The organism is Bacillus sp. ABP14 (assembly GCF_001831375.1).
In the GTDB taxonomy this organism is placed as follows: domain Bacteria; phylum Bacillota; class Bacilli; order Bacillales; family Bacillaceae_G; genus Bacillus_A; species Bacillus_A paranthracis.
Window position 1 is genome coordinate 2,464,433 of the sequence record NZ_CP017016.1, and the last position, 57,671, is coordinate 2,522,103.

The 57,671-nt window shown below is 31.5% G+C and carries 54 protein-coding genes, 4 pseudogenes, 2 riboswitches and 1 other annotated feature (2 of these 61 running past the window's edge); of the genes and pseudogenes, 46 read left to right on the plus strand and 12 right to left on the minus strand.

Annotated features, from left to right (window positions below; genetic code table 11):
- The 4 genes from BGI23_RS12740 to BGI23_RS12755 all read left to right on the plus strand — a co-directional run.
- Positions 1-59: the final stretch of a Cof-type HAD-IIB family hydrolase gene (locus tag BGI23_RS12740; RefSeq protein WP_070806124.1), read on the plus strand. 793 nt of this gene lie to the left of the window's left edge; the window shows 59 of its 852 coding nt (coding positions 794-852); its start codon lies off the left edge, out of view; its stop codon occupies positions 57-59.
- Positions 60-533: 474 nt separating this feature from the next.
- Positions 534-2,321 (plus strand): PAS domain-containing sensor histidine kinase, encoded by a 1,788-nt coding sequence (locus BGI23_RS12745; RefSeq protein WP_070806125.1) that lies wholly within the window; start codon positions 534-536, stop codon positions 2,319-2,321.
- A 222-nt stretch (positions 2,322-2,543) separates the two neighbouring features.
- Positions 2,544-4,670, plus strand: coding sequence for a peptidoglycan D,D-transpeptidase FtsI family protein (locus tag BGI23_RS12750; RefSeq protein WP_070806126.1), 2,127 nt, complete (start codon positions 2,544-2,546; stop codon positions 4,668-4,670).
- Between the two features lie 336 nt (positions 4,671-5,006).
- The gene (locus BGI23_RS12755; RefSeq protein WP_070806127.1) at positions 5,007-6,185 is read left to right on the plus strand and encodes a macrolide family glycosyltransferase; all 1,179 of its coding nucleotides are present in this window, start codon (positions 5,007-5,009) and stop codon (positions 6,183-6,185) included.
- A 49-nt stretch (positions 6,186-6,234) separates the two neighbouring features.
- Here BGI23_RS12755 and BGI23_RS12760 read toward each other — a convergent pair whose 3' ends face one another.
- A complete protein-coding gene (locus tag BGI23_RS12760) occupies positions 6,235-6,915 on the minus strand; it encodes an aspartate/glutamate racemase family protein (RefSeq protein WP_070806128.1) in 681 nt (226 codons plus the stop codon).
- A 153-nt stretch (positions 6,916-7,068) separates the two neighbouring features.
- A riboswitch (SAM riboswitch) is annotated at positions 7,069-7,184 on the plus strand.
- Between the two features lie 139 nt (positions 7,185-7,323).
- Here BGI23_RS12760 and BGI23_RS12765 point away from each other — a divergent pair.
- From BGI23_RS12765 to BGI23_RS27425, 4 genes are all read left to right on the plus strand, one after another.
- Positions 7,324-7,872 carry an ECF-type riboflavin transporter substrate-binding protein gene (locus tag BGI23_RS12765; protein ID WP_070806129.1) on the plus strand — a complete coding sequence of 183 codons (549 nt, stop codon included), beginning with the start codon at positions 7,324-7,326 and terminating at the stop codon, positions 7,870-7,872.
- Positions 7,873-7,882: 10 nt separating this feature from the next.
- The gene (locus BGI23_RS12770; protein ID WP_070806130.1) at positions 7,883-9,583 is read left to right on the plus strand and encodes an ABC transporter ATP-binding protein; all 1,701 of its coding nucleotides are present in this window, start codon (positions 7,883-7,885) and stop codon (positions 9,581-9,583) included.
- Entirely contained in the window at positions 9,576-10,376 is an 801-nt protein-coding gene (locus BGI23_RS12775; RefSeq protein WP_070806131.1) for an energy-coupling factor transporter transmembrane component T family protein, read from the plus strand. Before BGI23_RS12770 ends, BGI23_RS12775 begins: the two co-directional genes overlap by 8 nt.
- A 135-nt stretch (positions 10,377-10,511) precedes the next feature.
- Positions 10,512-10,619 carry a YjcZ family sporulation protein gene (locus BGI23_RS27425; RefSeq protein WP_000120182.1) on the plus strand — a complete coding sequence of 36 codons (108 nt, stop codon included), beginning with the start codon at positions 10,512-10,514 and terminating at the stop codon, positions 10,617-10,619.
- A gap of 92 nt (positions 10,620-10,711) precedes the next feature.
- Here BGI23_RS27425 and BGI23_RS12780 read toward each other — a convergent pair whose 3' ends face one another.
- On the minus strand, positions 10,712-11,980 hold the full coding sequence (locus BGI23_RS12780) for a sensor histidine kinase (protein WP_070806132.1): 1,269 nt from the start codon (positions 11,978-11,980) through the stop codon (positions 10,712-10,714).
- 88 nt (positions 11,981-12,068) lie between these two features.
- Complete coding sequence (locus BGI23_RS12785) at positions 12,069-12,950, minus strand: protein kinase family protein (RefSeq protein WP_070806133.1); 882 nt, start codon at positions 12,948-12,950, stop codon at positions 12,069-12,071.
- 128 nt (positions 12,951-13,078) lie between these two features.
- Between BGI23_RS12785 and BGI23_RS12790 the strand changes: the two genes are divergently transcribed.
- The 11 genes from BGI23_RS12790 to BGI23_RS12840 all read left to right on the plus strand — a co-directional run bounded on the left by BGI23_RS12790 (position 13,079) and on the right by BGI23_RS12840 (position 24,868).
- Complete coding sequence (locus BGI23_RS12790; protein ID WP_070806134.1) at positions 13,079-13,591, plus strand: GrpB family protein; 513 nt, start codon at positions 13,079-13,081, stop codon at positions 13,589-13,591.
- 167 nt (positions 13,592-13,758) lie between these two features.
- Positions 13,759-14,748, plus strand: a complete 990-nt coding sequence (locus BGI23_RS12795) for a zinc-binding dehydrogenase (protein ID WP_070806135.1) — start codon at positions 13,759-13,761, stop codon at positions 14,746-14,748.
- Between the two features lie 261 nt (positions 14,749-15,009).
- Complete coding sequence (locus tag BGI23_RS12800; protein ID WP_001104979.1) at positions 15,010-15,609, plus strand: undecaprenyl-diphosphatase; 600 nt, start codon at positions 15,010-15,012, stop codon at positions 15,607-15,609.
- Between the two features lie 311 nt (positions 15,610-15,920).
- Positions 15,921-18,059, plus strand: coding sequence for a penicillin-binding protein (locus tag BGI23_RS12805; protein WP_070806136.1), 2,139 nt, complete (start codon positions 15,921-15,923; stop codon positions 18,057-18,059).
- Between the two features lie 190 nt (positions 18,060-18,249).
- On the plus strand, positions 18,250-18,846 hold the full coding sequence (locus BGI23_RS12810) for a TetR/AcrR family transcriptional regulator (protein WP_001042675.1): 597 nt from the start codon (positions 18,250-18,252) through the stop codon (positions 18,844-18,846).
- A gap of 84 nt (positions 18,847-18,930) precedes the next feature.
- Complete coding sequence (locus tag BGI23_RS12815) at positions 18,931-19,752, plus strand: SDR family NAD(P)-dependent oxidoreductase (RefSeq protein WP_070806137.1); 822 nt, start codon at positions 18,931-18,933, stop codon at positions 19,750-19,752.
- 54 nt (positions 19,753-19,806) lie between these two features.
- Positions 19,807-20,065, plus strand: a binding site (T-box leader).
- A 65-nt stretch (positions 20,066-20,130) separates the two neighbouring features.
- Positions 20,131-21,369 carry an MFS transporter gene (locus BGI23_RS12820; RefSeq protein ID WP_070806138.1) on the plus strand — a complete coding sequence of 413 codons (1,239 nt, stop codon included), beginning with the start codon at positions 20,131-20,133 and terminating at the stop codon, positions 21,367-21,369.
- Between the two features lie 111 nt (positions 21,370-21,480).
- Positions 21,481-22,503, plus strand: coding sequence for a serine hydrolase domain-containing protein (locus tag BGI23_RS12825; protein ID WP_070806139.1), 1,023 nt, complete (start codon positions 21,481-21,483; stop codon positions 22,501-22,503).
- A 4-nt stretch (positions 22,504-22,507) separates the two neighbouring features.
- Positions 22,508-23,101: a GNAT family N-acetyltransferase gene (locus BGI23_RS12830; RefSeq protein WP_070806140.1), complete on the plus strand. Its 594-nt coding sequence runs from the start codon at positions 22,508-22,510 to the stop codon at positions 23,099-23,101.
- Between the two features lie 254 nt (positions 23,102-23,355).
- Positions 23,356-23,862, plus strand: coding sequence for a DUF3189 family protein (locus BGI23_RS12835; protein ID WP_000576323.1), 507 nt, complete (start codon positions 23,356-23,358; stop codon positions 23,860-23,862).
- A 199-nt stretch (positions 23,863-24,061) separates the two neighbouring features.
- On the plus strand, positions 24,062-24,868 hold the full coding sequence (locus BGI23_RS12840; protein WP_000831948.1) for a DegV family protein: 807 nt from the start codon (positions 24,062-24,064) through the stop codon (positions 24,866-24,868).
- A 173-nt stretch (positions 24,869-25,041) separates the two neighbouring features.
- Here BGI23_RS12840 and BGI23_RS12845 read toward each other — a convergent pair whose 3' ends face one another.
- On the minus strand, positions 25,042-25,614 hold the full coding sequence (locus BGI23_RS12845) for a DJ-1/PfpI family protein (protein ID WP_070806141.1): 573 nt from the start codon (positions 25,612-25,614) through the stop codon (positions 25,042-25,044).
- 756 nt (positions 25,615-26,370) lie between these two features.
- On the opposite strand from BGI23_RS12845, the pseudogene BGI23_RS27430 reads away from it, so the two are divergent.
- The 4 genes and pseudogenes from BGI23_RS27430 to BGI23_RS12865 form a co-directional block, all read left to right on the plus strand.
- Positions 26,371-26,481: pseudogene (locus tag BGI23_RS27430) on the plus strand (helix-turn-helix domain-containing protein); the annotation flags it as partial.
- Between the two features lie 63 nt (positions 26,482-26,544).
- Positions 26,545-27,507, plus strand: coding sequence for a helix-turn-helix transcriptional regulator (locus BGI23_RS12850; RefSeq protein WP_070806142.1), 963 nt, complete (start codon positions 26,545-26,547; stop codon positions 27,505-27,507).
- Between the two features lie 74 nt (positions 27,508-27,581).
- Positions 27,582-28,214: a type 1 glutamine amidotransferase family protein gene (locus tag BGI23_RS12855; RefSeq protein ID WP_070806143.1), complete on the plus strand. Its 633-nt coding sequence runs from the start codon at positions 27,582-27,584 to the stop codon at positions 28,212-28,214.
- A gap of 980 nt (positions 28,215-29,194) precedes the next feature.
- A complete protein-coding gene (locus BGI23_RS12865; protein WP_070806144.1) occupies positions 29,195-30,412 on the plus strand; it encodes a methyltransferase domain-containing protein in 1,218 nt (405 codons plus the stop codon).
- A gap of 87 nt (positions 30,413-30,499) precedes the next feature.
- On the opposite strand, the gene BGI23_RS12870 is transcribed toward BGI23_RS12865, so the two are convergent.
- Entirely contained in the window at positions 30,500-31,684 is a 1,185-nt protein-coding gene (locus BGI23_RS12870) for an MFS transporter (protein WP_001009820.1), read from the minus strand.
- A gap of 58 nt (positions 31,685-31,742) precedes the next feature.
- Positions 31,743-31,842, minus strand: a riboswitch (purine riboswitch).
- A gap of 245 nt (positions 31,843-32,087) precedes the next feature.
- Between BGI23_RS12870 and BGI23_RS12875 the strand changes: the two genes are divergently transcribed.
- On the plus strand, positions 32,088-33,383 hold the full coding sequence (locus BGI23_RS12875; protein WP_001257236.1) for an MFS transporter: 1,296 nt from the start codon (positions 32,088-32,090) through the stop codon (positions 33,381-33,383).
- Between the two features lie 138 nt (positions 33,384-33,521).
- On the opposite strand, the gene BGI23_RS12880 is transcribed toward BGI23_RS12875, so the two are convergent.
- Positions 33,522-34,220, minus strand: coding sequence for a hypothetical protein (locus BGI23_RS12880; RefSeq protein ID WP_000035797.1), 699 nt, complete (start codon positions 34,218-34,220; stop codon positions 33,522-33,524).
- 508 nt (positions 34,221-34,728) lie between these two features.
- Between BGI23_RS12880 and BGI23_RS12885 the strand changes: the two genes are divergently transcribed.
- The 3 genes from BGI23_RS12885 (at position 34,729) to BGI23_RS12895 (ending at position 36,882) form a co-directional block, all read left to right on the plus strand.
- Positions 34,729-35,529 (plus strand): GNAT family N-acetyltransferase, encoded by an 801-nt coding sequence (locus BGI23_RS12885; RefSeq protein WP_070806145.1) that lies wholly within the window; start codon positions 34,729-34,731, stop codon positions 35,527-35,529.
- Positions 35,530-35,574: 45 nt separating this feature from the next.
- Positions 35,575-36,438 carry a glycerophosphodiester phosphodiesterase gene (locus BGI23_RS12890; protein ID WP_070806146.1) on the plus strand — a complete coding sequence of 288 codons (864 nt, stop codon included), beginning with the start codon at positions 35,575-35,577 and terminating at the stop codon, positions 36,436-36,438.
- Between the two features lie 96 nt (positions 36,439-36,534).
- Complete coding sequence (locus BGI23_RS12895) at positions 36,535-36,882, plus strand: VOC family protein (RefSeq protein ID WP_044792264.1); 348 nt, start codon at positions 36,535-36,537, stop codon at positions 36,880-36,882.
- Positions 36,883-37,038: 156 nt separating this feature from the next.
- Here BGI23_RS12895 and BGI23_RS12900 read toward each other — a convergent pair whose 3' ends face one another.
- Positions 37,039-37,500: a DUF2306 domain-containing protein gene (locus BGI23_RS12900; RefSeq protein WP_000021743.1), complete on the minus strand. Its 462-nt coding sequence runs from the start codon at positions 37,498-37,500 to the stop codon at positions 37,039-37,041.
- Positions 37,501-37,602: 102 nt separating this feature from the next.
- On the opposite strand from BGI23_RS12900, the gene BGI23_RS12905 reads away from it, so the two are divergent.
- Positions 37,603-38,133 (plus strand): DUF4269 domain-containing protein, encoded by a 531-nt coding sequence (locus tag BGI23_RS12905; RefSeq protein ID WP_070806147.1) that lies wholly within the window; start codon positions 37,603-37,605, stop codon positions 38,131-38,133.
- Between the two features lie 44 nt (positions 38,134-38,177).
- On the opposite strand, the gene norG is transcribed toward BGI23_RS12905, so the two are convergent.
- A complete protein-coding gene (norG, locus tag BGI23_RS12910) occupies positions 38,178-39,614 on the minus strand; it encodes an efflux pump transcription regulator NorG (protein ID WP_472926140.1) in 1,437 nt (478 codons plus the stop codon).
- Between the two features lie 148 nt (positions 39,615-39,762).
- Here norG and BGI23_RS12915 point away from each other — a divergent pair, with 148 nt between their 5' ends.
- The 18 genes and pseudogenes from BGI23_RS12915 to BGI23_RS12995 all read left to right on the plus strand — a co-directional run bounded on the left by BGI23_RS12915 (position 39,763) and on the right by BGI23_RS12995 (position 53,536).
- A complete protein-coding gene (locus tag BGI23_RS12915) occupies positions 39,763-40,677 on the plus strand; it encodes a DMT family transporter (RefSeq protein WP_070806149.1) in 915 nt (304 codons plus the stop codon).
- A gap of 138 nt (positions 40,678-40,815) precedes the next feature.
- Positions 40,816-42,177: a family 8 glycosyl hydrolase gene (locus BGI23_RS12920; RefSeq protein ID WP_070806150.1), complete on the plus strand. Its 1,362-nt coding sequence runs from the start codon at positions 40,816-40,818 to the stop codon at positions 42,175-42,177.
- Positions 42,178-42,338: 161 nt separating this feature from the next.
- On the plus strand, positions 42,339-43,262 hold the full coding sequence (locus BGI23_RS12925; RefSeq protein ID WP_070806151.1) for a nucleoside hydrolase: 924 nt from the start codon (positions 42,339-42,341) through the stop codon (positions 43,260-43,262).
- Between the two features lie 76 nt (positions 43,263-43,338).
- Positions 43,339-43,797: a GNAT family N-acetyltransferase gene (locus BGI23_RS12930; RefSeq protein WP_070806152.1), complete on the plus strand. Its 459-nt coding sequence runs from the start codon at positions 43,339-43,341 to the stop codon at positions 43,795-43,797.
- A gap of 30 nt (positions 43,798-43,827) precedes the next feature.
- On the plus strand, positions 43,828-44,166 hold the full coding sequence (gene cutA, locus BGI23_RS12935) for a divalent cation tolerance protein CutA (protein ID WP_070806153.1): 339 nt from the start codon (positions 43,828-43,830) through the stop codon (positions 44,164-44,166).
- Positions 44,167-44,191: 25 nt separating this feature from the next.
- Complete coding sequence (locus BGI23_RS12940) at positions 44,192-44,638, plus strand: NUDIX domain-containing protein (protein WP_070806154.1); 447 nt, start codon at positions 44,192-44,194, stop codon at positions 44,636-44,638.
- Positions 44,639-44,841: 203 nt separating this feature from the next.
- The gene (locus BGI23_RS12945; RefSeq protein WP_070806155.1) at positions 44,842-45,096 is read left to right on the plus strand and encodes a heterocycloanthracin/sonorensin family bacteriocin; all 255 of its coding nucleotides are present in this window, start codon (positions 44,842-44,844) and stop codon (positions 45,094-45,096) included.
- A 101-nt stretch (positions 45,097-45,197) separates the two neighbouring features.
- Positions 45,198-46,214, plus strand: coding sequence for a serine hydrolase domain-containing protein (locus tag BGI23_RS12950; RefSeq protein ID WP_070806156.1), 1,017 nt, complete (start codon positions 45,198-45,200; stop codon positions 46,212-46,214).
- A 31-nt stretch (positions 46,215-46,245) separates the two neighbouring features.
- Entirely contained in the window at positions 46,246-46,389 is a 144-nt protein-coding gene (locus tag BGI23_RS28435) for a hypothetical protein (RefSeq protein ID WP_000653680.1), read from the plus strand.
- 284 nt (positions 46,390-46,673) lie between these two features.
- Complete coding sequence (locus BGI23_RS12960) at positions 46,674-47,882, plus strand: L-lactate MFS transporter (protein WP_070806157.1); 1,209 nt, start codon at positions 46,674-46,676, stop codon at positions 47,880-47,882.
- Positions 47,883-47,898: 16 nt separating this feature from the next.
- Positions 47,899-47,979: pseudogene (locus BGI23_RS28695) on the plus strand (cadmium resistance transporter); the annotation flags it as partial.
- 189 nt (positions 47,980-48,168) lie between these two features.
- Complete coding sequence (locus tag BGI23_RS12965; RefSeq protein WP_070807306.1) at positions 48,169-48,594, plus strand: GNAT family N-acetyltransferase; 426 nt, start codon at positions 48,169-48,171, stop codon at positions 48,592-48,594.
- 210 nt (positions 48,595-48,804) lie between these two features.
- Positions 48,805-49,248 (plus strand): NUDIX hydrolase, encoded by a 444-nt coding sequence (locus BGI23_RS12970; protein WP_070806158.1) that lies wholly within the window; start codon positions 48,805-48,807, stop codon positions 49,246-49,248.
- Between the two features lie 30 nt (positions 49,249-49,278).
- Entirely contained in the window at positions 49,279-50,412 is a 1,134-nt protein-coding gene (dnaN, locus tag BGI23_RS12975) for a DNA polymerase III subunit beta (RefSeq protein WP_070806159.1), read from the plus strand.
- Positions 50,413-50,431: 19 nt separating this feature from the next.
- Positions 50,432-50,953: an NUDIX hydrolase gene (locus BGI23_RS12980; protein ID WP_070806160.1), complete on the plus strand. Its 522-nt coding sequence runs from the start codon at positions 50,432-50,434 to the stop codon at positions 50,951-50,953.
- A gap of 74 nt (positions 50,954-51,027) precedes the next feature.
- Positions 51,028-51,786, plus strand: a pseudogene (locus tag BGI23_RS12985) (LAGLIDADG family homing endonuclease); the annotation flags it as partial.
- Between the two features lie 135 nt (positions 51,787-51,921).
- Positions 51,922-53,004: a hypothetical protein gene (locus tag BGI23_RS12990; protein WP_070806162.1), complete on the plus strand. Its 1,083-nt coding sequence runs from the start codon at positions 51,922-51,924 to the stop codon at positions 53,002-53,004.
- 136 nt (positions 53,005-53,140) lie between these two features.
- Positions 53,141-53,536, plus strand: a complete 396-nt coding sequence (locus BGI23_RS12995) for a RidA family protein (RefSeq protein WP_070806163.1) — start codon at positions 53,141-53,143, stop codon at positions 53,534-53,536.
- 693 nt (positions 53,537-54,229) lie between these two features.
- Here BGI23_RS12995 and BGI23_RS13000 read toward each other — a convergent pair.
- From BGI23_RS13000 to BGI23_RS13020, 4 genes and pseudogenes are all read right to left on the minus strand, one after another.
- Positions 54,230-55,045, minus strand: coding sequence for a YwqG family protein (locus tag BGI23_RS13000; RefSeq protein ID WP_070806164.1), 816 nt, complete (start codon positions 55,043-55,045; stop codon positions 54,230-54,232).
- A 78-nt stretch (positions 55,046-55,123) separates the two neighbouring features.
- Positions 55,124-56,749, minus strand: a pseudogene (locus BGI23_RS13010) (DnaJ family domain-containing protein).
- 89 nt (positions 56,750-56,838) lie between these two features.
- On the minus strand, positions 56,839-57,204 hold the full coding sequence (locus BGI23_RS13015; protein WP_070806166.1) for a hypothetical protein: 366 nt from the start codon (positions 57,202-57,204) through the stop codon (positions 56,839-56,841).
- A 259-nt stretch (positions 57,205-57,463) separates the two neighbouring features.
- Positions 57,464-57,671, minus strand: the 3' portion of a protein-coding gene (locus BGI23_RS13020; protein ID WP_000765926.1) for a YxiJ-like family protein. Its footprint extends 164 nt past the window's final position; the window shows 208 of its 372 coding nt (coding positions 165-372); the start codon falls outside the window, past its right edge; the stop codon is at positions 57,464-57,466.

The window sequence follows — 57,671 nt, forward strand, 5'->3', positions numbered from 1 at the left end:
AAACTTTGACTAATGAAGAACATGGTGTTGCACATGCTTTATATAAATATGTAATGTAATATAAAAAGAAAAAAAGAATCTAAATAGATTCTTTTTTTCTTTTTATTAGGGGTAAGGTATTCTATGAGATTCATAGAAGCCTTATTACATTTTATTATATAGAATATATTGGAATAAATGTTTATATTTTTCATAGTAATTGTGAAAATTTTATGAACTTTACATTTAATCCATTTTTATAATACAACTAATACGTATGAATTCATGACAAAACTTAACAAATGTAAGGAGCTAAGGAGAGTTTGTGCAACATAAAAGATCATGATTGGCACAGCTAATAATTAATCGGAGATGAAAAAACTTACTAATTAGAGTTTCAATTTTGCACGGATATATTTTTTGTTTTTAATTGAAAAATAAAATTTGTTCGAATAATTATTCTTCAGCTATATACCTACAGGCACATTCTTCGTATAATGGAGAAGTATGAATTTTAAATTTGTATGAATTTTACATATTGAGGTGAAAAAGGAATGAATGCGCGGCTAATGGAACTTATTGATGTGAGTACAATAGAAACCATGGCAGAACAATTTTATCAATTAACCAACATATCACATCAACTTCTTGATGCTGAAAAAGAATGTATATTTTCATTTGGAATAAATGAAAAGAAAATATGTAAACTTCCCAAAATTGAAATCCCCATTTTTTTATACAATCAATATTTAGGATCTTTTGTTGTATGGTCTCAGAAAAGCGAAATTTTCAATTGCCAAAAATACTTTGAAATGCTTTCAAATTTAATTATAGATGGAGTAATGAAAGGATTTCAAAATAAAAATACAACGTTACTTACTCGAAAAGAGGAGGAACTACATACAATCTTACAAAACATGCCTGTTATGGTTGATGCACTTGATTATAATGGAGATTTTGTTTTGTGGAATCGCGAATGTGAAATTGTGACAGGCTATACTGCGGAAGAGGTAATTGGAAATCCAAACGCACTTCGATTACTGTATCCGGATCATGATTATCGTCACGAGATACAAAAGAAATTTTTGACTCGTGGAAAGAACTTTAGAGACTGGGAAATGCGTTTAACTTGTAAAAATGGTGAAATTAAAACGATAATGTGGTCCAATATATCAGAACAGTTTCCTGTAAGTGGATTTAGTTATTGGGCTGTTGGTGTGGATATTACACATTTAAAAGCAATAGAAGAGAAATTAAAACAACAAACGTCTGAATTAGAATTAATTTTTCAGGCTTTACCAGATTTATGTTTCTTAACGGAAGATGATGGAACAATTATTGATTATAAAGCAGGATCCCCTACAAAATTTTACGTACCCGCAGAAGCTTTTATGGGAAAAAAGTTTTACGAAGTATTACCATCTACAGTAGCAAAAAAATTTCAAGAAGCAATTTGTCAAGTGAAAGAAAAAGGGACAAATGTAATTGTGGAATATCCACTTACAATTAATGAAAGTATCGATTTCTTCGAAGCTAGATGTTTACCGTTATTGCATGATAAAATTATGATTATTGTACGTGATATTACAGAGCGGAAAAAGACAGAAGAATTGCTAAATAAATCAGATACACTTGCAGCAATTGGTCAATTAGCAGCTGGTGTTGCTCATGAAGTTAGGAATCCATTAACAGTCATTAAAGGCTTTATACAGCTATTTCAAATTAATAAAGAAGATCAAGAAAAATATTTTGATCTAATGCTTTCTGAAATTGAAAGAATAGAAGCGATTCTTCAAGAATTTTTGTCAATTGCTAAAACAGATGAACTAAGCACGGAAAAGAAAAATCTTTATCAAATATTTAAAAATGTCGTTTCGTTAATAAATACAAAAGCAATTATGACAAATATTCAAGTTGAATTATATACAGATTCTAAAGATATAATCATTGAATGCTCAGAAAATCAACTGAAACAAGTATTTATTAACATTTTGCAAAATTCAATCGAAGCTATGCCAGATGGTGGGAGAATTTCAATTCACATAAAAGAAATAGGCAAAGATGGTATCATTATTAGTGTAATTGATAAAGGAATAGGAATACCTGAAGAACGAATTAAAAGATTAGGTGAACCTTTTTATAGTACGAAAGAAAAAGGTACCGGTATTGGATTGATGTTAAGTTATAAAATTATTGAAAGTCATCAAGGGAATATAAGTATTATGAGTGAGGTTGGCGTCGGAACAACAGTAACGATTTATTTGCCAAAATTTCAGAGTAAAAAGCCTTTATTAAATTATGATGATAGATTTGAATCGATACGTCCAATTATTAACTCTTAAATTATTAAATACCCAATAACCAAAAGCTAAGCTTTTGGTTATTGGGTATTTTTGTATTTAATTTAGAAAACTTTACCTTTTCTTTAGATTTGCTTTAATTTCTATTAAGTTTTTATCAATATATTAGTATTTGTGCAAAGTAATGTATAGAAAATGTGCATTACTTTTAATATATAGATTCAATTATTAATAGAAATACGGTAAGGAGGAGATTATGACAAGGTGAAAAAACAAGAGAAAAAAAGTGGTAGAGCAGTACCGATGCGGTTAAACATTTTATTCTTATGTGTATTTATATTGTTTTCTGCCATGATTATACAATTAGGTAAAGTACAAATTATCGATGGTGAGACGTATAAAAATGAAGTGGAGAAGAGAGAAAATGCAACCGTAAGCCTTTCTGTGCCGCGGGGAAAAATATTTGACCGAGAAGGGAATCCAGTAGTTGATAATAAGTCTTTACGTACAATTACATATACAAAGATGAAAGGTGTAAAATCAGAAGAAATATTAAAAACAGCAAGACAACTTGCAGACATAATTGAAATACCACAAGAAGATATAGACAAGCTAACTGAGACGGATAAGAAAGATTTTTGGATGCAATTAAATCCGAAACTAACTGAAAAATTAGTATCTAAAAAAGAAATAAATAAGTTCAGAGATAAAGATATTACCGGAAAAAATTTAGATAAAAAAATTGAAGAGTTAAAAAGAAAACGAGTTACAGATAAAAATCTTCAGGATTTAACAGATAAAGATATAAAAGTGTTAGCTATTAAAAGTAAAATGACTTCTGGTTATCAAATGGCTCCACAAATTATTAAAAAAGACGTTAGTGAAAAGGAATTTACTATAATTAGTGAAGGTTTAGCAAATCTCCCAGGTGTAGACGTGTCGGTTGATTGGGAGAGAGTGTATGTGAATGATGGATTATTCCGATCCGTTCTTGGAAATGTTTCTAATTCTGATGAAGGATTACCAAGTGAACGATTAGATTATTACTTAGTACGTGATTATAGCCGAAATGATAGGGTTGGAAAAAGTTATATCGAGCAGCAATATGAAGATGTACTTCATGGTACAAAAAAAGAAGTAAGAAGCGTTGCAGATAAACAAGGTACTACAATTAGAACGGAAACAATTTCGGAGGGAAAGAGCGGTAAGAACTTAACTTTAACAATAGATATGGAATTACAGAAAAAAGTAGAAGAAAGTATAGAAAAAATATTAAAAGCATATAAAGGATCAGAATCCATGTTGGACCGTGCTTTCGTTGTAATGATGAATCCGAAAAACGGACAAGTATTATCAATGGCTGGGAAAAGACTTGTAGAAAAAGACGGGAAAACAGAAATTGAAGACTATGCATTAGGTACAATGACTAGTTCATATGAGCTGGGATCAACAGTTAAAGGTGCCACAGTTTTAACTGGATTTGAAACGAAAGCTATAACACCAGGTACTTATTTTTATGATGCACCTATGAAGTTTAAAGGTACTAGGGAGAAGAAATCTTGGAAAGAGTTTGGAAACATTGATGATTTAAGAGCGTTACAAGTCTCTTCAAACGTTTATATGTTTCATACAGCATTAAAAATTGCAGGTGTGGATTATGTGAAAAATAGTTCATTAAATATTAAACAGGAATACTTTGATAAAATGAGGTACTATTTCAGACAATTCGGATTAGGTGTTCCAACGGGTATTGATTTACCGAATGAAACAGCTGGACAAATTGGTAAAAAAGATAATCAGCCGGGTTTTTTATTAGATTACTCAATTGGTCAGTATGACACGTATACACCACTTCAGCTCGTACAGTATATTTCAACAATTGCAAACGGTGGATATCGAATGAAGCCACAAATTGTACAAGAGGTAAGAGAGCAAACGTCGCAAAAAGATGAGATTGGTAAAGTGGTGCATGCAGTAGAACCAATTGTTTTAAATAAAATTGATATGAAAGAGGAATATATAAATCAAGTAAAAGAAGGATTTAGAAAGGTATTCCAAGAGGGTGATGGAACAGGAGTAAGGGCGTTCCAAAAAGCATCTTATAAACCAGCAGGTAAAACAGGAACAGCACAGACAGTTTACGGTGGAGAAAGCGATATTGGAAGAAATGAAAAGGGCGAGAGAAGAGAATGTTATAACTTAACGTTAGCAGGGTATGCGCCATATGATAATCCAGAAGTAGCATTCTCTGTAGTTGTGCCGTGGGTTATGAATGATAAATCTGGTATTAACTCTGATATTGGAAAAGAAGTTTTAGATGCTTATTTTGAATTGAAAAATAAGAGATCGACTGGAGAAAATTTACAAATAGATAGCTCTCAAGAAGGTTAAAACATATGAAATAATATAGAAACTAGAGTCATTTAATTTAGGGATAGATTCAAAATGGGTGATAGAAAGGTAAAATCATTCTATCAATTGTTCACGTTTTATAAAATAAATCATATATTGATAGCATAGGACAAGCTGAAAAGCTTATTCTAACCTCACAGAACACTCCTTATCACGGTTAGGCATCTACTTATGTAGATGCCTTTTTTAATTAAATAACTGACAATTATTTATCAATCTAAAGTAGCAAGTATATTAGGACTATTAGGGGAAGATTGACGGTAATCATTACAGTATGATTATTAAGAGCGTTGGAATGTAAGGAGTGAGAAAGAAGTGCTAAATATTTTAATGATTAATTTTCCAGCAGAGGGACATGTAAACCCGACATTAAGTTTAGTCAAAGCCTTTACTGAACGGGGGGATCACGTACACTATATTACAACAGAACACTTTAAAGGCAGAATTGAAGATTTGGGAGCTACTGTATATACCCATCCAGATTTATTAAAGGATATTTCTATTGATACTGAAACTTCATATGGATTGAACTCTTTTTTTCATGTACATGTTCAAACTTCTTTATATATATTAGAAATTACGAAACAATTATGTGAAAGCATTAATTTTGATTTCGTAATTTATGATATATTTGGTGCTGGAGAGTTAGTAAAGGAGTATTTACAAATTCCAGGCATAGTTTCTTCTCCTATATTTTTAATTCCTACTGAATTTTTGGAGACTTTACCTTTTCATCCTAATGCAGAAATACCATTCCAACCTGATGAAATTTCTGAACAGTTACTATATCGAATGGAACATGAATTTGGAGTAAAGCCTAAAAACAATCTTCAATTTATGCATAACAAGGGAGATATTACTCTTGTGTACACAAGTCGTTACTTCCAACCTAATAGCGATTTGTTTGGAGAAAATAACATTTTTATTGGACCAAGTATTTCAAAGCGTAAAACAAATGTAGAGTTTCCACTTGAATTGCTTAAAGGTAAGAAAGTTATTTATATTTCAATGGGGACACTGCTTGAAGGACTTGAACCATTCTTTAATACTTGTATTGATACTTTCTCAGATTTTAAAGGGATAGTTGTAATGGCAATTGGTGATAGAAATGATTGTTCTAAAATTAAGAAAGCGCCAGACAATTTTATAATTACTTCATACGTACCTCAATCAGAAATATTAAATGAAGCAGATGTTTTTATTACACATGGCGGCATGAACAGTGTACACGACGCTATTTATTTTAATGTCCCATTTGTCATCATTCCACATGATAAAGATCAACCTATGATAGCACAAAGATTAACTGAGCTTGAAGCCGCACATAGGTTATTGAAAGAGCATGTTAATGTACAAACTTTAAAAGAAGCGGTAACAGACGTTCTTTCAAATGAAAAGTATAGGCATGGTATACGAAAACTGAATGATAGTTTTTTAGAATGTGGTGGTGCAAAAGAAGTAATCTCAGTTATTAAATCTCTATTAAATAAATAGTGTAAATCATATAAAAGCATAGAGGCTCAACCTTTATGCTTTTATATGATTATCCCGCAAACTGCACAGCAGTATTTGCATGTAAAAAAGCAGTATCAAAAACAGGAACAGTAAGGTCGTTTTGGGAAATAAGCAACGGTATTTCGGTGCAACCTAGTAGTATACCTTCTGCGCCATTTTGAATTAATGATTTTGTAATTTGTAATAGCTTTTCTTTGGATGTTTCTGAAATAATTCCTTTACTTAATTCATTTAAAATAACATGATGAATAAAATTTCTTTCCTCTTCATTTGGGATGATTGTCTCAATGTTATAGTTTGCTAGACGTGATTTATAGAAGTCTTGTTCCATCGTTTGTTTCGTACCCAATAATCCGATACGCTTTATATTCTGTTCTACCATTTCTTTAGCACTTACATCACCTATGTGAAGAAGTGGAATGGATATTGCACTTTCTACTTCTTCAGCAAATAAATGGACCGTATTGGAACACATTAATAAACATTCAGCTCCGGATTTTTCAACCTTCTTTGCAACAGTAACTAATTCGTTCTTCACTTCTTCATATTGATGATTTTGTAATAAAGTAGTTACTTCACCAAAGTCCATGCTATATAAAACAAGCTTTGCATTTTGATTGTATTGAGAGAGGGTAAGTGTATTAATATGTTTATAGTATAATGATGTAGATTCCCAACTTAGTCCACCAATTAAACCAATTACTTTCATCGTATATTCCTCCCGTAACTATTTTGAATTCATTATTTCATAATTCCGATAAGAATACAATGATTTAAATGCACTATTAAACAAAAAATAAAAATAATTAGAAAAGTATTGAAATTTATATTGTTTAATGCCATAATACGAATTACAAATTAATACTTATCCAGAGAGGTGGAGGGAACGGCCCTATGAAACCTCAGCAACCCCTATATATATTTATAGGAAGGTGCTAATTCCGCAGAGAACACGATGTGTTTTTTGAAAGATAAGAGGATTCTTGAACGTGAAAGAAAATGACCTCTTATGTAAGAGGTCATTTTTTGTTGTATAGAAAGGGAGTATCGATGCATAATTCATTTTCAAAATAAATATAGAGTAATAAAAGTTGACTATTAAGAGAGGAGAATTGTAATGAACAAATTATCAACAAAATTAGTAGTGGCAATCGGAATTGGAGCAGCATTATACGGGATATTAGGACTTTGGGGATTTTCTATTGCACCAAATACATTTATTAAACCTGCGTTAGCTATTTTAACCATTTTTGGAGCGTTATTTGGCCCAGTGGCAGGACTGTTAATAGGACTTATCGGTCATACCGTAACAGATACAATTGCTGGCTGGGGTATTTGGTGGGGCTGGGTTTTTAGTTCCGGCATTATCGGCTTTGCAATGGGGCTCATTCAAAAAAGAATTGGCTTTAGTGTGAAAAACGGGACATATAATAAAGGGGATATTTCCTATTTAGCTATTACTGGGTTAATTGGTATTGTCATTGCTATTATATTTGCTGGGGCATTCGATATTATCGTGATGGGAGAACCGTTTGATAAAATTGTTATACAAGTGTTAGGTGCAACAATTGCTGATGTTATTGTATTTTTAGTTCTTGGATTGCCAATTACAATAGGGTTAGCTAAATCTAATAAAAAACATACACATTTAAAAATTGAAAAGTAGGGATGTTAACATGCAACCAATTATTTCTTTTGAACAATTCAACTTTCAATATAAGCATGCAGCGCAGCCTACTGTTAAAAACGTTACATTTCATATATATCCCGGGGAAAAAGTGCTAATTGCTGGGCGAAGTGGTTCAGGGAAATCAACATTAGCTCATTGTATGAATGGGCTAATCCCATTTTCTTATGAAGGGACTAGTACTGGTACTATTTTAATTGACGGAAAAGACCCGAGGAAAGGAAGTATTTTTGAACAGAGTAAACAGGTTGGAACAATTTTGCAAGATCAAGATGCACAATTTATTGGTCTTACAGTAGAGGAAGATGTAGCTTTTTATTTAGAAAATGAATGCGTAAATGAAAATGATATGAAAAAGATTGTTTCGGAATCATTAAAAAAGGTAAAGATGCATACTTTTCATAAACAAAGTCCACATGAATTATCAGGAGGACAAAAACAAACTGTTTCTTTAGCAGGTCTGCTAACAACAAATGCTCCTATATTATTGTTCGATGAACCGTTAGCAAATTTAGATCCCGCTAGCAGCTTACATACAATTGAACTTATTAAAAATATACATAAGCAATATAATAAAACAATTGTAATTATTGAACATCGAATAGAAGAAATGTTAAATCTGGATTTAGATAAGATCATTTTAATTGATGAAGGGGAAATTGTTGCGATAGGGACACCAGATGAGATTTTAGCGTCAAATATATTACCCTCAATCGGATTAAGAGAACCTATGTACATAGAAGGATTAAAGAGATTGCAATTTGATAGTAATAATGACGTAATATACCCACTTGAAAATCTTCAAAGGGAAAATGTTAGTGGAGTAATAAATGAGTGGATGGAGAAGCAAACTTTTTGTAAAGATACTTCTACAAAAAAAGAATTATTGAAAGTAGAGGATTTGTCATTCTCATATCCTAATAAACAAAAAGTATTAGACAATATAAATTTCTCTCTATATAAAGGGGAAATAGTAGCACTTCTAGGCCATAATGGAGCTGGAAAATCAACATTAGCTCATAGTCTTATAGGGATAAATAAAACAAAAAATGATAGGATTTTAATTGATGGAGTAAATATCAATTCTTGGTCTATTCGTAAACGCGGTGAAGTTATATCTTATGTGATGCAAAATCCAAATCATATGATTACACAAGCCACTGTAATGGAAGAGATTTCATTTTCATTACAATTAAAAAAATTTTCGAAGGAAGAAATTAAGCTTAGAGCAGAGGAAACATTAAAAATTTGTGGCTTGTTTCCATTTCGAAATTGGCCAATTCAGGCATTAAGTTATGGGCAAAAAAAGAGATTAACGATTGCATCTGTACTAACAACAAATCCAAAACTTATTATTTTAGATGAGCCGACAGCCGGACAAGATCATTATCATTATAAACAATTTATGACGTTTATTAGAAAACTAGCTGCAAAGGGAATGTCTTTTATTTTCATCACACACGATATGAATCTCGCATTAGAATATGCGGACAGAGCAATAGTTCTACATGAAGGGGAAATTATTGCGAATAATACCGCGTCTACTGTATTAGGGCATCCAGAAACATTAAAAAGAGCGAACTTAAAGGAGAGTTCTTTATTTAAACTCGTTAAATTTAGTGGTATTGCAAATCCTGAAAGATTTATGAAACTTTATTTTGATGTTATTAGGAGGGAGGAAGGTGTATAGTACATATTTTCATCGCATGGACGGAGCAGTGAAATTATTGTTATTTATTTTTTGTATGACACTTACTTTTTTATTTTTTGATTTTCGCGTATTGTTATTTTTATTTTTCATTGGGTGTATCGGACTTGTAGTTGCTAAAATTCCATTTCGTAAAATTTTTATTGTTTTTACTGTTATATTTACATTTAGTTTATTAAATTCTGTCATGATCTTATTTATTACACCAACCCATGGATCTGAATTAATTGGATCGTATACTTCATTTATGTATATTGGATATGCAACAATTACATACGAAACATTATTTTATGCAGCTACACTTTCGTTAAAGTATTTTACGTTATTACCATTTACACTTATTTTTATTTATACGACTGATCCAAGCAAATTTGTGAGTAGCTTAAGTAAATTTCGAATTCATTATAAAATTACTTATGCGATAAATATTGCATTACGTTATATACCTGATATTCAGTCCGAATATAAAGTTATTAAACATGCCCAAGAGGCGAGAGGAGTAGCTTTTGAAAAAGGAGAAGCAAGTTTATGGATTCGCATGCAAAACCGTGTCTTAATTTTCTGGCCTTTAATTATTCATTCTTTAGAGAGAATCGATACAGTTTCAAACGCAATGGATTTAAGAGGGTTTGGAAAGAAGGATACACGTACGTGGTTCTATACAAATAAAGCGAAAAGCCAGGATTTCATTGCTTTATTTGTAGGTATTTTTATTTTAATTGCTGCAGTATATGTAAAGTTACATGTATTTCAAAATTTTTGGTATCCATTTTAAAGCACTCTCAAATGAGTGCTTTTACTTATTTTTATATAGACATGCTCAAAAAAGGGATATTTACATAATGTATAATACGAACCAGTTAAAATGATCAACTACCTATTAGTTTTCAAACCAAAAGGAGGAGAAAATATGAGTTACGGTGGTTCTTGTGGTTTTGGTGGAGGTTTCGCTTTATTAGTTGTGTTATTTATTTTATTAATTATCGTTGGATGCAGCTGCTGGGGCGGAGGTTACTAATTTTTAATTAGTCTCCACAAATGTAAAACTAAAAAACATAGAAGATACTTATGTATCGAAACAAATAAAAAAGGAGCATAATTGCTCCTTTTTTATTTATTGTTAGATGCGTTTGTATTACATTTCGGAAATGTAATTGTCAAAGTAGTACCTTTATTTATAACGCTTCGGATTTTCAAATTACCTTGCATCGTTTCAATGATTTTCACAGCAACCATTGTACCTAAACCTGTACCTTTCGTTTTTGTACTAAAATACGGTTCGCCAAATCGATTTATTTGCTCTTGTGACATACCAATTCCGCTATCTTCAATTCGTATGATAACTTTATTATTACTAATAGAAGAGGAGATATTTAAAGTACCGCCATTAGGCATTGCTTCAATACCATTTTTTAATAAGTTTAAAAAACATTGCTGAAAGTGCTGTTTATTACCAACTATTGTTGCCGTAGAGAAATCTTTTGTAATATGGATCGTATTCATATTACATAAAGGTAAGATCATATTAATAACTCGATTTAATTCTTGTTCTACTGAAATCTCATCTAATTTTTCTGAAGCAGGTTTGGCAAACGTTAAATAATCATCAATAATTCCTTGGGCGTGATGTAATTCTTCCAGTATATGCTTAATATACTCGTCTCTTGATTCTGGAGTTAAATTTGGTGTTTTTAAAAGTTGTGTAAATCCTTTTACAACAGTTAAGGGATTTCTTACTTCGTGCGATATACTAGCAGCGAGTTGGCTAACAATCTCCATTTTTTCCATTTTAATTAACTTCGATCGCATGCATACTGCATCTTTTAAAACTTCATTAAAATAAACTACAAACAACATTAAAACAGTTGGTAATATTATGAAATAAATGATGTACAAATTATTCACTTCAAAATCTGATAAAGTTAATACAATTACAGTTGTAAATATTGCTAAGAAAAATGTTAAAAACATTGCATAAGCTACTTTAATTTTTCTATTATACGTATTAAATTTTGCGGATGCGAATGCTGTAATGATAAACATTATGCCATAAACTAGTATTGTTAACATACTAAATCCATAAAATGAAAATCTTGTAATTAATAAAATAGCAAACAATGTTATACCGACAGGGAAGCCACCATAAAGCGTACCTACTATAACCGGTATTTGTCTTAAATCATGAATACAATTTTCATCCATATAGATAGGATAGCGCATACATAAAATAAGAGGGATACTCGTACAAAGTATAATAAGTAGTTTTTTATATTTCTTCAAATTGCGCCCGCTATCATATATAAAATAAAAAATAAATATGCTACTTAAAATGTATAGAAGGTTATTTAACACGTGTTGATTGATATACACAAAGTTCATAATATTTGCCTCGTTATTTTTAATTTCCTTTTCATATATATTATCATGATAATAGTATAAACTATATATTTGTTTGAATAATATAGATTTATATCTTTTTAGTATTCGACACGTTTACCCACTCTTCATAAAATTCTTCAACTGATGCATATCGTTCGGTTCGGTTTTCATTTACAGCGCGATACGCTATTTCATATAAATCCCTACTTGCTTCCCATTTTGTAAAGGAGCGATCTTTTCCACCACCTAAAATCGCGAAAGCCATTGCCCCCATATTAAATACATTTGTTCTCGAATCAATTATAGCGTTTAGCTCAAATTCTTCAGGAGACATAAAACGTGAGGAACCCCATAATCTTCCCATTTTATTTACGTATGGTTTTTTAGAATATAAATCAATATCACAAATTTTTGTTTCATTTGTATTAAAATTATACATAATACTACCATCATAAAAATCTATCGCTACATATTTTTTCTTTTCGACATATGTATGGAAAGAAAAAATGGAATTTAAGGATTGAACTCGTTTTCTAACAGGTAAATGCTTAAATTTATAAAATGGAGAGTTTGGATTTTTATATTTTTCAGGAGGCGGAAAACTCCAGTGCGAATGAAGACATTCACCATCAAACCAATCGAAAATTAATACATATCCAGATTGAACTGGAAAGTGTTCAATTAGTTTTATAAGCGAGTTGTGTTTTAATTCCTCGTATAGGAAAACTGAATTTTTCAAACGTTCAATAGCGTCGTTTATTGTTCCTTCGTATGCAATTGTTTGTGCCCCTGCGTATTTAATGAATTTTTTATGGCCATTTTTTTCAACACCAAAACTTATATTACCTGAATCTTGCTGGTCAAAAACTGCAAATACGGTTCCTAATTTCAATAGCCAATCAAAATTATGATGTTCTTTTAACTGGAATGTAACTTGATTTAACTGAATTTCAACTGGAATATCTTTCATATTATACCTCGCATTTATTATAATTAAGTTATATATTTCAGTATTCGACACATTTTGTAAAAATCCTATGTGAATCACATGAAATTTATATAAATATAATAATAAATAGTTATAAAAAGGTGGATAAAATGGAACAACAAATCGTTATTAAACCATATGAAAAAGAGTGGCACGAAGAGTATTTAATAGAAAAAGAGAAATTTATTTCTTTATTTGGAGGAGATTGTATTGCTATTGAACATATAGGGAGCACATCTGTACAAGGGTTAGGAGCGAAACCTTTAATTGATATGATGATTGGCGTAACAGATTTGCAAATTATCAAAAAGTGGATTGAAGATTTGTTAAAAATTGGATATGAGTATGTTCCAAAAGAAACACCTAATTGGCGTTTTTTTAGAAAGGGAAAATGGAGAGCGGGTACTCATCATTTACATGTCTATATTTATAATAGTGAAGAATGGAAAAACAATCTTTTATTTCGAGACTTTCTAATAAAGCATGAATGGGCACGTAAAGAATATAGAGAACTAAAAGAGAGACTTGCAGCTACATATCCTTTTGATCGTGTTTCTTATACAAATGCAAAAGCACCATTTATTCAAAAGATATTAGAATTAGCTAAAACTCAAAAGAATTAACATTACAGATTTTTATCTGAAAAAATTTAAAAAATCCCTTCCTACGTTATTTATAGGGAGGGATTTTTTCTTTTGTCATAACGATATACATCTAATTATTGGAGACAGATTAGTTTATTTATTTCGATATTTCTAGTACATTGAAAATATTAAGGGGGAATGAAGCAATGAAAGCAATTTTACATCAATATAAAAAAGGGGTAGAGGGGTTAGAATATAAATTTTTATCTGAAACAAATCCTAATGCCGGGGAAGTAAAAGTAAAGTTAAAAGCAGCAGGATTAAATCATAGGGATTTATTTATTATAAACAATAGAAAAGAAATGGATCTACCGTTAGTAATAGGGTCAGATGGTGCAGGTATTGTTACAGAAATAGGAGAAGGTGTTTCAGCTGATTTATTACAAGCCGAGGTTATTATTAATCCTAGTATTGGATGGGAGAATATTGCCGAAGTACCAGAATTACCAGAGGTGTTAGGGGGACCAAAAGATGGAACGTTTGCTGAATATGTAATAGTGCCCGCTGAAAATGTAGTAGGAAAACCGTCATATCTTACTTGGGAAGAGTCTGGCGTTTTGGCTTTATCGGCACTGACTGCATATAGAGCGCTTTTTACAAAGGGTAGATTGAAGTGTGGAGAACATGTTTTAATTCCGGGGATAGGCGGCGGTGTAGCGACATTTGCCATGTTATTTGCGAAAGCAATTGGCGCAAAAGTAAGTGTTACTTCAAGGGTAGAGAACAAAAGAAAGTTTGCCGAAACATATGGCGTAGATTTTTCTTTTAATAGTTCCGGAAATTGGGAAGAGAGTTTATGCGAAAGAAAAGTAGATCTAATAATCGATAGTATAGGTCCAGCAACATTCTTAAAATACTTTGATGTATTAAAACCAAATGGGAGAATTGTTAATTTTGGTGCAAGCTCCGGAGATAAAATTGAATTACCTTTACGAGCGTTATTTTATAATCAAATCGATATTATGGGGACATCTATGGGTAGCAGTGAAGAATTTAATGAAATGATTAAGTTTATAGAGAAATATAAGATTAAACCAATTATGGATAAAGTTTATTCGTTGGAAGAAGCGATTCAAGCGTTAAGACGTATGGAGCAGGGAGAACAGTTCGGTAATATCGCTCTACGTATGGAATAAAAATATGATTTAATAACCTATGTTTTTATATGTATATGTTATGTAATATATACACTTTTAGTTAGTGGGTTATATGATTTTAAAGGTTTTTCCATCATATATATTTTTAATGCGTGTAAATAGTTACATAATTGTCAAATGAAAAATAGTAACATGAATAAAGTGAAAATCTAAATGTGTGTAAATGTTGTATACTGTGTAAATCAAGTAAACTTGTATCTTAATTTCAAGTGAAATAAGAAATTATAAGGAGAGAGTAATGTGAATTACGCAGTATTTCAATGGATAAACAATTTAGCAGGTACATCTGTACTCTTAGATAAGGTAATGATTGCTATTACAAATAGTGCTGCATATGTGGCTATTCTATTCATGCTTATCTTATGGTTTCATAACGGAAAGAAAGAGAATGCGATAAGAAAACAATATACAGTGTTGTATACGACACTTTCAGTAATAATTGCATTGCTAGTAAATGTTTTTATTCATTTAGTATACTATCATCCACGTCCTTTTGTATCATATGATGTGAATCAATTAGTACCCCACGCAGAAAACTCATCCTTTGTTAGTGATCATTCTGTACTTGTATTATCGATTGCATTCATGTTTATTCTTAGAGGAGAAAAGTTAAGATATATCGCACTTTTGTGGGCAGTATTAGTTTGTATATCACGTTTGTATGTAGGTGTTCATTTTCCTTTAGATGTAATGGGTGCGGCTGTCATAACGATTTTAACAAGCTGTTTATTATTGCAGAAAAAACGTATATTTGAACCAATAGCAAAACTTGTTTTCAAAATGTATGCATTCGTAGCGAAACGAATTCGTTTTTTAGAGAAATATAACCATGTAGCTTAAATTTCATAACTAGCCTTTTATAGCTTAGGAAAAAATCCCCCTTTGGAAATTCAGAGGAGGATTTTTTGTTGTATACAAGTGAATAGATTACTTGCAATAACAATTTGAGTGTTATGCAAAAAGAATGAATATTCTTAAATTTCACGTACTGTATTTTAAGTATTTAAATAACTGACAATGACTATAACTAGTTTCACACTGTTTTAAAGGAATTCATACGAAAACTTCGAAACATATAGTATTGAAAGTAAAAATTACATATTTTAAAGCACATCCTTGCATGTATCAATTAAAAAAGAAAGGAGCGAAATATGCATAAACTTCAAACGAATAAAGGCGCGCGGTATTTTATGATTGCTTTTATTGTTTTGTTTCTAATTATGCTTTTGCGTTTTTTCTATATTCAAGCAGTAGGAGTCGTGCATAATGTGAATGTAAAGGATTTAGCAAATGAACAACATAATAAAAATGGTGTTTTGGAAGCGAATCGTGGCACGATTTATGATCAAACTGGAAAAGTGCTCGTTCAAGATTCAACAACGTATCGTGTTGTTGTGAATTTGAAAGGTAATGGCAAATTGAAAAATAAAGATGAAACCGCAGCGCAATTAGCTGATGCGCTTGAAATTAATAAAGAAGATGTGTTAAAGAATTTCCATGAAGGGCGTACGCAAGTTGAAATCGGAAAAGTTGGCCGGAATTTGTCTCGGGAAAAGAAAGAACAAATTAAAAAATTGAAAATCCCAGGTGTTTCTTTTATGCCTGAGAAAGCAAGAGTGTATCCAAATGAAGATTTTGCATCTTATATACTTGGTTTTGCTAGACCAGACGATAAAGGAAATACAGAAGGGAAGTTTGGACTTGAAAAAAGTTTAGATAAATATTTGCGCTCGACAAATGGGAATATAGAATATGTGGGAGCGCGAGGGGGTATCCCGCTTACAAATGATATAGGAAAAATAGAACCCGCTAAACATGGAAATAACGTATATCTTACGCTCGATAAACAAATTAATAGTTTTTTAGAAGAAGCGATGAATAAGGCGCAAGAGCATTATGACCCTTCTATGCTAGTAGGTATTATAGCGGATCCCAAGACGGGGAAAGTTTTAGCTATGTCTAGTAAACCTAGTTTTAATCCTAATAAAGGGGATATTGAATACTTTTTAAATGATCCAATCGCAAATGCATATGAACCAGGTTCAACGATGAAAGTATTTACGTTAGCTGCTGCAATCAATGAAGGTGTATATAACGGGAAAGAATATTTTCAATCCGGCAAGTATTCAGTAGGTTCAGCGGATATAAAAGATCATAATGGTGGATTTGGATGGGGATCTATTACATTTGATGAAGGTTTTGAAAGGTCATCAAACGTAGCTTTTTCAATTTTAGAAGATCAGTTATTAAAACCAAATAAATTTAAGCAATATATGAATAAATTTGGTTTTAACCAAAAAACGGGAATAGATTTACCTGGTGAAAGTAAAAATACTTTATTATTAAATACACAAATTCAACAAGTAACAACTTCTTTCGGACAAGGTTCTACAGTAACTCCAATTCAATTAATCCAAGCTGCAACCGCTATAGCAAATGACGGGAAAATGATGCAACCATATATCGTTGACAAAGTTGTAAATCCAACAAATAAGCAAGTTATTATGGAAAATCAACCGAAAGAAGTTGGCAATCCGATAAAAAAAGAGACTGCGGACAAGGTAAGAGACTTAATGGAGCGTGTTATTACGTCTTCAAAAGGTACAGGTACAATGTATAAAGTCGATGGTTACCCAATAGGAGGCAAGACAGGAACAGCCCAAATTCCGAACCCTGAAAATGGAAGATATATGGAAGGGAAAGAAAATTATATTTTTTCATTTTTAGGTATGGCTCCAATTGATGACCCAGAGTTAATTGTATACTTAGCTATTAAGCAGCCGAAGTTAAAGGGAGATGAATATGGAGCTCAGCCACTCGCTGAAATATTTAAACCAGTTGTGAAAAATAGCCTTGAATATTTAAAGGTGAAACCATATACAGAACAACAAATGGCCGATGCAACGAAAAAATCCCAATTAAAAGTGCAAAACTATGTGAATCAATCAATAGATACGGTAGAGAATAAGGTGAAAAAAGAGAAACTCCAGCCGATAATTTTAGGAGAAGGAAAAATAAAAAAACAATATCCGCAGTCTGGTGAAGTAATGAGTGAAGGTGATCGTATATTTTTATTAGGAAACAACGGAACAATGCCCAATTTACAAGGTTGGTCAATGCGTGATGTTATGTATTTTTCTAAACTATTAAAATTAGATTTAAAAACTTCAGGTACGGGATATGTAACAAATCAAAGTATTGAAAAAGGACAAGCTATACAAGAAGGCGATGCATTAGAACTAAAATTAGAACCACCGTTACAACCGTTAGCAGAGGCAAATACAAATTAATTCAGGAAATATGAAGGGTCTATATATAATAGACTCTTTTTTTTAATGATTCAAGTAATTTCACGCACCGTAATTTTTATAAAAAATAATAAATAAGATTTTTAACAGTTACTAAAACAGAAAAACCTACATATATTGAAATTAGAACGATTGTTCAAATTTTTGTATGAAACGACGGAAGGAGTCTACATTGAATAAAAGACGATACGATAGCGATTTAGCCAAAGAAATAATAGCAGAGAAAGCGATAGAGTTATTTTCCTTAAAAGGATATACAAGAACTTCAATTGATAACATTGCAAAAGCCTCTGGTTATAGTAAAGGACATATATATTACCATTATAAAAATAAAGAAGAATTATTTGTTTATTTAGCTAAAGACAGTATGAGAAATTGGCACGATAAATGGGAAATAGCAGAAAAACAGTATACAAACGCTACTGGGAAATTATATGGGATAGCTAAATTTGTACTTTATAATTACAAAACGCCATTATTAAGAGCAGGACAAGAACTTGCCTCTGATCCGAGCGCGAACCCTTCTACAATTCAACAACTCTATGGTTTAGCTGTTATCCCTTTAAAAACATATCAAAAAATTTTGGATGAAGGTATACAAAGTGGTGAATTTTATATAGAAAATGTTGAGGATTCAAGTCTTTTATTAGGTTCATGGCTAGGTGGATTATGTCAATTCATTCATTCATTTGAAACAGAGAAATTAGAAGTTTTATTTAATGAAGCCATTACGATTTTTTTACTCTCTATTTCAAACAAACATGCGTAGCATTACAAGCGAATTAGAACGATTGTTCAAATCTTTACACTCGTCCGTTTTCAATATATGTAGTAACAACAGGAGGTTTTTTATATGGATGAACAAAGAGTCGCAATTATAACTGGCGGAGCTTCTGGTATCGGTAAAGCTTTATCTATTCAATTAGCAAATAAAGATATATTTGTAATTATCGCAGATATTAATGAAACAAGTGGTCAAGAGCTTGTGAATAATATAAAAAATAATAATCAACTAGCTAGGTTTGAATATTTAGATGTTACTAACGCTGAATCCGTAGAGGAACTTATTATAAAAATAGTCAATGAGTTTGGTAGAATTGATTATATGTTTAATAATGCTGGAATTGCTATGTATGGAGAAGTATTCGATATGTCTTTAGATAATTGGAAACATATTATTGAAATAAATTTATTAGGAGTAATTTACGGGACACAATTGGCTTACCAATTCATGAAAAAACAAGGATTTGGTCATATCATTAATACTGCGTCTGCAACAGGTTTAGGACCTGCTCCACTTTGTACCGCGTACGCAACAACAAAACATGCTATCGTCGGTTTAACCACTTCATTACATTATGAGGCAGAAGAATATGGTGTAAATGTAAGTGTGCTTTGTCCAACTTTTGTAGATACACCCATATTTGAAAAATCAATTGCAATTAATATGAATAAGGGCCAAATTATAAAACAACTAAAAACAAATAAGCCGATTTCAGCAGACAAGTTTGCTGAAATTGCACTGAAAGCTATTCATAAAAATAAATTAGTTATATGTCCAATGCCGTTTAAAAAAACAATGGACGTATTCTTTACCTTATTTCCTTATCTTCATAAAAAGCTAATGCGTCTCATATGCCGAATTGGTCGAAAAGCAAAAATGACCCAACTATAAATATCTGATTATTTTTTATTTACAGTTAAATGAAAATGTGATAATATGGAAAAATCAAATGCAGTGAAGAGAAGAGTAAATAAAATGAATTTTTCACAGAGAGCTCCATTTAGCTGAAAAGGAGTAAAAATTCTTTATTGAACCAAGCCTCTGAGCAGCGCATCGGAACCTATTATTAGGGGGTGGTGTGACGGGAGCTCCCGTTATAGAGCTATGGTATAAGCATGAATTAGAATGCAGTACCAGATAAGGTTAATATGGTGACATATTAACAAACTAGGGTGGCACCGCGATGATAAATCTCGTCCCTAAGACTAAAAGTCTTGGGGGTGGGATTTTTTTATTGGTTTAAAACATTTTGGAAAGCGGGAGCCTAAAATGAAAAACTTACTTAACGATTGGAAATATCCTTTATTACTACTGTCCGGAGTTGGTATTGCAAATTTAGGGGCATGGATTTACTTAATAGCACTGAATGTACTTGTCTATCATATGGGTGGCTCAGCCTTAGCTGTTGCTACTTTATATGTAATTAAACCATTAGCTACTCTATTTAAAAACGCTTGGTCAGGAAGTATGATTGATCGTTTAAATAAACGGAAATTAATGATTCACCTCGATATATATCGCGCGGTATTTATCGCTATTTTACCATTACTTCCATCACTTTGGATCGTTTATGTATTCGTATTCTTTATTAGTATGGCCAATGCAATTTATGAGCCAACTGCGATGACGTATATGACGAAATTAATACCAGTTGAACAAAGACAACGTTTCAACTCATTGCGTAGTTTAATAGGGTCTGGTGCCTCTGTAATTGGTCCATCGATAGCGGGAGCATTGTTAATAGCAAGTACACCAGAGTTTGCTATATATATGAATGCTATAGCATTTCTTTTATCAGGAGTAATTACCTTGCTACTACCTAATCTTGATAAAAAACCTGATATTCATACATCAAATGACAGGTTATCTTTAGCTGTACTAAAAAAAGATTGGACCATCGTTTTAAATTTCAGTAAAAAATCTTTGTATATCGTTTTCGTGTACTTCTTATTTCAAGGGATGATGGTGTTAGCTGCCGCAAATGATTCACTTGAATTGTCATTTGCGAAAGAAGTTTTATTGTTAACAGATAGTGAATATGGTTTTTTAGTTAGTATTGCTGGAGCCGGATTTATTTTAGGAGCAATAACAAATACAATTTTATCAAAAAAATTAACAACTTCATTTTTAATTGGAATAGGATCATTTTTCATCGCAATCGGTTATATAATTTATGCTTTTTCAAATGAGTTTTTAATAGCTGCTATCGGATTCTTTATTTTATCTTTCTCTATGGCATATGCAAATACAGGTTTTAATACCTTTTACCAAAATAATGTCCCTGTCCATATAATGGGACGGATTGGGAGTATATATGGATTATTTATTGCAGGTATCACCATTTTAATTACGATTTTGTTTGGAGTTGCCACTCAATTTATTTCTATACAACTTGTGGTTATTGTAGGTTCTTTAGTAATGTTATTTATTACTATCATCTTGTGTGTGTTTACTTTATTGCCATCACATTCTAAAGTGCATTCTTCTGAGTCAATACATTCGAAATAATTCTCTTAGTTTTGATTTGAATCTTACGATGTTCAATAGGAGGGTTATCCCTCCTATATATGGAAATATAAAAAAGGAGAACAATATTGATAAACGAGGGTGATTTTTGTAATGAAAACAAAAAATCAAATAGATAACATTGTAAAAGAAACATATCGTCATATAGATTTCTCTGGGGTAATTTTAGTGAAAGAAAAAAAGGGCATAGTTTATGAAGAAGCGTTTGGTTATGCAAATCGAAATGAGTGTATAAACAATACGCTACAAACTAGGTTTGGAATTGCCTCCGGCTGTAAAATATTCACAGCAATTGGCATTTGTCAACTTGTTGAAAGAGGTGTAGTTACTTTTCATACAAAGTTAAAAGATTGTTTAAGTATTAAATTTTCAAATTTCAATGAAGATATTACAATACATCACCTTCTGACACATAGTTCGGGTATTCCGGATTATTTTGATGAAAGTATTTTGGATAACTTTGAGGATCTTTGGAAAGAAACTCCTATGTATCTATTAAAAAATTTAAAAGACTTTTTACCATTATTTCAAAACAGAGATATGATGTTTGCGCCTGGAAGTAAGTTTCACTACAACAATGCTGGTTTTATCATACTGGGGTTAATAATCGAAGAACAGACAGGACTTAAATTTACGGAGTATATAGAAACAAACATATTTAAACTAATTGGTATGAATGATTCTGGCTATTTTTCTTTAGATAGATTACCAAAGCAGACAGCTCTCGGATATATAAAAGATGAAATTAGCCAGACATGGAGAACAAATGCTTACTCTATTCCGATAAAAGGTGGTTCTGATGGTGGAGCTTTTATTACTGCGCCAGACATGATGAAGTTTTGGGAAGCGTTATTTAACTATGAAATTATAAGCCAAGAATATACAAAAATACTTTTAACTCCTCACATCCAAGTAAATAGTTATCAATCTTACGGCTATGGAATATGGATTGAAATAAGAGAAAACAAGATATTCAAATATCATGTAATGGGATATGATCCAGGCGTCAGTTTTCGCTCGGCCGTATATCCAGACTTAGAGATTACATTAGTTATTCCGTCAAATAAAGGAGCAGGACCCGAAAAATTAATGATAGAAATAGAAGGAGCTTTTTAATTATATGGATATAGAAATTAGATCGTATAGAAAAGAGGATGAAACCGGTTGGGTACGTTGCCGTGTGTTATCTTTTCTAGATACAGCATATTATGATAATGTACTTAGAGAGAAAGAAAAATATGAAAATCCTACTATTGAATTAGTAGCTGTATATGAAAATCAAATTGTGGGTTTAATAGATATTGAATATGAATTAGAAGAACGTACAGTTTGTTCAAGAGGAACTGGTCTTGGCGGCATGATTTGGCATATTGCAGTTCATCCGGATTTCCGTAGAATGAAGATTGGTAATCAACTATTAAATGAAGCAGAAAAGTTAGCAAAAGAACGTAACCTAAATCGCCTAGAAGCATGGACTAGGGACAATCTATGGGTACATGGATGGTATGAAAAGAACGGATTTGTAAACGTAGATTCATATTTACATGTATATTCCAATCATACAGATGAGATAAAAGGTGTAATGAAAAGTAATATAGATCAGTTATATCCAATTCAAACATTTGCTCATTATACAGGTGAAAATAAAGAAGACATAAGAAAACAATTTAAACGAGTGCATGATTGTTTTTGTTTTGAAAAGTATTTTAACTAACAATTCATACGTGTTAAAGTATACATTTATTTTGAATAAAGATGATAAAAGACGTACGAGTCAAAAGTACGTCTTTTTACTTTTATAAATAAGCTTATGGCTATTACATGGTGTAACATAATAAATAGACAATAGTATAATCGGAAATGAATAATACATTAATAAAAAAGTATATATACATTCATCCCTTGTTTATCAATGCTGTGAACGGTAATACTAAATAACATTGAACTTTTATAACAAGGGATGATAATATGATATTCATTTACACGGATTTCGGCGGAACGCATTCAACTGCACTTGCAGCAGCTTATCATTTAAATAAATTACCAATGGATCGTAAGCTAACAAAAGAAGAAATATTAAATGTGGATTACTTTAATAAATTGAAAACTGAAGATATGGGGAAAATTATTTTTCATGGAGTAGATGAAAATGGTAACCCGGTTTATACGATTGGATGCGGCGCATCAAAAATCGTTGTACCTGCGATGAAGCATTTAGGAGAGATTCTGCAAAAACATTATCAAAGTCATGAAAAGATTATTTTTTCTAATACATCACCAACAGTACCTTTACCAATGACTTTTGGCGGTCTGTTTTCTAGAAGGTTTCACATCGACTTTATTGGTGTACCATTACTCGTATGGGGTGCAAAACTTAGCTGTGATAATGTACAAAGACTTGTTAGTTATACGAAAGAAGCCGGACGATTAACAAATGATTATGTTGTGATTTTAGATAATGAAACTTTTAAATAACGTAAGATAAAAGGAAAATCAAGCAAATTTCTTGATTTTCTTTTTAATTTGTGAAAAAGACAAGAAATATTCACATTTATCATCTATCTACTATAGCCAAAACAATAAAGTCCTGTTACTATTACAGGGATATTCTCTTTTCATAACATAAATATATAGAAAAATTAGAAAAGAGGAATTGAATTAAGGGAGGAACAACATGAAGCGTGTTGCTTGGATTACTGATAGTACAACTGCGAGTTTTACAACAGAAGGAGATAACTTTGTTATCCCAATTGAAGTTATTATTGATGGTGTGTCGTACAAAGATTGTGAAGAAGGTGTGCGTGAGCGCGTTTATAATGCTTTAAACGAAGGTAAAACTGTCACTACATCACAACCTAACATAGGGGAAATGGTAGAGTTATTTTCGAAATGCAAAGAAGAATATGAAGAAGGATTTGCAGTTGCTATTAGCGGAAAAGTAAGTGGAACCTATCAAAACATGAAGTTAGCTGCAGAAATGGCAGGTTTCCCATTAACGGTATTAGATAGTGAAACAACAAGTTATCCAATGGACGAACTAATTAGAAAAGCGAAATCGTTATACAATGATGGTATGACTTTACAAGATATACACAAAACATTAGTAGATGAAAAAAGAAGACCTTTCCACGTATTCCCGAAAAGTTTAAAAGGCCTTTATGCAAGTGGACGTGTAAAGGGAGTTCAATTTTTACTTGGAAGTTTATTAAGTGTCAACTTAATATTAGAAGTAAAAGGTGGAGAGCTTTTACTTGAAAAGAAAGTACGTAAAATCCAAAAATGCCGAGAATACATTAAAAATGAACTTGAAAAAGAATTGCCAAAAGTACTTCACATGTTCCATGCTAACGATAAAGATGGAGCTGAAGAATGGATTTCAGATATTAGACAAGCATTCCCTGAAATGGATTTCAAATTATATCCATTACCAATTTCATTTGCGGTACATGCAGGTGAAGGTACAATAGCAATTAGTTATTAAGAAGAAAACCCGTGAATGATTCGCGGGTTTTTTTATTTATAAATGGTGCATACCACGCCACCATCAAGTTGAAGTTTTATAGCACTCTAGAACGAAATTTGTGTTAACTCGAAACAAAAATCTTATTTTATCATTTTTGGGGAGGAACCACAATTTCTTGACTTGATTTGAGATTAAAAATATAAACCTTTTCCTACTGGCTGAACAGTTTCTAGTACAATATCAACCATTTCTTCATTAAGTAGGGTCCTTATAATCCAAGCCGATAGTTCTTGAGCAGCAAAACAACCCGCAGCAGTCGATATATTTCCTTCGTTTACGAAACTTTTCTCAATAACGTCTACACCAAATTCTTTTAGCTGTTCTACTGCTGAGGGATATGTAGTAGCTTTTTTACCAGTTAGTAATTTTTTAGCTCCTAATAGTAGTGAACCAGAACACATAGATCCTATTAATTGTCTTTGAGGATCTACATGAATGCTATTAATATATTGTTGATTTTTATATAAATCCTTTACACCTTTACCGCTTGCAAATATTACAGCATCGGCAAAAGGGATATCAGATATACTTCCTGTCATAGGAATACGTAAGCCAGACATGGATATATGAGTTTTTTCCGTTCCCAATAGTTGAACGTTCCAATCAGAAATACCGCCAACTAAACGTACACGATTTAATAAATCCCATGGTAGGAAAACATCAATATCAGTAAAGTTATCGAAACAGACTATTGCAATTTTCATTTTCTAACCCTCCATTACTGTTATTAACAGTGCCAATTTAATCTTCTAATAAAAAAATGTTTTAACAACTCATTCTAACTCCATATATACGTCCCTTTGTTTACAATATAAACTTCTCCTTTTTATGTTCTATATCAAGTTATAAATCCCTGTATATTACACGTATATGGAGGAGGTGTAGTGATTTTTTAACTTCTCTAAACATAAAAAGATATAAAATTTTTTCTTGGTTTCTATCAAATTTTTTGCACAAAACCAAAATCTGTAGCAATAACTTGTAAGGTATTGTAGATGAGGATTTTTAATATTCTCAAGGAAATTGGTGTAATTTATCACACATACCAATAGAAATAAAAACGTCATCTTTTCTTATAAATCCACAGATAGAAACACGTTTTTAGGGGGCATTCTTACTAATCTATATATAATATGATTTTTATAATTTCCGTAAAATAATTTTGACGTATTTATTTTTTTCAATATAGAATAATATTCATCCATCCCAATTTAACTAATATTATACAAAAGAAATATCTTTTTAGTTTTAAGGGGAAAGGTTAATATGAAAGTAAAGAAACTATTTACGCTTGCAGTACCATTTATCCCACTTTAATGGGCAGTTGATCCCCCCCCCGCCTAACTTCTTTGCTTTCTCTGAATTTTGAAGTGGGGTTCTTACTGCCCATTAAAGTCCGATTGGTTCAACTAATAATCAGTGGGGGATGAAGAAAACCACCACTGATTAAAGTTTCACTTTATGTAGTAAAGCTCTATAAAGAGGGAGATGGGACTGTAAATTACATTTGTGAAATTACAAATGTGTCTAGGTCCTCATTATATAGAAAGCTATCGGAAAGGAACAGTTAATGAGTTATACCAAAAATCAGAAATATATAATAGAAAATAAGTTTCATATAGAGGTGGAATTATATGCCTAAAATTGACAATATGCTAGCAATTCTATGGATGCTTCGTTCAGGTGAAAAAATTACTGCGAAACAAATTTCAGAAAAGTTAGAGATAAATATAAGGACTGTGTATCGTTATATTGATACAATTTCAACTAGTGGCGTACCTATAATTTCAGAACCAGGACATAACGGCGGATACACTTTATTGAACAATTTTATTGAGGCTCCTCTATTTTTTGATTTTGAGGAGCAAACTTCACTATTTCACGCTGCTGTTTTTGCAGAAGAAGCCGGATATTATGGAGGTGAAGCATTAAATAGGGCCATTTCAAAACTAAGTAAATACTCAAATCAAGAGCAAGAAACAAAGATAAACCAACATTTAACTAGTCTTGAAGTAATAAGTCGATTAAGTTCACTCTCTATAGAAACTTTTTTGAAGGAGTTGGAACAGGCCGTAGCTGGCGGGTACTCAGTAAAAATTCTTTACCATAAAAGTGGCGAAAAGCAATTGAATTATAGATTGGTCGATCCATACAGAATTATCTATTGGAATAATAAATGGTATGTAATTGGATTTTGTCATCTTAGGAATGATATCCGTAGTTTTAGAGTAGATCGAATTGAAAGTTTAATACAAACCGAAAATAAGTTTAACCGGCCAGACAATTTTTCAGCAAGTGACTTTTTTATAAAAAGTCTTCTTCCAACTATAGAAGATAAGGAAAGTATTATTTCTTTGGTTATTAATGGGGATAAAAATGTATTGGCTGATATTTGCCAACATTGGTTTTTAGGACATTATTTACAAGAACGGACTTCAAATCAAGCAGTTTTTCTTCTTGAAAAAGATATGATACATAAATATGTACCTTATTTACTTTTACCGTACAATAAATCTATTAAAGTTATTGAGCCAATAAGTCTTAAGAAGAGAATTATTGAAGTTCTGTCTGAATTAATAAAATTTCATCAAGTATGATAACTTCCCTGACGTTAACTGTCAGGGAAGTTATATTATAATAGCTATATAAATTGTGATTGGAGTGTTATTAGATGCAAACAAAAAAAGTTTTTTTATATGTATTTAATACAATGTCAGACTGGGAATATGGATATTTAATTGCTGAACTAAACTCAGGAAGATATTTCAAAAAAGATTTAGCACCTTTAAAAGTAATTACAGTAGGAGCTAATAAAGAAAGGATTACTACTATGGGAGGGCTGAGCATAAAACCAGATATTTCTCTTGATGAATGTACTCTTGAGAGTAAAGATCTTTTAATTTTACCAGGAGGGACTACTTGGGGTGAAGAAATTCATCAACCTATCTTAGAAAGAATTGGCCAAGCTTTAAAGCTTGGCACTATTGTTGCTGCAATTTGTGGTGCAACTGATGCCCTCGCGAATATGGGATACTTGGATACTAGAAAGCATACAAGTAATAACTTAGAATATACTAAAATGGTATGTCCTAACTATAAAGGAGAAAAGTTCTATGAGTTGGGATCTGCGGTATCTGATGCGAATTTAGTTACTGCATCAGGAATAGCTCCTCTGGAATTTGCAATGGAGGTACTGAAAAAAATAGATGTATTTACACCAGATACATTACATTCATGGTATAACCTAAATAAGACTCATAAACCTGAATACTTCTTCCAGTTAATGAATTCAATAAAAAAATGAAATAACTAAAAAGCTCAATTTCTCTATTTTGATTTGCAGAGAAGTTGGGCTTTTTAATTTGGAATTCCCTTATCGATAACGATAAAAATGAGAGACCTAAATAATGGAGAACTCTTATTTAAGTACGCAATTAAATGAGAGCTATTTGAAATCGATTATTTCTTTACCAAAAGGTAAAGAAATGTTTACTATTCAACTCTTATAGGAGTAGCTCCCCATTGCTATTAAGATAGCAGAACAAAATTTCCTTAAATTAAAAATTACGCTATTCTATTTGTAGAATCATAGGAAAGGATGGCGTTTTTGTATGTTTATTCCTGTATCTGATGAATTACAATTATTTGCACAGGAGATTCAAAGTTTTTTATCTCCAAATGCCTTACGGGATCTTGCTAGAGATGTTGGTTTTGTATAACGAACCAGTAAGTATCCTTTGGTTAGTGGTTTATTAAGAATAAGCTTTTTATACAGAATATCTTTGATGTTCGAGATAATATATTTAGATTTATTTAATTCTAAAGAGTCCATTTCCCACCTCATAAATTATAAAATAAAGTAAATTCCCACTTAATTATATCATCATCCTAATTGAAGATTCCGCCTTTTTCCTTGCTACCGATAATGAGACGTTATGTGAGCATTATACAACCTAAAATACAGAACATATCACTTTTCACTTTACCCATATGTAATCTTCTACAGTAATCCTACTCCAGTAGTTCAATAAAGTAATGCTATAATGTCCGTTTATAGGTACATTTCATTAAGTAGAAAATAATAAATCTATTGAGGTTTAATATTTTTGATACTCATAATTTGACATACATAAAACCAAAAGTTGCATGTTATATTATTAGGCACAACAATATAAATAATACCATTTGTTCATTCCGTAAATACTGTTGATAAAAAAGGGGAAAGGATTTTTAAAGATAAAAATAGAAATCTATATAAAAAAATATTTAAATGGTAGGGATAATATGAAAATCGGTAAGTTTGGAGAAGTAAATAACTTAAGTATTGATACAATTAGACATTATATGGATCTCAGTCTCATTATTCCTGAAAAAAAGGGGGGACACTATTTTTTTGATGAGTATTGTCAAACAGATTTAGAACTTATTTTACATTACAAAGACCTAGGGTTTAGCTTGAATGAAATTAAAGAGCTATTTTTTTATAAAAATTTAGCGAAATCTATGAATTACGAAAAAGATACTTTTTACCAATCTTTATTTAAACTGAAATATGACAAGATGGAACAGGAAATAGAACTTTTGGAGAAGAAACGGGATAAATTAAAGAGAGTGTTACATGATTTATTATTAACAAATGAAACTTCTAATTCAATTATAGGGATAGATTTAAGTATACTACATTTACTGACATGTTCTAAGTGTAGCAAAAAATTAATTCTTCAAGATGGAATTATTAATAACAATCAAATTATTGAAGGAATGTTAATTTGTAATTGTGGAGAAGAATACATTATTACTTCAGGAATTATATCTGCTGGTAAATTATTTAAAGCAAATGAGAAAACGTCACTTGAAAATATTATTTCGGATTATATTCATGAAACTGATAATGCATATTTGGAAAATATGCATAGAGAAGGGGAATGGGCGAAAAAGAAACTATTACATTTAGATTTAAATAACAAATTAATACTAGATATAGGATCAGGACTTGGGTTCTTTTTGAGGAGCATTTATGAAGAACTACCCGAAGATTGCCTATACATCGCAGTGGATCGAGATTTCAATAAACTTTTATTTTTAAAAGACGTATTAGCGAGAAAAAATCCGAGAAGAAATATTCTCTTTATCTGTGCGGATTTTTTGAACATCCCTATTCAAAATCGGTCAGTAGATATTGTAATTGATCACTCTGGTACGAGCAATTATAGTTTTGAGCATGAGAATTTTTTACTTCACGAATTAAATCCACTTTTTAAAACGGATTGTTATTTATTAAGTTTATTTATTTTATTTAAAAATTTCAGCTTAAATAGCCAAATTACAAATAACTTTCGAGCAAATTTTACACGTTCAAAAGTAACAAAAGAAATCCAAAATCTACAGTTTCAATTCATAGATGAAAGTACTTCAAATTATTTGAAACGAGGTGGAAAGTACGAGGATTTCTTTGTTCAAGGAGAAGAGATTTATACATATTCATTTTTCGGAAAAAGATAAGATTAACCTCAACATAAAAAGTCTGGCTATAAAACCGGACTTTTTATGTTGATTTATACTTTTTTTGATTAAAAGAAAAGGAGAATGTTAATCTACATATTTAGCACTTACATGACAGTCTCTTGTCGGTATATGTCTAGTAAGAGAAAAGATAGCCAAAGCTAAAGACAATAGAACCAGAGATCCACCAACCCAGGCCATGTTGGCAACATTATGTACTTGTTTTAAAGCTATACCTCCAACTGCAGAGCCGAGTGAAATTCCTATTTGTAGGGCTGAATTATTAAAACTTTGCTGTATATCTGACGTATCTGGGGCAGTTTGGATTAAATAACTTTGTTGAGGTGGTGCAAGCCCCCAACTCAAAGCAGCCCAAACTATCATAACAGGAATAAACAGGATAATAGAAACTGCCGTGAATGGTAATATAAATAAGATTAGAGCAAATAAAGTAATAACTATCACAATACTTTTTGGAGCGCCTATTTTATCTGATAAAACACCACCGAACGCTCCGCCACTTACTGCAGCTATACCAAACACTAAATAAAATATGCTAATCCAATAAGGGCTTAGGTGAAACTTATCTTCTAAAAAAGGAGTAAAATAAGCATATAAAGTATAGTGTCCCGCTAACATAAACATGGTAGCTAGATGAGCAGCGCCTAGTTTTGGACTACACACGGCCTTTAATTGAATAGATAGAGGAGTTCGGTTTTCCTCTCCAGGTATTTTCTCTAAAAATACTGAGATTAAGATGATGGATCCCAATGATAAAATAGCAATACATAAAAAAATAACTCTCCAGCCAAATGTGTTTGAAATTAAAATCCCTAGGGGTACTCCTAGAACAAGTGAAGAGCTAATACCCATATAAATTAATCCTAATGCTTTTGCTCGGTAAGAGGGATGAACAATCTTTGCTGCAATTGTAAGGGAAAGTACTACAACTAAAGCTGTACTCATAGCAGTTAAAATTCTTGCTATCATCATAAAAGTAAAGTTTGGACTGAAATACGTAAGTATATTACCAATTAGAAAAATATAAAGTGAAATAACATACAATTTTTTTCTTTCCACTTTACTTGTGAAAATTAATAATGCAGGACCTGCTATTGCATAAGTAAAGGCGAAAATTGTAATTAATTGCCCAGCGGAACTTAATGAAACATTAAAATCTTTAGCGATGTCTGGCAATATTCCTCCAACAATAAGCTCTACAAGTCCTACTGCTATTGTTGCTAGAGCTAATATAAATACTTTGAAATTCATTTTATGTATTCCCTTCTCGTCATTATTTACCGTAGAACAAAAAAACTCCTGACTACAAACGCTATAATACGCATTTTGTAGTCAGGAGTTATTGGTTCCTGGTAGAGACCCCCAAGCCATATTCTTGGAGTTATACATGATTCTCATATGTAATTAATCAATGTAATAGAAGATACCATATTAAATTCTATATTTCAATAAAAAATTTTGTATTTGTACACGTAATCCTATTATTTATTTTTACCAACATAGAGAACGACAAAAATCTTTAGTTGATAAAGATGGGGTTAACCCTATCTTTTATTTATTTTCCCTTAAAACTTTTCAAATTGTACATATTGCTATTGGGTTGACCCAAGAACTTACAATGTACGTAACATATAGTTAGGCAGGGGGAAAAGTGATGAGAAGTTTACGATTACATATAGAAAATAAAAAAAGCAACCAAGAACTAAAAAATATTTGTCTCTATTCCATTGGGAAAACAGTATCAATACTCGGTAGCTCTATTTATAGTTTCGCATTAGGATTATATGTTTTACAAATCACCGGATCTGCGTTGAATTTCGCGATTACGCTCATTTTAGGAACAATTCCTATGATTGTTTTGAATCCATTTGCTGGTGTCATTGCTGATAAAGTTGATAAAAAGAAACTCGTCGTTTGTATGGATCTACTTAGTGGCTGCTCATTAATAACTGTTTATGTAGTAAGCAGCCACTATGGATTAAACTTATTCATCATTTATACTACAACCTTTCTTATGACGGTATTTACAACCTTTTTTGGAATAGGGTTAGAAGCTGCGAAACCGAATATCGTCTCTAAAGAGAGGCTTATGAGTATTAATTCTATAAGTAAAATTATCGATTCTGTATCTTTAATTCTTGGCCCTATGTTAGGTGGTATCGTTTTTTCAATATTTAATATTAAAACTTTTATAATTATAAACGGTATTTCTTTTATTCTTTCAGGGATAGCATTACTATTTATTCATTTTAGACTGTTCGAGTACAACATAAATGAGCGAAATTCAAAAAGAGAAGTTAATTTTATTAAAGATATAAAAGAGGGGTTTTCTTACTTACTTGAAAAGGAAAGCTTAAAGAATACGTTTCATATTTTAATTTCGTTTAATTTCTTCTTAGGCTTTGCTGTAACTGTTCCATTGCCATATATTATTAACACAGTACTCAATCTTGGTTCTAAGCAATTTGGTATCATTCAAGGGACTTTTCCAGTAGGGATGATAATCGGTGCAATTGTAGTAAAAAAGATAACTGATCGTTTTTCTTACTCTTATCTTTTGAAAAAACTAAGTTCTATGTTGTCAGTTTTTATGATTATTTTAGGAATTCCAGTTTTATTCAAAAGTTTTGAAGTGAATGATTTAGTATTCGTTATTACGTATTGTTTTGTTATGATCTTTTTAGGGTTTATTATAGCGCTAATTGATATTCCTTTAATTTATTTCATGCAAAATGAGATTCCCGATGAATACAGGGGAAGGGTTCTCAGTATTGGAATAAGTATAGGTAAAATGATGCTCCCTATAGCAATGGCACTATCCGGTCTATTATTAAATTATATCCCAGCGTACACCATTCCAATTGTAGGGGGATTCTTATATTTAATAGTAATTAAAGTTTCATCAAATCGTTTCATATTAGAGGTTCATTCGAAAGATTATAGTGCTTAATAGATTCTTAGATTATTTTTAGAATGGATACTGCTACTTCTTTCAAGCTAAGAAAAACAAATACTATAAAACGAAAATTTATTTGGTAAATCGGTTTCATAAATTATAAAAAGCGCAGGATCATCATCCTGCGCTTTTCTATCGTAATTCAGCTGTTTTTCTTATCACAATCTTATCAATATCATCTTCTTCATCACCAATAAATAACCCACGTTCTTTTAAATACGCCTCAAAATATAAATCTGCTTCTGCACGTTCATCATATGGTTTTACAGATAGAACGAAACCTAATTTGTTTTGTTCCTCTAAATGAGAAGTGGAAATGTATGCCGGTACATTGTGGCGTAAAAAGAGTTCTTTAACCGGAATAATCATATCTTTCATTAATTTTGTTAACATACCCATTTCAAACTCGAAATTAAATCGATCTATACTACATAAATCAGCGAATACTACACCAATAAAACCTGTATTATATACTTCTTGATATTCTACTTCCTCGTTACCGTAAAAATTCTTTTCGATTAAATAATTTATAAAGTAAGCAACACCGTCACTTTGTTCAAAAGGCTTCGTTGAAAGAACAAAGCCGATTTTCTTTTGTTTATGTAAATATACACATGACATGTATGCTGAAATGTTATGTTCTTTAAATAGAGAACTTGTTGCCCCAGAAAGACCATCAAGTACGTGATGAACAATTTGAAGTTTTTTACGAGCGAAATAATAGGATTTCTTTTGTAACTCCAATGTATCAATAAAGACAGAGCCGATAAAGCCTGTATTTGAAATGATAGGTGTTTGCTTTTTTCTTCCTCTGCGCTTTGCTTGAGCCATTGTAAAAATCATCCCTTCATGTACAATTAAAATAAAAAGAACGTTTGTTCGTATATTTATATTTTACTATTAAAACGCTATAAAGTAAAGGGTTTTTGACGAAAAAAACAACAAAAAAGACACCTGTAAAAGGTGTCTTAAACGCTGTAGGGAAGAGGGTTCATCCATACAATTTATATTATGATACAGAAACAATCTCTTCTGTATCTTCTACATCTAAATGACAGTCCATAGTACGAACATCTTGATCTTCATGACTTCCGAAATAAATAGTAATTTTCATATGTATCGCTCCTTTATTCTAGGAATACCTAAAATAATTACTAGTAATGTTAATATTTATTATATACCACTTTTTTCATTCCGACAACGTTATATCATATTTAATTCTTTTAGAAGACAAAGTGTGATTTATAGAGATATTTTTATAGAAATAGGTATATTTCTTATATGTTATATTTAATACTGAAAGATTCGAATTTGAATTTTTATGAAAGGGGAAAAATGAATGAATTTTAAAAAGTTACTAATAGATAATTTTACATATAAAACTTCATATATTGCGCGGCAGGCACAGGGAATGAATGTGAAAGAAACGAAGGATTACATTGCTGTCGACTGTGGTTTGCCTGCAGATACATTTAATATCATTACTTTACTAAACAATAATGTAACAGAAGGTATCGAGAAATTATATAAGGAGGTAGCATACTTTAATCAAAAGAAATATCCAATGAGTGTTTGGTTTTGGGATGAGAAGCTAGAGGGTAATATAAAGAATGAATTAATAAAGCTTGGATTAAAAGAAGCAGAACAAAATATCGCGATGGTAGCAAACTTACATACAATACATCCAACAACAAACTTGCCAGAAGGTTTTACGATACAAAAAGCATCTTCGTCAGGACAAATTAAAAAGTTTGGAGAAGCGTTAGCTAGTCTATTTGGTACATCCGAGGAAGTTATACATGTACAAGCATTCTACAATCAAACTGCTTCTTTCCATTTATGGAATAGTGAAAATATGAAACTGTACTTAGGGTTTTATAAAGATGAAGTCGTATCGGTTGGTTCATTAGTGTGTACACAAGATAGTATTGGTATTTATGATATAGCAACGAAAGAAAGAATGAGGGGAAAAGGATTTGGCTCTACTATGTTTAATTACCTGCTGCAAGAAGCAAAGGAATTAAACGTTGCTCAATGCGTATTGCAAGCTTCACCTGATGGGATTAATATTTATAAAAAGTCTGGTTTTCAATCTGTTGGACAAATGACTGTATTTGAAAATCGACATTTATTTGAATAAATTACCCAAGCCAAATTGCTTTCATGTAGGAGTTAATACATCATTATGAAAAAGATATATATCGTTACAATACTTTGCATCTTTATAGTAATAGGTACTTTTGTTTTTCATAAAGTAAATGAACTTAAGTACACAAAAGCTATTAATCAATCGAATTATATAAAAAACATTGCACATAGAGGGGCTTCGGCGTATGCACCGGAACATACAATTGCTGCGTATAAATTGGGACAACAATTAAAAGGCGATTATATAGAAATAGATCTTCAAATGACAAAAGATGGACATTTAGTAGCTATGCATGATGAAACAGTAAATCGTACTACAAACGGTACAGGGCTAGTTAAGGAACATACATTAGAAGAATTAAAGAGATTAAATGCAGGTTCTTTTTTTAATGAAAAACATCCAACTTTAGCAAAGAAAGAATATGAAAATGCTAAAGTTCCAACACTAGAAGAAGTAATTGAAGTGTTTGGGCATGACGCGAACTATTATATTGAAACCAAATCACCTGATGAATATCCAGGAATGGAAGAAAGGTTATTAGAAATTATCAATCACTATGGAATACAGGATAAACTTATTATTCAATCATTTAGTGAAGAAAGTTTGCAAAAGCTACATAGTTTATATGTTAATATACCTCTAGTCCAATTACTATCTTACAAAAAGGCAGTTCAATTAACTGAATCAGAGATAAAAAAGTATAAAACATACTGCATCGGTCTTGGTATGAACTACAAATATATTGATGCAGCTTATGTAAAGAAAATAAAGAAACATGGATTAGAAATTCATCCATTTACTGTAGATAATGAAACAGACATGAAAAAGCTAATTTTATGGGGAGTGGACGGGATGTTTACGAATTATCCGGATCGTTTACATTCATTATTAAAGTCTTAATTAAAAGATATTATTTTTAACGTAATAGTTTATAGAGGTTTTCGAGTAATATATAATTAAATTAATCTATTTAAACTAAAAAGGAGTGTAAGTAGGATGAATATATTAGCTGTTGTTCCACGCCTCTATGTTTCAGACTTACAAACTCATCTAGAATTTTACAAAGTACTATTAAAGCAAGAAAAACCACAGGAATTTCAAATGAATGGAACGCATGTGATTAGATTTACAAATTTACTTTTAATTGAAGAATTAAATGAAACAATTAAGAATCATGTTGCTGCAACGATCGTAATTGATGATCTCAATGAAGTAAGAAAACTAATCTTAAACTATAACGGCGTAATGATTACTGAACCAATACAAGTACCCACAGGTATAAAAATGATAGTTCGTCATCCAGATGGTAATATCATTGAATACATAGAGCCGACATTGAAATGAAATCCGAAAAAGAATCCAATAAAAGTATTGGATTCTTTTTATTTAGCGCTAAGTGACTAACTTAAAGCAGTACAATTTTGAACTTATTAATAAAATATTACATTGAGTATAATTTTTTATAATAATCATCAGAAAGTAACGAAAATGTAATGAATTTTAACTACGCTTTTTATATTTTTTTGATACACTGGCTACGAGAGGAATACCGATTAATGTAGGTAAAAACCAAAACCATATAGGCGGCAATAAATTAATAATAGGAATATGAATACCGATGTTTACTAATAACGCGGTAACGGCACCAATATAAGAACCTAACATACCTCTAATATGGTGGTGAAGCCAATTTTTCCAACGTTTTTTTCGTGCAAGGTAGCCATAAATCGCAAATGAATAAGAGAAAATTGCTACATAAAATAAATATGCGATTTTATCCCAGTTTATAATGGATAGTATAATTGCAGTAAGGGTGATCACAACATAGGATGCATGATATATTTCACCCCATTCCGTATGTTTTCCTTTCTTCTTTTGAGCAACCATCGCTACAATACCGGTAATTAAGCATATTGTTCCAAATAATATGTGGATGGTTAAAAGAATGTTAAAAATGCTCATAATAATTCCTCCTTTTTTATTTTTATAGTATTGCAGTATAGGAGAAAAGTTGAAACGTATTGTTTATTCACGTTAATATGTTGAAATGAAGGAGAGACTTCCATGTTTACATCTATTACATATTTACAATCTGGGAATGACAAGCAACAAAAAGTATATGATGTTTTAAATAAACTAAACATAATGGAGGATTTAGCTTTGTATAGCCCCGTTCTTTGCGGGACAATTCCTATAAGAATTGATACGCTTCAATCTGACTTAGATATAGTAATGGAAGTACATAACTTTGATGTTTTTGAACAAGAAATGAGATCTTTATATGGCTCTTATGAAGGATTCAAAATAAAAAAGAAAAAAATTAAAAATACCGAATCGATAAAAGTAAATTTTGAATTTGAAGGTTTTGAATTTGAATTATTTGCTCAGCCTAAGCCAGTTCGTAACCAAAATGCATATAGACATATGATAGTAGAGCACATGTTATTAATGCAGTATCCTCATATAAGGGAAGAAATTCTTCTCTTAAAAGAGAACGGTTTAAAAACAGAACCTGCTTTTGCTCAAGTATTAAACATTGACGGGGATCCTTATGAAGGACTTATTGTGTTGGGGCAGGAAATGCGGTTGTGGTAAATAAAATACACAAAAACTCCTCTATAGAAAAAGAGGAGTTTTTGTTATGCCGTTAGCTTACAAATTAATTCACTCAACAATTTAATCCCGTTAGTCATTTGCTCTGGAGAAGCATATCCGTATGATAAACGAATGTATCGATCTGATTCTTCTTCATAGATACGTCCCGGGTTTAAAAGAACTCCTTTTGATAGCGCCTCTGAAAATAATTTCTTCATCGGAATGCTAGGTATTACCTTTAGCCATATAAAAAATCCACCACTAGGTATATCCCAGGTGGCAATATCTGCACAATACTTATGTAAAGCTTGTATCATGATTTGTCTTCGTTCTTTTAATTGAATTCTTACATTTGCTACATGTTCTTCATAAAAACCTTTTTTTATCCATTCAGCAGCAACTCTTTGAGATAAAGAGCTCGATCCATAGTCTGTTTGCATTTTTATATCTGACAATCTTTCAATAACTGGTTCAGGTCCAATAATCCACCCAATTCTAAGTCCTGGGCTAAGTGTTTTAGATAGGCTCCCAATATATAATACATGTCCATGTTTATCTATCGACTTTAAAGGAGCTGGAGGTGGTTCATCAATCCATAACTCGCGGTAAATATCATCTTCAATAATAGGTAGCTGGTCCTTTTCACATATTTTTATTATTTCTTTTCTTCGCTCTTTAGACATTAATATCCCTGTTGGGTTTTGAAAACTAGGGATAGAATATAAAATATTTTTCTTTTGACTATATTTAATGCGTTTTAATAATTCGTTAGGTAATATACCGTGAGGATCCATAGATATACCAGATAGATTAATATTTGCTGATTGAAATACATGAAGTGAATATAAGTAAGAAGGTTGTTCAAGTAAAACAGTTGATTCTCGATGCAAAAGACCAATTGATATTAATTGCAATGCTTGTAATGCACCAGAGACAATTAATATAGAACCCGGTGATACATGTATTCCGAATGATTTTACGTATTTGCTTATTGCTTCACGTAACGGATAAAATCCTTTTTGTTCCTCATATCCAAAATAATCTAATTCCTCACTTACTTTTTTCATAATGGACTGCATCGTTTCTAGCGGAAAAAGATGAGGAGCAAGTTCGCCTTTACTAAGATGGATAAGTTTGTTATTTGCTTCTGCTTCATTTATTTCTCGTACCATTAACTTGCTTGGTTTATGAATACCGGCTTTTACATATTCACTCCAATCGGGCGGGGGATTCGTCGCTAATAGTGACCATGTATTATTCGTTACAATTGTTCCTGCTCCAATTTTCCCTTGAATCAATCCATCAGCCATAAGTTCATCTAGTGCAGTTATTACAGTACTACGATTTACTTGAAATAATTTCGCTAACTGCCTTTGACTAGGGGTCTTACTTCCAATTGGCCATTCTCCATTTTCAATTTTTTCTTTCATATAATCTACTATTTGCCGATACTTAGGCAGTTTTTTACTAGTTGTCATCAAAAAACTCCTTCGTTCACTTGAAAAATACCAAGTGGTTGGTTTTTACGATAATAAACTGGTTGAAGACATTGTATCAACTATTACATATGATGAAAAGAAATAATTGGTAATTTGAAAATGGTTGGTTTATTAGGGAGGGAGAGACAACATGCATAATAAAAAATGGGATTTACGCATTATATGTGCTCACGCTTTTACGATTCTTATATGGGGATCTGCTTTTCCAGCAATTCGTTTGGGGCTTGAATCTTATACGCCTGAACACCTTACTTTACTACGCTTATTAATCGCCTCATTTATACTTTTGTTATTTTCATTTATATACAAACTACGACTACCGGATTTAAAAGATATCCCAGCAATTTTTATATTTGGTGCTTTAGGGTTTACTATTTATCACATCGCATTAAATTACGGCGGAAAAACAGTAAATGCTGGGTCTGCAAGTTTAATTGTTTCCGTCACACCTATAGTAACGGCAATTCTTGCTTCTGTTTTTTTGAATGAAAAAATGAAATTAAATGGTTGGATTGGTGGCGTAATTAGTTTTATAGGAATTGCTCTCATATCATTTAGCCAAGGAGATGCTATTCAATTAAATAGTGGGGGATTTTTTATACTATTAGCAGCAATTTCAGAAAGCTTATATTTTGTTTTCCAAACATCTTACTTAAAAAAATACGGCTTCTTACCATTTACCATATATACAATATTGTCTAGTACGGTATGTATGCTTATTTTCTTACCCGGTGTTTATCAAGAAATACTAGCAGCTCCTCTTGAAGTTAACTTGAGCGTTATATATTTAGGTGTCTTTCCAACAGTACTCCCATATATTGCATTGGCCTATATTATATCTCGTGCTGGTGCTTCTGAAGCAACAAGTTCTCTATATTTAACGCCAATAACTGCATGTTTTGTCGCTTGGATATGGTTAGGAGAAGTGCCAACTTTAATTTCGATAATTGGCGGAGGGATTACTATACTTGGAATTGTGATTGCTCATATACCAGTATTAAGAAAAGAAAAACATAGGAATCTAGCAAATAATCAATCCGTATAATGTAATTAAATAATGATTTTATGATACTTTTTTATATAGTTTCTTTCTTATGTTGATAAATATAATATTTTGTATTTCAGTTAAATATTGTATGTTACATTTTATGTAGTAATCATTTTAAAAGGAGCTGACAACATAATGAATGGAAAAAGAAATATTTTCACATGTATTTCTATTGTAGGAATCGGACTAGCTAGTTTTTCTAATTCTAGTTTCGCAGCAAGTGTAACAGACAATTCAATACAAAATTCTATTCCTGTAGTTAATCAACAAGTAGCTGCTGCAAAGGAAATGAAACCATTTCCCCAGCAAGTTAATTATGCAGGTGTTATAAAACCGAATCATGTGACACAGCAAAGTTTAAATGCTTCTGTAAGAAGTTACTACGATAATTGGAAAAAGAAATATTTGAAAAATGATTTATCTTCTTTACCTGGTGGTTATTACGTAAAAGGAGAGATTACGGGTGATGCGGATGGGTTTAAGCCACTTGGAACTTCAGAAGGTCAAGGGTATGGGATGATAATTACAGTATTAATGGCTGGTTATGATTCGAATGCTCAAAAAATCTATGACGGTTTATTTAAAACAGCAAGAACTTTTAAAAGCTCTCAAAATTCTAATTTAATGGGATGGGTTGTCGCAGATAGTAAAAAAGCACAAGGTCATTTTGATTCTGCTACTGATGGGGATTTAGATATTGCGTATTCTCTTCTTCTTGCTCACAAGCAGTGGGGATCAAATGGAGCAGTTAATTATTTAAAAGAAGCACAAGACATGATTACAAAAGGTATTAAAGCTAGTAATGTTACAAATAATAGCCGACTAAATTTAGGAGATTGGGATTCTAAAAGTTCACTTGATACGAGACCATCTGATTGGATGATGTCACACCTTAGAGCATTTTATGAATTTACAGGTGATAAAACTTGGGTCACTGTTATTAATAATTTGTACGATGTTTATACGCAATTTAGTAATAAGTACTCTCCAAATACAGGACTTATTTCAGATTTTGTTGTAAAAAACCCACCACAACCCGCACCTAAAGACTTTTTAGATGAGTCAGAATATACAAATGCATATTATTACAATGCTAGTCGAGTACCTTTAAGAATTGTAATGGACTATGCGATGTACGGTGAGAAGCGAAGTAAAGTCATTTCTGATAAAGTATCTTCATGGATTCAAAATAAGACGAATGGAACTCCTTCTAAAATTGTGGATGGTTATCAATTAAACGGATCCAATATTGGTAGTTATCCAACTGCTGTATTTGTGTCACCGTTTATTGCTGCAAGTATAACAGATAGTAATAATCAAAAGTGGGTAAATAGCGGTTGGGATTGGATGAAGAATAAGAGAGAAAGCTATTTTAGTGATAGTTATAATTTATTAACTATGTTATTTATTACAGGAAATTGGTGGAAACCTGTACCTGATAATAAAAAGATACAAAATCAAATAAATGATGCAATTTATGATGGATACGATAATTAATTAAATTTGAGAATGGTTAATTAAAAAGGAATTAGCATAAGCTAGTTCCTTTTTAATATCTTGTAAAACATTATCCATTCTAAAATTCGCATAGATATACTTGTTTTTTTCATATACATAGTTATTGATGATTCTATGTTTTTGTGAAGGGAGGGTATTTCTTGGAAAAAGTATTATTTTTCGGGGACCCAGGTATTGATGACTCATTTGCCATTATGTATGGTTTACTGCATCCCGAAATTGAAATTGTCGGTATTGTAACCGGATACGGAAATGTTGAGCATATACATGCTGCACATAATGCAGCGTATATTTTACAGTTAGCAAATAGACAAGACATTCCTGTCATTAGTGGTGCAACAAAACCACTTACAGAAGAAATCACTACGTACTACCCTGAAATTCACGGAGCAGAAGGATTAGGTCCCATCCATGTTCCAGAAAAAGTATTATCTATTCCAATATACAATTTTGGCAGTATTGCTGCGATTCTTATAAAGTACGGAAAAGATTTAACGATTGTTGATGTAGGAAGATCTACCTCGTTAGCAATTGCTTTTAATTTATGGAATGATTTAATGCTAAATGTAAAAGGAATCTATTTCATGGGTGGTGTTTTTTTAGAAGTAGGAAACGTTACGCCATTAGCTGAGGCAAACGTGTATGGCGATCCTATAGCAAGTAAAATTGTTTTCCATCAAGCAAAGAATTTATTAATATTCCCTTTAAATGTAACAAACAAAGCTGTGTTAACACCAAATGTATTTAACTATATTCAAGCTAATACAAAGAATCCATTTCATATGATAATGAAACCAATGTATGATTACTATCTATCCGCATACAAAAAACTTAATCCATCTATCGAAGGACCTTTGCTACATGATGTGGTTGCAATAAGTGGATTAGTAAATCCAAGTTTTTTTGGATTTGTGCATCGTACAGTAAATGTAGATACATACGGAGATACGAAAGGACAAACATTTGCTGATTTTCGCCCTAGCTCTATATCTGAAGGAGCCCATATAGCATTAGAAATAGATGAACAAAAATTCATTCAAGATTTTATAAAAACCATGTTATAAGTTGGTGTGGACAAAGGGAATTGTTTCACTACGTTGAATATAAACATACATCCTCTATATAAGGGAGCTTACAATATTGAATGTCCAGTTAAAGGTTGTTACGAGAGAAAATTGGGAAGAAGCATTAAAGCTACAAGTTAAAGAAAATCAGTTGAAATTTGTTCCATCCGTAGCAGTTTCACTTGCTAAAGTATATATAAAACCAGATGGTGACAATGTAGAGTACGTGCCATTTGCGATATATGATGGCGACCATATGGTTGGTTTTATTATGCATGCTGTTGTAAAAGAGACATCGGATATGTATTGGATTAACGGATTTATTATTGACCAATCGCAGCAAGGTAACGGTTATGGAAAAGCGGCCTTACAGGAAAGTATATATTTAATAAAAAATACGTTTAAGGCGTGTAAAGAAATTAGATTAACAGTACATAAAGATAATATCTCTGCAAAGAAACTATATGAAAGTTACGGTTTTCAGTCACTGGGACATGATTATGATGGCGAGCAAGTATATCGCTTATTCGTTTAATTATTATGTAGCAAAGGTGTGAAATGAATTATGCAATTTACTGAAGTGAAAATTGAAGTATTCACCCCTGAAGAATACATTGAAATGTTGAGGAATGAGTTAAATAAACTTGGTGCTTGTAAAACGGGAGAATATGATTATTGTCTGTCCTATAGTTCTGTGAAAGGATACTGGAGACCATTAAAAGGCGCATCACCTTTTAATGGGGAAATTGGTCATATTTGTGAAGGGCAAGAATGTAAAATTGAAATAAAGTGTAAACGAGAACTTGTAAAAAATGCTCTTGAAGTTATCAATAAAATTCATCCGTATGAAACACCTATGATTTATATTATCCCGATATTAAATGACTATTTTAATCAAATATAAAGTAAATGAATGGGAGGAATAACAATTGGAAAATAAATTTCATCATATTGTTCGAGCTGTTATGGTAAAGGATAAAAAATTGTTAGTGGCTGAATATATTGGCCATCATTATTTTTTACCAGGTGGTCATGTTGAAATTGGCGAATCAGCTGAGAATGCATTAACAAGAGAGATAAGAGAAGAACTCGGAGTAAATTGTAGTATAAAACAATTTTTAGGAGTCATAGAAAACCAATGGCAAGATCGAGAAGTTCTTCACCATGAAATCAATCATATTTTTGAGATAGATTCACAAGAGTTACATATTGATTTCATACCAAAATCTAAAGAATCTCATTTGGCGTTTCACTGGATAGATTATAATCAAGAAGCTTTACATACTTATAAAATCATGCCAGAACCTTCAGTTAAAGAGTTACTAGAAAGAAAATTAAGTGATGAACTACTAAACTGTTGGATTAGTAATTTTTAAAAACCTCTATTAATAATAAATTCGTCCAGCAAAAAGAGATTAAAAAAATAGGCTGAAAAACAAGGTACATCACCTAGTGTAAGTTCATATTTTGTTGATGTACGTATTCAAGTATATAGCCATTTGTTTCTACTTTGTTTATTAAAATTTATTAACTTCAATATGTGGACGGAATTTATATTTATAAATGGAGGGGTTTCATAATGAATCAGTTTCAACAAGAACTACAATCATTAAACCTTAATGATTATCAAACTGGTAATGTTGTGTATTGGGATCAACAACAAAGTCAATATCCATACTACTACATTCAAGACGATGCACGTCGTTGCGGCGGATGCGGAGGTTGTGGCGGATGTGGCGGCAGATGTGGTGGTTGTGCAGGTCGTTGCGGCGGATGCATAGGATGCGCTGGATGTTTCGGTTGCTTTAATTGCTGGAACTGGTGGATCATTTAAGTATAGAACATCAAAGCTAATTTACTTGAAAGAAAGGTGTGAAAACTATTTTGCACTTTTCTTTCAAGCTGTAATTTTTATGTGTATTAAGGGGGATTTATTTGTATACATATGATAAGTTGATTGCTTGGGTAGAAAATATAAAAGAACAAAACCATAGCTCTGCAACAGCGCTTTGCATAATGAAAGATAACAAAATTGTACTGGAGCATTATAGTGGCTATCACTCAAATACATCTACAAGCAAGAAAGTAACAGCATCTTCACAATTTAACGTTGCTTCTGCTAGAAAAAGTTATTTAGGATTAATGATAGCGTATGCGCTTTACGAGGGGAAAATAAACTCTATTGATGATGAAGCGATAAAATATTTTAAAGACTTTGATCCTGTATTGCTTAGTAAAACGACGATAAGACATTTAGTAACACATTCGCACGGATTAGAAGAAACGAATGACGGGATAATTTTTCGTGAATTTGAACCGGGGCAAGGATGGGCGTATAGAGATATTAATGTAAGAATGATGACACGTCTTATTTATCAGCTATATAACAAAAGTTTTCCTGAATTGTTAAAAGAGCGTGTGTTTAAACCTGCTAATTTCCAAGAAACAGGATGGAGAATACAGCAAGATGATAATTTAGTTGCAGTTGTTGATGATCCAAATAAAGACGCAATTAGTGAAATTGGTACAGTAGATGACGGTACTGAAAAAAATCTGTTTGTCTCCGCTAGAGAATTTGCACAGTGGGGCAACCTTCATTTAAATCAAGGTATGATAGATGATAAACAAATTGTTCCAAAAGAAGTTATAAAAATCGCTACGAGTTTGCAGAGTCCAACATATGCAAATAAAGAGCTACCACAAAATGGCTTGTTTTGGTTCGTTCAAAATGAACCTGCACAATTAAGTGAACTAGGCGAACGTGTACCAAAAGGCTCGTATCAAATATTAGGAATTACGGGACCAACTATATTAGTAATACCTGAATATAATGTAGTTGTTGCGAAAATGTATAATAAAAGATACAACTACGGCGGTGATAATTATTTATATTATTTACGTGAATTTAGTAATTTAGTCGTTGATACATTTCGTAACAGTAATAGGGCATAATTACTCCTATAACAAAAAGGAGTGATTGAAAGTGAAAGATAAAGTGAACAAAAATAAAAAGCAAAATATAAAAGATGTAAATACAGAGCAAAATGCGATCTATAGCGATCCAAAAGATGCAGCTAATATGCAAACGGTACCGCAGCCGAAAGATTTTGATGAAATTGAATATTAATTTTCCGTTTATCCGACCATATGATGAATCAAAAATACATCTTAAGTCCCATCACATGATTGAAAACTTTTGGTACTCTATATACATAAGCATTTGAAAATGTCTTATCTTAACAAAGCTTTCTTTAAGTAAATCTAATATAACCTGCAGAAAGACACTTCATAATGGAGTGTCTTTTTGTGTACATGAATTCAATTTCCATTTTTCATGCAGTATCTTGCTTTTTATGATGGTTATACTAACTGTGAAAATTCATGTCACGATAAAAGAAGGGGACAGTTAGTATGAAACAAACTTCTATAAATCCGTTACTAATTGTTCTAGGTACAATCATTGTTCAAATTGGCCTTGGAACAATTTATACATGGAGTTTATTTAATCAGCCCCTTGTAAGTAAGTTTGGATGGAACCTTAATTCAGTTGCTATAACTTTCTCCATTACAAGCTTCTCTTTATCATTTTCAACATTATTTGCAGGAAAGTTACAGCAAAAATTAGGGCTTCGAAAACTCATCGCTACTGCAGGGATTGTGCTGGGACTCGGTTTAATACTTAGTTCACAAGTTTCCTCCTTACCATTACTATATTTATTAGCTGGTGTAGTAGTTGGTTATGCCGATGGAACTGCTTATATTACATCATTATCTAATTTAATTAAATGGTTTCCAAATCGAAAAGGACTTATTTCTGGTATATCTGTTTCTGCATATGGAATGGGCAGCTTAATCTTTAGATATATAAACGGAAGTCTTATCGATAGCCTTGGGGTATCACAAGCCTTTTTATATTGGGGGATTATCGTCTTACTTTTAGTATTAATCGGATCGTTCTTCTTACGTGAAGCAATAGTAAGTAACACTGTAGCTGAGACTTTACACAATGATTATACACCTCGTGAAATGATGCGAACGAAACAAGTATATCTTTTGTTTTTTATGCTATTCACATCGTGTATGGGCGGTCTATATTTAATCGGTATGGTCAAAGATATCGGAGTGCAGCTCGTTGGACTTAGCGCAGCAACTGCCGCTAACGCCGTTGCAATGATTGCAATTTTTAATACAGTAGGTAGAATCGTTCTTGGAACGTTATCAGATAAAATAGGTCGAATGAAAATCGTTTCTGCAACGTTTATTATTATTGGATTGTCAGTCTTTACTTTAAGTTACATTCCTCTAAATTATGGAATTTATTTTACTTGTGTAGCAAGTGTCGCCTTTTGTTTCGGTGGTAATATCACTATATTCCCAGCAATTGTCGGGGATTTCTTCGGATTAAAAAACCATAGTACAAATTACGGGATTATATACCAAGGGTTCGGATTCGGTGCACTTGCAGGAGCATTCATCGGGGCGCTTCTTGGAGGATTTGAACCAACCTTTATTATAATCGGCGTTCTTTCTGTTATCTCTTTCGTTATATCTATTTTAATTCGTCCACCAAAAACAGAAAAGAAAAAAGAAACACAACATTTATATCGGAAAGTAGCTTAATTTTAAAAAGAGTCCTCATAATATCGTTACAATCGTTCTAATTGGTTTAGGAATGTTCATTCTTTTTCGCAGTAATACAATAGAATTATTTTACTAATACGTTCAAACTAACGGAAGTTTTAAGTAAAAAGAATCAAACGCGGTAAAAAGCCGTACTACAAATAAAATGTAGTACGGCTTTTTACAATTTTAGTGAAATGAAACAGTGCACTACGACTATTAAGTTAGACAGGATATTACGATTATTAAATTGAATAGATACTTTAAAAGGAGCGTGATGATTACAATGAAAATAGTAAAACAATGGATCCAAGAAGATAGTGATTACATAAGAGAAAAAGTAATTGAATATAATCAAAAACATATTTCAGATGAAGAGAAAAAGCCTTCAGAAAAAATTAGTTTTATAGTGAAAAATGAAGATGAAGAAATAGTAGGTGGAATAACTGCAATTACATTTTGGCATCACGTACATGTTGATTTCCTGTGGGTTTCTGAAGAATATAGACACGAAGGTTATGGAACCAAGTTAATAAAACTTATTGAAGAATTTGCAATTGAAAAAGAGTGTAGCCTAATCAATTTAGATACTTTTAGCTTTCAGGCACCTGCTTTTTATAAAAAACATGGATATAAAGTAATTGGAGTAAGTGAAAATCACCCTAAAGGGCATAATCGATACTATTTGGAAAAAAGGTTAGAAAATATATAGAATCCCAAAATCAATCAAACCATAAAGAGCATACGTTGAATAATTACTTTCAAAATACGTTCTTTTTATTTAGAAATGAAGGGGGATCAATTATTACCTTTACTAAGGATAGATAAATGAAATACTCTATTAATTTTTTTATATTTTAAAACGATTAAATGGTAGAATGTAACAAAGATAGAAAATTCCCATTATTAGAGGTGGACTTAGATGAAGAAAGTAAATGTTACATATGCAATTTTATACGATAAAACAAACGAAAAGATCTTAATGGTTAAAAATAAAGGGAAGAATGGTTCTTATTACACACTACCAGGTGGCGCGGTTAAATTGGGAGAAACGTTAGAAGAGGCAGTCATTCGGGAAGTGAAAGAAGAAACCGGTCTACATACAACTGTAAAGGGTATTTGTTACATTAGCGAAGCTTTTTTCGAGGAGAGAGGACACCATGCAATATTCTTTAATTTTTTAGGTGAAATAATTGGCGGGGAAACAAATATAACAAGGCCAAAAGAAATTGAAGAGATTACTTGGATGGAATTACATATAGCATCACCGCATTTACGTATACCAGAACATTTAGTAAATATGTTAAAAAAGAAAGAAACGGTACCTTACTTTTTTAACGGAACAATCATTCATCAATCTTCATAAAACTATCATTTCATGTAAGGCGGGGAAAAAATGGAGTTTATCGTTAATCATAAACATTTCACTCAAGCACTTTCAGAAGTAAGTAAAGCAATATCTACGAAAGCTGTAATTCCTATACTATCCGGTATAAAAATAACTGCAGATCAATCTGGAATTACTTTAATCGCAAGTAATTCAAATATTTTCATCAAAAAATTTACCCCTAGTTCCATAGATGACGAACAAATTACGACTATTTTAAAAGTAGGAACAATTGTTGTACCTGCAAAATACTTCATTGAAATTATAAAGAAAATGCCAAGCGATATAGTAATAAAAAGTAAGAATGAGCAAACAATTACCATACAATCAGGAGAAATCACATTAAACTTAAATGGCTTTCCAGCGAATGAATTTCCTAACGTACCACAAATAGACGATCATGCAGAAATACAAATAGAAACAAAACAATTGATTGATGCGTTTAAACAAACAGTCTTTGCGGTAGCGAAAAATGAATCTAGACCCGTTCTTACTGGCGTACATATCGAGTTAGACTATAACAAATTAATATGCGCTGCAACTGACTCTCATAGACTAGCTATACGTGAAACACTAATTTCTACTAATATGAAAGCGAATTGTATTGTACCAAGTGCAACCATTAATGAGCTTTTAAAATTAATGAACAGCAATTTAGAATTCGTTTCTATTTATCTATCAGAAAGTCACATTATTTTTACATTCGGCACAACTACGTTATATTCACGACTAATTGAAGGGAAATATCCTAATATTTCTACTCTCATTCCAAATGAATTTCAAACCGTCATTAACATAGATAGACAAAGAATGTTACAAGGGGTAGATCGATCAAGCTTATTAGCAAGTGAATGGGCAAATAACAATGTTAACTTAGAAATTGTAAACGAATCTACAATTCAAATTTCTTCTAACGCTTCTCAGATTGGAAAAATATCTGAGACTCAACAGATAGATGTAATTCAAGGTAAAAAACAATTAAATATATCTTTCGATGGACGATTTATGTTGGATGCTTTAAGGGCAATAAAAGAAGAAACGGTTACTTTAAGCTTCAGCGGTTCTATGAGACCGATATTAATTGAAGCAGGGACACAATCTGCAGCAGTACATCTTATATCTCCAGTAAGAACTTATTCATAACAAGGGAAGGAATTACATTATGTACAAGCACACTTTATGTTTTATAAAAAGAAATGAAGAGATACTTATGTTAAATAGAGAATATGACCCTGTAAAAGGGTTATGGAATGGGGTAGGAGGAAAGATAGAAAAGGGAGAAACACCTCTAGAAAATGCAATTCGTGAAATAAAAGAAGAGACTAATATAAAAGTTACGCATGATCAAATTCAATTTAAAGGCATCATTAAATGGGAGGATTCTTCATATTCTGGCGGAATGTATGTTTATCTAGTAGAGTTACTTCATGAATTTATATATCACACTCCAAAAAAAGTCTCAGAAGGAATTCTAGATTGGAAAGAGATTTCTTGGATTCTTAGTGATTATAATTACGGCGTAGGAGAGATGATACCTAAATTTTTAGTTGAAGTGCTCCACAATGAATTCATATTAGAGCATAATTTTATTTTATCTAATCATAAATTAATAAATTATAGGAATCAGAAATTGGTTAAGCAGGATAGGTTACTTACTTCTTTATATAATACTATTCGCTTATAAATAACAAACTAAGAGAAAATGAAAATTTCAGATAGGAGATTCGATATGTGGACAACAAATATTATCAAAACTCCAAGAATAATATGGCTTATATTTTAGGATTTATAGCAGCGGATGGTGTCATACAAAAAGAAAATCAATGTGTTAGTGTATCACAAAAAGAAAGTTATATTTTAGAAGATATAAAAAAAGAACTAAAAACAAATCAGCCGCTCTACCAAAACAAAAAAACAGGTGTATATATGCTAAATATTAATAGCAAAACAATAAAAGACGATCTTATGAACATTCACGGAATTAAGCCATGTAAATCTTTTAACATTGAATTTCCTTTCGTGCCTGAAGAATATTTACATCACTTTGTTCGTGGGTATTTTGATGGGGATGGTTACGTCAATTATGAAACTTATACAGTTAGTTTCGTAGGTGGATCATATAATTTTATGAATTCTTTACATCAAATTCTTCAAAATCGCAATTTACGAGCCGATTTACTAAATCAAAACAAACATTATCGCGTTATTTTATCTGGAAGAAAATCAATACAACTATTTTCCAATTGGATTTATAAAGACAAAGATATTTATTTGCATAGAAAATATGAAGTGTTTCAGAAAGAGAATCTGAGTTTAGACCAATTACAAGATCGAAAATTAAAACAAACTCAAACTGTTGTTAAACAAAGAAAACAAAATTTCCTTAAAGAATATATGAAAAATAAATGTAGTGCTACAGCTTGCTCTAATTTAAAAATAAGCGAATCCACTTTTAAACGTTGGTTAAAAAATGATAATCAATTTAAAAAAGACTATGAAAGAATTCATTCATTATAAAAATGCAAGAAACCTTAGTATCTCTATGCTAAGGTTTTTAATTTGAGATTATTAGAGGATACTTATTTTCGTTTATAGAACTTAGTAAATACATAGATTTTACAATGAATTTACTCGTAAGGGAGGGAATATGAAATGCCCACTAATAATAGTCCGGAGAATATATTACATACAGCTTATGAAACTAAAATGATTTCATCTGGAGATAATTCGCCATCTATAAAAATAAAAGGAACGAAACTTCAATATTTACTTGTATTGGTTCATCTTGGTTTTGAGTCAAATGCTATAAAAATGATGTTAAATTGGACGAATGATGAATTTGAAAAGCGCGTTAATTTATTAGAAGCAGAGGGGCTATTGAAACAAATAGGAAGGAGGTACTATCCAACGTGTATGATTATAACAGCTTGTGAAGGAGAAAAGCTTTATAACCTTTGTGAACCTCTAATTAAACCAACACTTAAGATCTTTGAAAACTATTCAAGTCATATTGAAGATACTTCAAAAAGAATCGACACGTTTAATCATTTATCTAGAGAATCTTATAGTCTTTTATTGTATAGTGGTGTGTTATTAGATTTTGGACAAATAAATCACATTGAAGAAAACTATTTAAAAAAGAAACGACCTTTAAGAAATAAGAAACGATATTATTATGCAATTCAAGAACAAGAATTAACAGATATAGAGGCTTTCGGGATGTATGGTAATACGTATTTAGATTTAGGAGAAGTTCAAATTGGTCTTTATGGAAATTCTCGATATTCAACATTAAATTTAATTACAGTAGATAACGAAACATTTGAAGAATATTTCCAAAACACTAATACTGATATTAATTATAAGAAAAAACAATTAGTAAAAGGTTTCGTAGCAGCAGATAGACAAAAAGACTTACATTTAAACGTAGTTTACGAAAAATTAGGCTTATATCAAAATTCACAACCTATTATCCCTGTATTTAAATCAACAGACTTATTTATACTTAACGAAATTGCAAACACAATCAGTGAAGATTTAGTCTTATTATTCAACGAAAACGATAAACCTTTAAAACAATACTTTGCCAGCAGCAGATACTCAAAAGAAATTACTTATGAAGAGTTTTTTATCTGGTGGTATCACTTTTTCTATACAAAAGTAACTGAAGAATTAATAAAACAAGGTGTAATTATAACAAGCACACAAAAAAATCAAACGTACATAATCCATTAATAACTTTAAATTAAAGTGATAATATACTTTTACAAATGTAGCAGCTGAATGGATAAATAATTATTAGTAAATAAGGGATAATCTGAAGTTGAAATCTAATATAAAGAAAATAAGATATTCAAAGAGGAGAAGAGCCATGCAAAAGAAATTTATCAGTCCGGAAACGATGCCACCAACTTTCGGATACTCACATGTAGTGGAAGTTAGTAACGCTAAACGAACAATTTACATATCTGGACAAGTAGCAATTAATACAGACGGTCAAATTGTTGGAATTAATGATTTAGCTACACAAACACGACAAGTATTTGAAAATATTAAAATCGCATTAGAAACGTCAGACTTAAATTTCAATGATGTAGTAAAATTAACATTTTTCTTAACAGACATTTCTCAAATGACCATTGTTAGAGATATTCGAGATCAATACATTGACACTAATAATCCACCAGCAAGTTCAGCTGTAGAAGTTAGAAAGTTAATTAACGACAACTTATTAATTGAAATCGAAGCAATTGCTGTAGCAAACTAATTTTAAAAACGTATTTGCAATCATATCAATACAATTCGTTTAAAATGAACACATTAAACGAATTGTATTTTTTATTATTTAAATTCTAATTTATATAGCGGATAGAGCGAATAACTACACAATCAGTCACACATTACTAATTCGGTGAAAAAGGGGAGCATAACACCCAGTACTAACGTTTAATAAGTTTATTATTTTTAGTAAGTTAACATAATATATATTATAGGCAGTTATAAAAACAAAGCAATAACAGGTATCAAAAACCAAGTAAACTATACTTAATGAGACGAAACAGAGATTTTTAGTGAGATTCACATAAAATCTTCTTTAAACGCATTTATACAGTTTTTTATCTTTTTTTAGTTATAAATTCATCACAGCAAATCTTAATCGATTATTGATTAAGATTTAACGAATCAAAAACATTTTTGATCAGTAACAATTTTTTTATGCGGAAAAATCTTTTTACAAAATATAAATTAATAATTTTATGTTGCACTTTATAAATTTATTGCTATTTACACACGTTTTACAACTTTACATTATTTCTTGTTATTTCTGTTATTTACGCTTGACTTTTATTATTCCTATTATTTTACACTCTAGTTAACATAACGTTTATTTTTAACATAAAAAAATCTCCCTCATCTTCAGGAAGATTTTTTAGCTTGCTAGTATTTCATTTATATCTTTTTAGTAGCAATCCCAGTTGTAAATAACATTGGAAAAATCTAGATTTAACAAATCTTCTTTTTTAATAAAGAAATTAGCAACACCAGAATCTCCCCACATAATATTTAATGAATCATCTGTATCGATTTGCAGCAATAACATGTCATGTTGCTGGTATTTTTCTTCCCATTCTCTTGGATCTGTCTGTGTGAAAAATGGATAACCGCCTATTTTATGCCCTTGACAAACATATATATCGTCATACAGTTCTCCTAATTCTGTATTATTTTCTTCATCAACAATTTCTTCCCAATCAATTTCCTCACTAAACATCTTTTCAAATCGATAATCACTTGATGTTATGGGTTGATAACTTAATTCAAACCGTAGTTTAGCTGCTTCAGGTATGATAAAGTCCTCTAATTCTAAAGTATTTAAATAACTAAAATCAGTAATAACCTTATTCAAATCTTCTGTAATTGTAGAATGATAAATAATCCGAAAGTCTTTTTGGGTTGTTGGATGGTCAAAATCTGCTCCGTAAAGTTCATCATCAGCACTTACAAAAAACTGTAACATTCCCTCTTGAGGCATATATTCAACATGTGGCATTTCTTCAAAGTTTAGCTGTGCAAGTAACATCATAGGTTGTCCATTTGAATCTTTAGGATGCTCTTGATCTATAGGTACATACGGATAACCACCAAACTTACTCTCAAAAAGCGTTGTCTCTGCTAATGTTCCAGACACTTTAATATACGGTTTCACACTTTCTTCTAAAATAGTACGATACTGTTCTAGTTCTTTCGGAATTTGAAGTTGATACGTATTTTTCATTACGTTTGCCTCCCTTTAATAATGAATTGAAAATGCCTTACTTAATTATATAGCAAGAGATAGCTTTATTAAAAATTGTTAAAAGTCCGTTTTCACCCTCGTTTTTTGCGCACTTGGTGGACAAAGTAGGTTATGTTCTAAAACCTTTTTATTAATAGTTCGAATTAAATCCGCTGCTTCTGCAGTATTTGTATTTTCTTTTAGCTTTTCTTTTAAATTATCAATTTCCTTTGAAAGCTCAATCCACCTAGGTAAAACATGATTATTCTTTAACGTTCTATAAAGTTGCTTTTCAGGATTGTACGAAAGGTCGTTATCTAAATTAAGAGGCTTGCCTTTACCAGGCATATTATCAAAAGACCCTTTCTTTTCTGCTTCCTTCACGATAGAACTAATATGATCCTCATACGTATAGGACCAAACTTTCTCATCTTTTACTAAAATCTCTTGCTTTTTTAGTTTTTTATCTAGTTCTTCTTGATTCATAGAATCTCTCCTCTTTATATTTTATAGTAGCGTTTTTGTACGTTTCAATGCTTTCAACCCATCAAATAACTTTTCTCGCCACCAAATACTGTCATGGCCGCCTTGAAACTCTTCACAAGTAATTTGGTATTCTTTTTCTTTTAAAGCTTTATATAGGCGTCTATTAGCCGTTAAAAGAGGTTTGTTTTCAAGTTCGCCTGCTGCTAAATAAAATTGAGGCTGTGTCGCATTTGAATCTATAGATGAAATTTGATTTTCAATCCAAGGAATTTGATTTTCATATCCATCCTTTTTCCAATGTACAGATCCAGACATAGACAACACGTTCCCGAAAATGTGTGGATTTTGAAGCGCTGCATAACAAGCTGCTAGGCCACCAAGACTGAAACCGGCAATTGTTATATGTTTTACTTCTTGATGCACACGATACTTCGCCTGAATCCACGGAAGTAATTCCTCTGTTAAAAATGCATTCATTTTATCGTTATAAGTTAGCTCTTCTAGCCGATTAACTGGATCTATAGCAACAGCGATACAAGATGGAATTTCTTTTTCGTAAATTAAATAATTAAGTGTTTTTGTGATTGAAAGGTCATTAATGAATGAATTCCCATCAAATACAATGAGAAGTTCTTGAAGATATGAAGTGTGAGAATAATCATGAGGCGTATAAATATGAATTTTGCGTGTGTTATTTAAAATCGAACTATAAAAAGAATATGTTTCAATCTTTCCGGATGGATAATCATTTGAAGGAAAACGACTGCTATACTGCACGTCCATACCTATTTTTAACATAGACGCTTTATTGGCACCTTCTCCAAATACATTTTCATTAAATTGGTCTAGTTGGTACTGTTCACTACGCTTTATCCAATCGTTTTCAAAAAAATCATTTACTGTAAAATAATAAGTTGAAATAAAACTCTTATTCGTCCTAAACGTAACATACCAAATATCTGTCTGTAACAATCGTTGTAATTGATTTACAGACAGATCCCAACCAGGAAAACTACCGAATACATAAACGTTTTCAGTGTTTTGATCCCCTAACCATATATACGTTATAAGCTTATACTGATTATCTGCAGGGCATTGTTCTATTAGTGGCGTGTGATTTGACTTTATTTCATGCAAAAAAGTATAAAGAGCTTTTTCATTTCCATTCTTTAATTGATTTTTAAGCTTCTCTAACTTAGGACTGATTATTGTAGTCACCTCTCTTTCTCCTTTGTAGTATTCTATATGTAGTTTTTTTCATTAGAATCCCTATATAAAAGTAGTCGTAAGTTATTTGTTTAGCGAAGTTATTTATTAGAAAAATAATCAATTGCCTGAATAGACAGTTCTAATGATTTTATTCTTCTTTCTAAAAGTGTTCTTTGAGGACTCCCAAGCTTTGACTTAACATAAATCTTTTCAATTGATGGAAACAAACCAATTAGAACATTTCGAGCGTCTGCTAAATCCTCTTGCGTGTAATGATGGGTTTCTTGATTCCAAATACTTTCTAACATAGCTAAGCCGATACTAGCTGCTTTGAGTCTTTTTTTCACTAAAGTAGTGTTTGAGCCTTTTTGAGTCATCTGTGATAAGGCATTTTCTAGTTTACGGATTGTTGACTGTAAAGATTTAATTGATTCTACTTTATCTACATTTGATACGTTTTCCATATTAAATCTGTCCCTTCTTCGTTTCTAAATTAGTTTTCTTGATATTTGATAATACCATTTAGAAGCGAATTTTACTCGAAATATTTGAGTTGGACATGAATTTAAAGGGAAACAACTAACAAACTTCTATCTCCTCCCTCACACATTCTCTATATGTACTTCTTTTTTCTCGTTAAAATACCTACATGGATAAGTTGTAAATATTGTATATTTTATGAACAAAAAACGTACAAGCAGCGTCACTTGTACGTTTTAATTTTTATTCAGTAAGATAATAAAGTAATAGCTTTCGGGTCTTTTCATAATTCATGAAACCTCTATACAAAATGGGATACTTAACAATTTCTGTTTCTAGAAAACGATATTGTGGAAACCATCCAAAAAAAGATTTCCTTAGCCACTTTATTTGATTAAACACAATCTCCTGTTCATTATTATTAAGCACGTAACTTAAAGTACCTGCTGTA

Coding starts and splice junctions, on each gene's coding strand:
- BGI23_RS12835 (WP_000576323.1), top strand. CDS start 23,356: ATGATATTCATTTACACGGATTTCGGCGGAACGCATTCAACTGCACTT.
- BGI23_RS12890 (WP_070806146.1), top strand. CDS start 35,575: ATGAAAAAGATATATATCGTTACAATACTTTGCATCTTTATAGTAATA.
- BGI23_RS12880 (WP_000035797.1), bottom strand. CDS start 34,220: ATGGCTCAAGCAAAGCGCAGAGGAAGAAAAAAGCAAACACCTATCATT.
- BGI23_RS12765 (WP_070806129.1), top strand. CDS start 7,324: ATGAACAAATTATCAACAAAATTAGTAGTGGCAATCGGAATTGGAGCA.
- BGI23_RS12875 (WP_001257236.1), top strand. CDS start 32,088: ATGAGAAGTTTACGATTACATATAGAAAATAAAAAAAGCAACCAAGAA.
- BGI23_RS27425 (WP_000120182.1), top strand. CDS start 10,512: ATGAGTTACGGTGGTTCTTGTGGTTTTGGTGGAGGTTTCGCTTTATTA.
- BGI23_RS13015 (WP_070806166.1), bottom strand. CDS start 57,204: ATGGAAAACGTATCAAATGTAGATAAAGTAGAATCAATTAAATCTTTA.
- BGI23_RS12770 (WP_070806130.1), top strand. CDS start 7,883: ATGCAACCAATTATTTCTTTTGAACAATTCAACTTTCAATATAAGCAT.
- BGI23_RS12850 (WP_070806142.1), top strand. CDS start 26,545: ATGCCTAAAATTGACAATATGCTAGCAATTCTATGGATGCTTCGTTCA.
- BGI23_RS12980 (WP_070806160.1), top strand. CDS start 50,432: ATGTACAAGCACACTTTATGTTTTATAAAAAGAAATGAAGAGATACTT.
- dnaN (WP_070806159.1), top strand. CDS start 49,279: ATGGAGTTTATCGTTAATCATAAACATTTCACTCAAGCACTTTCAGAA.
- BGI23_RS13000 (WP_070806164.1), bottom strand. CDS start 55,045: ATGAAAAATACGTATCAACTTCAAATTCCGAAAGAACTAGAACAGTAT.
- BGI23_RS12790 (WP_070806134.1), top strand. CDS start 13,079: ATGGAACAACAAATCGTTATTAAACCATATGAAAAAGAGTGGCACGAA.
- BGI23_RS12870 (WP_001009820.1), bottom strand. CDS start 31,684: ATGAATTTCAAAGTATTTATATTAGCTCTAGCAACAATAGCAGTAGGA.
- BGI23_RS12965 (WP_070807306.1), top strand. CDS start 48,169: ATGAAAATAGTAAAACAATGGATCCAAGAAGATAGTGATTACATAAGA.
- BGI23_RS12760 (WP_070806128.1), bottom strand. CDS start 6,915: ATGAAAGTAATTGGTTTAATTGGTGGACTAAGTTGGGAATCTACATCA.
- BGI23_RS12830 (WP_070806140.1), top strand. CDS start 22,508: ATGGATATAGAAATTAGATCGTATAGAAAAGAGGATGAAACCGGTTGG.
- BGI23_RS12780 (WP_070806132.1), bottom strand. CDS start 11,980: ATGAACTTTGTGTATATCAATCAACACGTGTTAAATAACCTTCTATAC.
- BGI23_RS12970 (WP_070806158.1), top strand. CDS start 48,805: ATGAAGAAAGTAAATGTTACATATGCAATTTTATACGATAAAACAAAC.
- BGI23_RS12825 (WP_070806139.1), top strand. CDS start 21,481: ATGAAAACAAAAAATCAAATAGATAACATTGTAAAAGAAACATATCGT.
- BGI23_RS12820 (WP_070806138.1), top strand. CDS start 20,131: ATGAAAAACTTACTTAACGATTGGAAATATCCTTTATTACTACTGTCC.
- BGI23_RS12745 (WP_070806125.1), top strand. CDS start 534: ATGAATGCGCGGCTAATGGAACTTATTGATGTGAGTACAATAGAAACC.
- BGI23_RS12865 (WP_070806144.1), top strand. CDS start 29,195: ATGAAAATCGGTAAGTTTGGAGAAGTAAATAACTTAAGTATTGATACA.
- BGI23_RS12920 (WP_070806150.1), top strand. CDS start 40,816: ATGAATGGAAAAAGAAATATTTTCACATGTATTTCTATTGTAGGAATC.
- BGI23_RS12915 (WP_070806149.1), top strand. CDS start 39,763: ATGCATAATAAAAAATGGGATTTACGCATTATATGTGCTCACGCTTTT.
- BGI23_RS12840 (WP_000831948.1), top strand. CDS start 24,062: ATGAAGCGTGTTGCTTGGATTACTGATAGTACAACTGCGAGTTTTACA.
- BGI23_RS12815 (WP_070806137.1), top strand. CDS start 18,931: ATGGATGAACAAAGAGTCGCAATTATAACTGGCGGAGCTTCTGGTATC.
- BGI23_RS12895 (WP_044792264.1), top strand. CDS start 36,535: ATGAATATATTAGCTGTTGTTCCACGCCTCTATGTTTCAGACTTACAA.
- BGI23_RS12785 (WP_070806133.1), bottom strand. CDS start 12,950: ATGAAAGATATTCCAGTTGAAATTCAGTTAAATCAAGTTACATTCCAG.
- BGI23_RS12995 (WP_070806163.1), top strand. CDS start 53,141: ATGCAAAAGAAATTTATCAGTCCGGAAACGATGCCACCAACTTTCGGA.
- cutA (WP_070806153.1), top strand. CDS start 43,828: ATGCAATTTACTGAAGTGAAAATTGAAGTATTCACCCCTGAAGAATAC.
- BGI23_RS12900 (WP_000021743.1), bottom strand. CDS start 37,500: ATGAGCATTTTTAACATTCTTTTAACCATCCACATATTATTTGGAACA.
- BGI23_RS12795 (WP_070806135.1), top strand. CDS start 13,759: ATGAAAGCAATTTTACATCAATATAAAAAAGGGGTAGAGGGGTTAGAA.
- BGI23_RS12945 (WP_070806155.1), top strand. CDS start 44,842: ATGAATCAGTTTCAACAAGAACTACAATCATTAAACCTTAATGATTAT.
- BGI23_RS12805 (WP_070806136.1), top strand. CDS start 15,921: ATGCATAAACTTCAAACGAATAAAGGCGCGCGGTATTTTATGATTGCT.
- BGI23_RS12905 (WP_070806147.1), top strand. CDS start 37,603: ATGTTTACATCTATTACATATTTACAATCTGGGAATGACAAGCAACAA.
- BGI23_RS12990 (WP_070806162.1), top strand. CDS start 51,922: ATGCCCACTAATAATAGTCCGGAGAATATATTACATACAGCTTATGAA.
- BGI23_RS12845 (WP_070806141.1), bottom strand. CDS start 25,614: ATGAAAATTGCAATAGTCTGTTTCGATAACTTTACTGATATTGATGTT.
- BGI23_RS12855 (WP_070806143.1), top strand. CDS start 27,582: ATGCAAACAAAAAAAGTTTTTTTATATGTATTTAATACAATGTCAGAC.
- BGI23_RS12885 (WP_070806145.1), top strand. CDS start 34,729: ATGAATTTTAAAAAGTTACTAATAGATAATTTTACATATAAAACTTCA.
- BGI23_RS12960 (WP_070806157.1), top strand. CDS start 46,674: ATGAAACAAACTTCTATAAATCCGTTACTAATTGTTCTAGGTACAATC.